The 57,671-nt window shown below is 68.9% G+C and carries 16 protein-coding genes (2 of these 16 only partly in view); 11 read left to right on the top strand and 5 right to left on the bottom strand.

The window, feature by feature from the left end; all coding sequences use genetic code 11:
• The 3 genes in view from OG804_RS08365 to OG804_RS08355 are tightly spaced (at most 46 nt apart) and all read left to right on the top strand, a layout consistent with a single transcriptional unit that may run on beyond the window.
• A protein-coding gene (locus tag OG804_RS08365; RefSeq protein WP_328395585.1) for an ABC transporter permease crosses the window boundary here: on the top strand, nucleotides 1–787 show its 3' portion. Its footprint begins 68 nt before the window's first position; only the last 787 of its 855 coding nucleotides appear in the window; the start codon falls outside the window, past its left edge; its stop codon occupies nucleotides 785–787.
• Between the two features lie 43 nt (nucleotides 788–830).
• Nucleotides 831–1,856 carry an ABC transporter substrate-binding protein gene (locus tag OG804_RS08360; RefSeq protein ID WP_328395583.1) on the top strand — a complete coding sequence of 342 codons (1,026 nt, stop codon included), beginning with the start codon at nucleotides 831–833 and terminating at the stop codon, nucleotides 1,854–1,856.
• A gap of 46 nt (nucleotides 1,857–1,902) precedes the next feature.
• A complete protein-coding gene (locus OG804_RS08355; RefSeq protein ID WP_328395581.1) occupies nucleotides 1,903–2,670 on the top strand; it encodes an ABC transporter ATP-binding protein in 768 nt (255 codons plus the stop codon).
• A gap of 102 nt (nucleotides 2,671–2,772) precedes the next feature.
• Here OG804_RS08355 and OG804_RS08350 read toward each other — a convergent pair whose 3' ends face one another.
• Nucleotides 2,773–3,510 carry an SDR family NAD(P)-dependent oxidoreductase gene (locus tag OG804_RS08350; RefSeq protein ID WP_328395579.1) on the bottom strand — a complete coding sequence of 246 codons (738 nt, stop codon included), beginning with the start codon at nucleotides 3,508–3,510 and terminating at the stop codon, nucleotides 2,773–2,775.
• An 89-nt stretch (nucleotides 3,511–3,599) separates the two neighbouring features.
• Between OG804_RS08350 and OG804_RS08345 the strand changes: the two genes are divergently transcribed.
• Complete coding sequence (locus OG804_RS08345; RefSeq protein WP_328395577.1) at nucleotides 3,600–4,220, top strand: TetR/AcrR family transcriptional regulator; 621 nt, start codon at nucleotides 3,600–3,602, stop codon at nucleotides 4,218–4,220.
• Between the two features lie 18 nt (nucleotides 4,221–4,238).
• Here OG804_RS08345 and OG804_RS08340 read toward each other — a convergent pair whose 3' ends face one another.
• The 3 genes from OG804_RS08340 to OG804_RS08330 all read right to left on the bottom strand — a co-directional run bounded on the left by OG804_RS08340 (nucleotide 4,239) and on the right by OG804_RS08330 (nucleotide 6,577).
• The gene (locus tag OG804_RS08340; RefSeq protein ID WP_328395575.1) at nucleotides 4,239–4,976 is read right to left on the bottom strand and encodes a MerR family transcriptional regulator; all 738 of its coding nucleotides are present in this window, start codon (nucleotides 4,974–4,976) and stop codon (nucleotides 4,239–4,241) included.
• Nucleotides 4,977–5,013: 37 nt separating this feature from the next.
• On the bottom strand, nucleotides 5,014–5,910 hold the full coding sequence (locus OG804_RS08335; protein WP_328395572.1) for an alpha/beta fold hydrolase: 897 nt from the start codon (nucleotides 5,908–5,910) through the stop codon (nucleotides 5,014–5,016).
• 106 nt (nucleotides 5,911–6,016) lie between these two features.
• Entirely contained in the window at nucleotides 6,017–6,577 is a 561-nt protein-coding gene (locus OG804_RS08330) for a hypothetical protein (protein WP_328395570.1), read from the bottom strand.
• Between the two features lie 631 nt (nucleotides 6,578–7,208).
• On the opposite strand from OG804_RS08330, the gene OG804_RS08325 reads away from it, so the two are divergent.
• The 3 genes from OG804_RS08325 (at nucleotide 7,209) to OG804_RS08315 (ending at nucleotide 8,237) form a co-directional block, all read left to right on the top strand.
• Complete coding sequence (locus OG804_RS08325) at nucleotides 7,209–7,490, top strand: hypothetical protein (RefSeq protein ID WP_328395568.1); 282 nt, start codon at nucleotides 7,209–7,211, stop codon at nucleotides 7,488–7,490.
• 186 nt (nucleotides 7,491–7,676) lie between these two features.
• Nucleotides 7,677–7,973 (top strand): hypothetical protein, encoded by a 297-nt coding sequence (locus tag OG804_RS08320; RefSeq protein WP_328395566.1) that lies wholly within the window; start codon nucleotides 7,677–7,679, stop codon nucleotides 7,971–7,973.
• Nucleotides 7,974–7,982: 9 nt separating this feature from the next.
• On the top strand, nucleotides 7,983–8,237 hold the full coding sequence (locus tag OG804_RS08315; RefSeq protein WP_328395564.1) for a hypothetical protein: 255 nt from the start codon (nucleotides 7,983–7,985) through the stop codon (nucleotides 8,235–8,237).
• A gap of 177 nt (nucleotides 8,238–8,414) precedes the next feature.
• On the opposite strand, the gene OG804_RS08310 is transcribed toward OG804_RS08315, so the two are convergent.
• Nucleotides 8,415–9,581 (bottom strand): lipase family protein, encoded by a 1,167-nt coding sequence (locus OG804_RS08310; RefSeq protein WP_442941863.1) that lies wholly within the window; start codon nucleotides 9,579–9,581, stop codon nucleotides 8,415–8,417.
• Between the two features lie 570 nt (nucleotides 9,582–10,151).
• Here OG804_RS08310 and OG804_RS08305 point away from each other — a divergent pair.
• The 4 genes from OG804_RS08305 to OG804_RS08290 all read left to right on the top strand — a co-directional run.
• A complete protein-coding gene (locus tag OG804_RS08305) occupies nucleotides 10,152–10,496 on the top strand; it encodes a hypothetical protein (protein ID WP_328395562.1) in 345 nt (114 codons plus the stop codon).
• A gap of 163 nt (nucleotides 10,497–10,659) precedes the next feature.
• Nucleotides 10,660–12,183 (top strand): hypothetical protein, encoded by a 1,524-nt coding sequence (locus OG804_RS08300; protein ID WP_328395560.1) that lies wholly within the window; start codon nucleotides 10,660–10,662, stop codon nucleotides 12,181–12,183.
• 62 nt (nucleotides 12,184–12,245) lie between these two features.
• Nucleotides 12,246–12,767, top strand: coding sequence for a YbaB/EbfC family nucleoid-associated protein (locus OG804_RS08295; protein ID WP_328395558.1), 522 nt, complete (start codon nucleotides 12,246–12,248; stop codon nucleotides 12,765–12,767).
• A 102-nt stretch (nucleotides 12,768–12,869) separates the two neighbouring features.
• Nucleotides 12,870–57,671 carry the 5' end (the start) of a M3 family metallopeptidase gene (locus tag OG804_RS08290; protein WP_328395556.1) on the top strand. Its footprint extends 77,616 nt past the window's final position, so the window shows 44,802 of its 122,418 coding nt (coding positions 1–44,802); the start codon lies at nucleotides 12,870–12,872; the stop codon falls past the right edge of the window.

Raw genomic sequence — 57,671 nt, 5'->3', positions numbered from 1 at the left:
GACCGGGCGGTTGCGGTCCGCGGTCGCACCGCGCAACCTGGCCGTCGTGGGCGGCCAACTGGCCGTGGTGATCGCCGCGCTGTCGATCCTGCAGTGGCTCGTCGACTCCGGCCGGGTGGGCGCGATCTATCTGGCCTCACCGACCCAGGTCCTGGCGGTGTTTCCGCGGCTGATCACCGAGGAACATCTTTTCGGCAATCTGCTGATCACCCTCTACGAGGCGGCTGTCGGTACGTTGCTCGCCTTCGTGTTCGGCGTGGCGACCGGAATCTATATGGGGCTGTCGCATACCGCCGAACGTTTCCTCAACCCGTTCGTCGGCGCCACCATGGCCGTCCCGAAGGTCACGATCATCCCACTGCTCACGCTCTATCTGGGCGTCGGCGTCAACCACAAGATCGTGATCGTCTTCCTGTTCGGCTATTTCATGTTCGTCTTCAACACCATCGCCGGTATCAAGCAGGTGCAGGAGAGCCATCTGAAGGTCGCCCGCGCGAACGGGGCGTCCCGGTGGCAGACGATCGTGAAGGTGATCCTGCCGTCCGCGTCGCCGAGTATCGTCGCCGCGCTGCGGATAGAGGCCGGCACCGCGCTGGTCGCGGCGTTGTTCGCGGAGATCATCGCCTCCAAGGCCGGGCTCGGCAACATGCTCAACCGTGCCATCGGCGTCTACGACACCGCGACGCTGTTCGCCTTGGTCCTGTCCATCACGGTGTTCTCGGTTCTCATCATCGCGGGGGTGAACCTTCTGGAGAAGAAGGTGCTGCTCCGCTGGAAATACGCCTGACACCCGGCTCCCCTCGATCACCCATCCCGAAGGAACGACTGTCTTGAAGAAGAGATCATTCGCCGTATTGGCCGGCGCGCTGGCCCTGGTACTGGCGGCGACCGGCTGCTCGGGCACCGTCGAGTCCCTCGCGGGCGACGGCGGCTCCTCCGGCGACGGCCGCACTACCCTCACACTGCAGGACAGCACGTCCTATACCCAGCTCCCGATCCGGTTCGGGGTCGAGAAGGGCTTCTTCGACGAAGAAGGTCTCGACGTGAAGTTCACCCAGGTCCAGGACGCGGTCACCGGTGTCGCGACCGGGGAGCTGACATTCGCGTTCGGACCCACCAGCAATTATCTGCGCGCGGCCGAGAAAGGTGCGCCGATCAAGATCATCAGCTCGGCCTTCCGGAGCAAGGGACCGTTCTTCCTGATCGCGCGGCCCGGTATCCGCTCCTTCGCCGATCTGCGCGGCAAGACCGTGGGAATCGCGACAGCCGGCAGCAGTATGGAGACCTACACGCGCAAGATCCTCAGCGCCAACGGGGTGAACCCCGACGATGTCAGCTTCATCGCCAACGGGGTGAACGAGCAGGCCTACGGTTCCCTCACCAGCGGACAGGTGGACGCGACGATCATCCACCAGCCGTTCCCGGCCCTCGGCGAACTGGACGGAAAATCGGTGACCCTGGCCCGCGGCTGGGACTATCTGCCGACCTACCACACCGGTGTGCTCATCGCCGGAAACGACGTGATCGACAACGATCCGGACCTGCTGCGCCGCAGTCTGCGGGCCTACTTCAAGGCCTACACCTACGCCAAGGAGCATTACGACGAGTACCTGCCCTGGCTGAAATCGAAGCTGTCCACCATCGACCCCGCGGCAGTGGAACTGGCGCTGCGGCAGGAAGACGATATCTGGGACAACAACCCGGCGGTCGACCCGGTGGCGATCCAGGACACCCAGGACGTCGAAATCGAGTTCGGTCTGCAGGATTCGCGATACGAGGCCGGCAAATACATCGATACGCAGTTCATCCCGCAGGAGTACGTGAAGGAATTCACCTATCCGCGGCCGGCGCGCTGACCCCGCCGCAGCGCGACAGCAACGACACGATCAGCGAGGTATGTCCGTGGCAACCTTCGAAGTCCGAGGTCTGGGCAAAGAATTCCGCACCGATCCGCCCGTGCGAGCGCTCGACGATATCGACCTGACCATCGAGGAAGGCGAGTTCGTCGTACTGCTGGGTCCCAGCGGATGCGGGAAGAGCACCCTGCTCGACATCCTGTCGGGACTGCAGGACAAGACCGAGGGGGAGGTGCTGTTCGAGGGTGCGCCGGTCGCCGGGACGAACAGCAGTATCGGTGTGGTCTTCCAGGATGCCTCGCTGTACCCATGGCGCACCGTGGCCCGCAATGTGGAGATCGGGCTGGAATTCCGGGGGGTGCCGAAAGCCGAGCGCCGGGCGGCCGCCGCCGAGTATCTCGCCCAGGTCGGTCTGGCCGGTTTCGAACGGAAGTACCCCCATCAGCTGTCCGGCGGCATGCGCCAGCGCGCGGGAATCGCGCGGACGCTGGCCACCGAACCGGCCGTCCTGCTCATGGACGAACCGTTCGGCGCGGTCGACCACCTCACCCGGATCCAGCTGCAGCGGGATCTGCTGGCGCTGTGGGAGAGCCGTCGCCGGACGGTCGTCTTCGTCACCCACGACGTGGGCGAGGCGGTCTACCTGGCCGACCGGGTGATCCTGCTGTCGCCGCGCCCGGGCCGGGTGTTCCGCGAATTCACGATCGATGTGCCCCGGCCCCGGCGCAAGGGAGATCTCGACCTGCTCGCGCTGGAGAGCGAGATCTATGGGGCGCTCGGCCGGATGGAGGACGAGGCGGCGGCGCGGCTGTGACGGTCGGGGTATCGCCGCGTCGCATCAGGGCCTCGTACTCGCGGCGCTGACAGACGTGACGGCCGGAATCCGCGGGTTCGGTGCGGGGCCGGACTGAGTCGCCTATGCGTTCGCGCCTCCGTCGACGGTGATCGCCGAACCCGTGACGAAACTTCCGCCCTCGCCCGCGAGATAGGAGACCGCGGCCGCGATCTCGTCGGCCGCCGCGTACCGGCCCAGCGCCGTGATCGCCCGCTGGCCGTCCGAGCTCGCGCTGTCGGCCGGGTTCATCTCGGTATCGGTCGAGCCCGGGTGCACCACGTTCACCGTGATACCGCGCGGACCCAGGTCGCGGGCCAGGCCCTTGGAGAAGCCGACGAGCGCGGCCTTGGTCATCGAGTACAGGCTCAGGCCCGGCCGGGTGGCGCGTTCGGCCAGGTTGCTGCCGATAGTGATGATCCGGCCGCCGTCGGGCAGGTGCGGACTCGCCGCCTTGGCCCCCGCGAAGGCGGCCCGCAGGTGCAGGGACACGGTCTCGTCGAACTGTTCCAGGGTGAGTTCGTCGATGGTGCCGTACGGGAATATGCCGGCGTTGTTGACCAGGATGTCCAGTCGGCCGAATTCGGCGACGGTCCGTTCCACGGCAGTGGGCACGGCGTCGGCGTCGGCGGCGGGCGCGCGCACGGCCAGTGCGCGCCGGCCGGTGTCGCGGATCTTCGCGGCCACCTGTTCGGCCCGGTCGGCCGAGGCGTTGTAGGTCAGCGCGATATCCGCGCCGTCGGCCGCCAGCCGCTGCGCGATCGCCGCGCCGATTCCGCGCCCCCCGCCCGTAACCAGTGCGACCTTACCTTCAATACCCATCTCATCTCCCATTATTTCTGCAGTGATCGGTGCGGAAATCCTATCCTCGGATACTATGGGGCTGTCAACAGCGCAGCGTGGAGGTGGTTATGCCGGGTCCGGGACGGCCCCGTGGGTTCGATCGGGACGAGGCCCTGCGCACCGCCATGCACCTGTTCTGGGAACACGGCTACGAAGGCGTGTCCATCAGCGAGCTGACCGCGGCCATGGGTATCGGCGCGCGCAGCCTCTACACCGCCTTCGGTTCGAAGGAAGAACTGTTCCGCGAGGCGGTCGCCCTCTATGCCGGTGAGACCCCTGGTTCGCTGGACGAGCCCCGGACCGCGCGGGAGGCGATCGAGCTGATGCTGCGCGAGCGGACCGCCGCGAACCTGGATCCGGCGACACCGCTCGGCTGCATGGTGGTGCTGGCGGCGGCCAACGCGACTCCGGAGAACGAGCACGTGCGCACACTCCTGGCCGAGCGCCGGCAGCACGACCGCGGCGCGGTACTGGCCCGATTGCGCCGCGGCGTGGCCGAGGGCGATGTCCCGGCCGGCGCCGACGTCGAGGCCGCGGCCTCCTTCTACCTGACCGTGATGCACGGATTGGCGATTCGGGCCCGGGACGGTTGTACGCCCGCGGACGCGGCGCGGGTCATCGATGCGGCGATGAGCGCCTGGGAAGGCCTGACGGCCGGGTCGTCGAACCGCTCGGCGACACCCGCGTGAATCGGGGGAAGGCCCGGCTCAGCCGCCGCCCTCGGCGGTCCGGCGCCGCGCGGCGCGGTGAGCGAGCACCTCGAGGATGCGTTGCCAGGCCGGTGCGGCCTCGGAGATCCGGTCGGCGACCAGCTTCAGATGCCCGGATGCGCTGCCGTCTCGTTCATATCGGATCTCCCAGGCGTCCAGGTCGTCGATGAGCTGATCCAAGCGTGGATCCTGGGGATCCCAGTCGAACGATCGATCACAGGCGAGGTACAGGCGCGTCGTCTCGGGATCGTCGAAGGCGGCGTTCTTCTCCCGCACCCGCTGTGGCACGGCGTGCGGGTCGAGCGCCCGCAGCAGGATCCACGAATCGCGTTCGAGCCGCACCCGCCGCTCGCTGACGCCGAGACCACGCATCCGATTCAGGACGGCGACCACCTCGGGAGGCAGCACGAGCCTTTCGCCGCCGGCCAGTTCGGTGATCCGGCGGCGGTACACGGTGAGCTGGTCGATCTTGCGCTGCAGCTCGGCGTCGATATCGGTGATGGCCGAGGCGAATTCGGCCGGCTGCGCGTGCAGCAGCGCGTCGACACGGGCCAGCGGGACACCGGCATCGGCCAGGGTTCTGATCCGGATGAGATCCACCGCCGCCTGCGCACCGTAGCGGCGGTAGCCGGACGCATCGCGCTCCGGCTCGGGCAGGAGACCCACGTGGTGGTAGTGGCGCACGGTGCGCACGGTCACGCCGGCGGTCGCCGCGAGCTGGCTGATCGTGAGCACCGTTCACCTCCGTTCGTCCGGACCGGCCGTGCCGAGTCTAAGGGCGACCCGCCCGGGCGACGACGTCACGGATCGCCCGGACCACGGCGTCGGGTCGGTCGAAGCAGAGGCGGTGGTGCAGGGTGTCGGAGAGGACGCGCTGTTCCCCGTGCGAGAGCCGGCTCACCAGGGCCGCGTCCATTCTCGTCTTGGCGTTGTTCATTTCGTGCGATGTCTGCTGGGTGGGATCGTCACCCACCACGGTGAGCGCCACCAACGGGACGTCGGGAATGTTCGGGCCGGCACGCAGTTCGGCGGCCAGTTCGGTCAGCCCGGTGCGCTCGGCGATCCCCGCGCGCATCCACTCAGTGCTGATCCGGGCATCGATCAACGGAGATCGCACGTCCTCCGGGTAGTCCGCGTACAACTGCGCGTGCATCGCGCGCCGAGCCGGACGCGTGCGTTCGAGCTGCTCCAGGTCCGGCCCCAGCCGCTCGGCCGCGGCCAGACTCAGCGCGGGCGGCATGAAGTCGTCCCAGTCGCGGTGTAAGCCGTCCAGCCAGACCAGTCCCGCGACATCCCGCGGGTACAGCTGTGCGAACCGATGCGCGTAGAAGGCGCCGAGCGAGTGTGCCGCGAGAACGTAAGGACCGGCGATGTGCTGGGCGCGCAGCAGGTCACGCAGTTCCGCGGCCACTGCCGCGGCAGTGCGCGGCAGTGGCAGGCCCTCGCTGTAGCCCGTGCCGCCGCGGTCATAGATCACGGCCGTGGTGAATCGCGAAACGTGCTGCTGAACAACGAAGTAATCCAGTCCGACCGCGCTCGCGCCCGGTAGGAACACCACGGCCGGTCCGCCGCCGCCCGACCGATGCACGAATATGCGCCGGCCGTCGATTTCCTGGAACTTTCCGACCGGCGGCGCGAGCCGAGCGGAAGAGGTGCTGTTGTTCGTCATTGGGCAAGGCTGCAACCTTGACGTAGCGTCAAGGTCAAGCCCAGCTGTCCGGTCGAACCTGCCGCCGACACCTACCTCGTCACGTCCGCGCGGATATCGAAGAAGCTCAGCGGCTGGCGTAGACGACGAGAAGATCGCGCATGGCGCGGATCTCGCGATTGGCCTCGGTCAGTGCTGTACGCAGCCGGTGGTTCTCGTCGAGGAGATCGTCGAGGTCGGATTCCGCCGGGGCGTCCGCGGTGCGCACGTGCACCAACTCGGCGGCGGGCTCGTCGACCGGGGGGAGCGGATGGATCCCGTCACCCACGACCTCGCTGCCGTCGGTGACGGTGTCGGGCGCCGGAGCCGGTTCCACCTGGGCATCGGCTTCGGGCGAGGAGATGTCCGCATCGGCCTCGAGCACGTCGACCGTCGCGGCCGGAGTTTCGGTGACGACGATACGAGGCTTGCGCCGTCGTTTCACCGGCGCGGCGGGGCTGATTTCCGCGGCGCCATCGGAAAGTCCGGCGGCCCGCACCCAGTTGGCCAGTGTATTCGTAGCGGGGACACCGCCTTCACCCTCCGAAACCAGAGTGCACGCCGCGTTAACTGTTTTACCTTGGGCGAGCAATTTTTTCACCCGGTTGACGAGTTTCGTCCGGTCCCTTTTCGAGTAACGCGTTGCCATTCGTTCTATTCCTCCTGCGTGCCGGGCGTACGCCGGAAATTGAACCATTATGCGGTGGTTCCGGTTTCTCCGGGTGTGGGGAGTGCTCAGGCGAAATGAGCCGACGGCCGGGGCGGACCACGCCACTCGGTTCCGATTGCTCTGCACGCCAATGGGTTCGGTGGACCGGGTATCGGCCCAATCGATTCGCCGGCCCGAGCCGCCCACCGCTGGAGCGCGATGAATTCGTTCGCATGGGGACCGTCGGGCGGACAGCGCCTTGTCCGGTCCCGGGAACAGGGAGCGGTGCCGAGCCGGCGCGCGACCGGTGGCCGCGCGCCGGCCGGCGACAGACCTCGAACCGACTCGGGATCGGCCGGGCGAAACGCCCGATATCGCGGCGCGCGGCCCGGGCGCCGGCCGGTCTCGTCTTGGCAACAGTCGCGGGGGCTGTGCGACGCGGCTGTTAGGTTGGGATCGCTTTCCGTCGGGATGCCGTTCCGCGACCGCTCGCACGCAACGAGAGGCGGAGAATGCAGATCTCGGCCAGCGCACCGCGTTGTTCGGTGAGAGTCACCCGCGCGTCCGGCGAACATCACCGGTGGCCGGACCTGCCGGTCTCCGGTGCGAGAACCGCCTGGGCGGAGCGGCGATGATCAGCCGCCGCCGCTACCGGGACAGCCTGCGCAGTATGGCCCCGGAAACCTATTTCCTACTGCTGACCGCCGACCGTGCCGATCTGCTCGACCGGATTTCGGCGCGCGGTGACCATTTCATGCCGGCGTCGCTGCTCGATTCCCAGCTCGCCGCGCTCGAGCCGCTGCAACCGGGGGAGTCGGGTACAGAGCTACCCAGTGGGCGCGGTCCGGACCACACTGTCGAGGTGGCCGCCGCGCGCTTGCTGGGCCACCTCGCCGCGGGAGGCGGTGAGTGAACCGGGCGTGTAGCGGGTGGTCGGTCCAGCAATACCGATCCGCAATACTTCCGATTTCCGGCGACCGGTGACATCGAGGTCGTGCCCACTGATAATGGTGGTGCGGGATCGGTCCGGACTGTCGACCACGCGCCCCGCCCGTGGACCACGAGGATATCGGCGAGAGCATGATTCCAGGGAGGTCTGATGGCTCAGGTTGTGCCCCTGAACTGGGTCGGCTCGTTCTGCAATTTCGGCGGTCCGCTGGCGTCGGGAGAAACCGATTACTGGTGGGCTGCCGGCGGCGATTGGGGCAGGGACAACCGGGCCTATCTGTTCACCGCCTTTTGTGACGGATCCGTTGCCGCCGAGATCGTGGTGCGCAATATCGGGCACTATCGAAGCGGTCACGACGAGACTCGTTTCGAGATCCACAACAGCGGCTCCTCACAGCCGGTCTACTACTACTTCTACATAGCCTGGTCGAGTCCGATCGAAATCTGAGGGGGTCGTATGCGGGTGCAGGTCGAGTACGACGACTGCGGTCGGATCACCGCGATATCGGGTGCGGTCACCGTCGAACACGCGGGCGGCGATATCGGACGTTCCGCCCGCTTCGTGACGCCGGGACACCACATCCTGGACGTGGATACCGACGAAATGGCCGACGAGAAGGATCTCGCGGGATTACGACGGCTGGTCACCGAATACTCGATCATCGGATATCCTGACCGCCCGCGGCTGGCGCAACGAGGGAACGACGGATAACGGCGAACGCCACCCGCCGGTATCCCGAAGGCTGACTCCGCTACCGCCGCACGGGCCGGGCCTGTCCATCGGCTGGATCCGGCGCGCGAAGGCGACGGGAGCGCCGGCATTCCGGCCGGTCGGCCGACTGCGCACAGCCGACCGGCCCGGACGCGGGCGTGACAGCGGAGCCGCCGCTCAGCAGCTCTTGGGCACCGGTTCGCCGCGGAACCGGGCTTCCACGAAGTTCCAGGCGTCGGCGAATCCCGCGGCCGCCGCGGTCATGTGTTCGGCGATGTCATAGGTGGTGAGCTTCACCGGTGCGCCCGCGCGGCAGTACCGATCGGCGAACTCGGCGACCCCGTCATAGGGGGTGAGGGTGTCGAAGCGCCCCTGCCACAGATAGGTCGGCGCCGTCGGCACGCCCTCGAAATAGCGCAGGCTGTTCTCGCGCAGCACCTGGTGTGCTTCGGGGCTGTTCATCAGATTCTTCGACGCAGCCATCTGCTCAGCACTGCGGAAGGCGCCGTGGAACAACAGGAACCGGCGGCACGCGTCATGGGTGAACTCCCGGAACCACAGCCCGTTCTCGTTGAGCTGATCCGAGATCGGCAGCCGTTTCGGATACTCCCGCTCCAGCCCCATGGCCGCGGCGAAGGCGAGGCCGAAACCCGGATGCGGCGCGAAACCGAGACCCAGTGCCATTTGCTCCAGATCGGCCGGGATACCTCCCGCGACCACCCCGGCGATCTTCAGATCCGGTGCGTAGGAGGGGTGGAGCGCCGCGGCCCATCCGGTGGCCAGACCGCCACCGGAATAACCGGCGAGGGCGACCGGTGAGTCGGCTAGGCCCAGCTCGGTGACCCGCTGCACGGCGCGCACGCTGTCGAGAGTGACCATGCCGCTGAGCCGTCCGGCGGCATAGGCGACGTTGGGCCCGAGGTAGTCGGGCACCGAGATGGCCCAGCCGCGCCCGATCGGCAGCATGGCGCCCACCGCGTCCTGCAGTTCGCCGTTGAACAGCGACCGCGACGGGTTGCACCGGGTGCCGAGCGAATTGATCAGCGCCTGGTACGAGACCAGGGGCGGCTTGGCGACGCCGACCGGAAGCAGCACCGTCGTCATGCCCATGATCGGATCGCCCGCGGAATTGGTGGACCGGAAGGCCACCTGCCAGCCCTCGGTGCCCACGTACACACCGGTGTCGATCTTGCGGGTGCGGACCACATCGCCCGGCTCCAGCGCGGACAGATCGGGGGGTGCGGTGTAGAAGGGGTCCGGATCCGGTTGGGGATAGAGCGGTTCGGCGTCGGCGCCGCCGCCGAGGATCCCGACCGAGACGAGGGTCAGCAGCAGGACCAGGATACGGGTGGAAACTCTGGACACGATCTTCTTTCGGACAGCGGGAATCGACCGGCGGTGCGGCCCGGCATTTGTGATGCCGCGACGGCCGTCGCCGTGGAGGTCAGGTGCGCGGCGGGGCAGCGAACGACGTCGGTCGCTGTCACAGGTGACCGCGGCGACGGTCCGCGAACGGCGGTTCGTCGCTCGAACGAACTGTCCGCGTTGGCTTGTGACCGCGCCGGAGTTCAACTCGATGAGCAACAATACGACGGCCGGCGGCAACAGGGACGATCTTGTTCGGGTGGGACGGCGGATTCTGCGCGAGGTCATAACGAACGGCCGGTACGCCTGGAGCGATCACAGAACTCCGGTACTTGATTCGACTCGTGCGCCGTGCGCTACCGAATGTGTGGGCCGCGTGTGCGGGCGGCGAACGAGCGCTGGGGATGTGCGTTCGTCGCATTGTGGACAGCTGATCCGCGGCCACGGAGCGCCAAGTAGTATGCCGCGCTCACTGCCGCGGAGCTTCCCAATGTTGGGGATCAAACGATGAGGTGTCGTGAAAAAATTGCGGCGAGCCAGGACGAACGGATGAGGACCACCATGCCGAAGAAAGTCGAAGTCGACCCCGATGGACTGCGTCGCGCGGCGGAGTTGCTGAGCGACCTACGCGACGACTTCGAGGCCATATCCGCAAAAGCCACCGGGGTGGTGGGCAATATGAGCAAAGCATGTGGCACCGATCATTTCGGGCACAAATTCACCGACGGCAAAGACGGGTTCAAGGCCAAGTGCACGTCGGCCGGCAAGAATCTCGCCGCGCTGTCGGAATCCTTCGATCAGTACACTTCCGGCGTGGGTGACAGCCGCGGCGCGGCCGAGGCGATGGACGGATCCGAAGACATCTCCAGCGAGAACCTGCGGCGCGCGGTCTGACCGGCCGTGGCGATGAAGAATTCCGATACGGCAGTATGAGCTGAGGAGACCGTCCTAGAACCTGCTCGCGTCCCCGCTGGGCTTCCCATTCTTGGGAGAGGTCGGGGCGGGGACCGTGCCAGTATATAGGGGTAGACACGATGACGATCGGCGGAAGCGGACTGTGAGCGACCAGAACAACGGAAACCCGGGCGAAGACAAGAAGAAGGACGAGACGCCCGACTTGGGTTTCAGTCTGTCGGGCGACTCCGACGGAACCGCCGAGCCGGCCGGGTCGGACGAGGCCGCCGAGGAATCGGTAGCCGAGAGCCGGGACCGGGTGCTGGCGCGGCAGATCGCCGACGCGCTCGGCACGGCCGGTCCGTCCGGATGGACGCAGCTGGACGCGGTGTTCGTGCTCACCACCACCGCCGGGGTCGCCGAGGTCGTCTACGTCGACAGTGAGCGTTCGATGCGGACCGAGCCGCCCGCGCCCGTCCTGGAGCAGGTGCGCGAGCATCGGGCGCTGGTCGCAGAGCTGGACGGCGAGCCGTGGTGGCGGCTGCTGGTGCGGTTGAGCGCCGAAGGCGAATTCGAGGTCGATTACGACTTCGGTGACGAACCGTTCCCCGAAGGGCAGTTGTTCGACCCGGAGGCCTACCGGACCGATCTGACGGAATATCCGCGCGAGACGCTGCCGGTCTGGCTGGCGGCGTACATCGGTCACGGCAACCGGCAGACCCGTTCGCCGCAGGAAGCCGCCGCCGCGGCCCGCGCGGACAAGGCCGCCAAGGTGTGGCCGGTGCTGGCGGAGAACGAGTTCCCGGATTTCCCGGAGATGTGGGCACGCTGGGCGTGCATCGGCGCGGCGTTCGTGGCCGCCCGCTCCGACTGGGGGCCGCGGGTACTGCCGTCGATGGGCTGGTTCGAGAGCTCGCGGCGCGGTGGCGCCACCCTGTATTCGCTGCCGAACGGCCGGGCGGTGCTCTCCGGTGGGGTGTGGGAGTCCCCGAACCTGGACGCCACCTACAACGACGGCGCCGCGATGCCCAAGTTCTATGCGGGTGCGCCGGATTGGGTTGCCAACCCGGTGCTGAACCCGCGTGCGGCGACCGGACTGCTGTCGTTCGCCTACTGGTGGGAGGGCGGTCGCTGGTACCGGGGTGAGTCCCCGGCCGCGGAGGCCTGCGCCACCGCCGTGCCCGGTGTGTGGACCGCGAACACCGTGGTCGGCATCATCGCGGGCTTGGCCGCGCAGCCGCCGAGCGCCGAACAGCGTTCGGCCGCAGCGGCTCTGGTGTCGGCCGCCGAGGTCGGTGTGGTCACCCGGGAGACTGTGGCGAACCTGTTCGACGAAGACCGATTCGATGTCGACGGCGCGATGTACCAGCTGGCGCTGGCCGGTGTGGTCGCGTCGCTGCCTGAGCAGATGCCCGAGGACGAGGCCATTTTCCGGGTGCGCGGCTACATCGAGGGGCGCGGTCTGGACACCACCGGATACCCGTTGGATCAGCTCGCCGCCGACCGGTTCAGCTGCGGCTGGATGGTCTATGTGCCGGTGCCGCGTGGCGAGATCGCGATCGGCCGGGCCATCTTCTATATCGCCGACGACGGCGTGCTGGAGCATTCGTCCTCGTCGATCGCCCCGACCACCTTCGTGAAGAGCTTCGAGCAGCGCTTCCAGGAACGGCAAGGGGCGCAGGCGTGACGATATCGCCGGCCTGGGCGGGCCGGCTGTCCGGCGCGAGCAATCGGCGGACGGTCTGACTCATGTCTTCGCAATATTCCGACGCCGCCGCGTCGGCGTTGGAGAGTTTCCAGCAACAGATGAAACTGGTCGCGCAGCTGCAACAGCAGCGCGCCAGGCTGACCGCGACCGCATCGGCGCGGGATAAAAAGGTCACCGTCACGGTGAACGCCAACAGCGCGGTCATCGAGACCGTATTCGCCGACGATATCGACGAATTGAGCTACACCGAGATCGCCGCGGCGGTGACCGAGGCCGCGCAGAAGGCGGCCGAGGAAGTGACCCGCCGGGCCCATGAGTTGGCGCAGCCGCTGATGGCCGCGCGGGCCGATCGACCGAAACTGTCGGATGTGCTCGAGGGCATTCCCGAATTCCAGATGCCCGAAGAGCCGGAAGTACCCACTGCCGCACCGGGTTCGGAAGAACGTGAGGCCTTCGATGCCGCGGAGGACGAACCCGAGCTGAAGTTCACCGACGTCGAGTACGTCGACCATCGCCGTGATTCCTCCGGCCGAGGTCCCGAGGTGTCCGATTCCAGTTGGTGACCTTGCGATGGCTCGCCGTGATCGGTGAACAGTCGTGGAGCCGGGTCATCCCGGGTTCGGCGGCGCCGGTGCGGTTCGGCCCGAAAACGGTTGTGAGCTGATATGGCCATACCGTTTCCTCCCGCTGAATTGGCGTGGGCGCTCGGCTGGGTGGCCGGCTCGGAAATTCCGGTCGGCAACGAGGATTTCGCCGAGGTCATGCGGACCGGATTCCAGGATCTGCAGAAGCAGATCAAGGAACAGGAACTGCCGAAGATCGACGACGCGATCCGCCAGGTCGAACAGGCCTACCCGGCGGGCTCCGGCGGTGAGGCGATCGTCAAGGGCCTGAAAGATCTCCGCTCGCAAGCCGAGTCCGCGAGCAAGAGCTACGGCCAACTCGCCGACGGCATCCACGGGTTCGGCGGCGAAATCGTATCGGCCAAGTGGAACGGGATCATCAGCCTGTCCTGGCTGGCCGGGGAGTTGCTCTGGGCGGTGACGATGGGGCCGGTCGGTCCCAGTATCGAGATCGCGGCGATCTCCTACGCCCAGATGATGTTCCGGCTCATCGGCTCGCGACTCACCTCGGCGATCGAACGACTGCTGGGCCGGGTGATCTCCAATGCCGTCGTCGCCGAGATCACCGCCAAGGTCGTCTACGAGATGATCCAGGAAGGCATCGTCGAAATCTTCCAGGGCACCACCCAGGAATTTGCGGTGCAGACGATCCTGATCGAGCAGGGCTACAAGACCGGCTACGACTGGGACGCGCTCTGGCAGAACGCGTGGATTTCCGGTGTCGCGGGCGCCGTCGGCGGTGCCGCCGGAAATCTGATGCACCATGCGGTGCAGGGCCTGCCGTGGCGGCCGAACGGATGGGGTGGACTGGGACGCGGCGCGATCGTCGGCGCGGGCGCCGGCCTGGCGGGGGCCATCGCGGCCTGGGTGGCGACCGGAATGAGCACGGGCAACTGGGAACTGGACCCGCGCTCACTCACCGGTGGTGTTCTCGGCGGTATCGGGCCCAGCATGTACTACGGCTGGCACGGCGGCGGGGACTACTCCGGTGCGCCGATGAGAGACGAAGACTTCCTGAGTGTCCGGGGCCGGGGGCCGGATGACGGTTCGGACCCGAACGACGGTTCTTCGCCGGCTCCGCGCGGTTCGTCCCCTGCCGGTTCGGGGCCGGTCGACCCGAATTCATCCCCAGTGGGTCCGGAGGGTTCGCCTGCGGCGGGGGACCCGGAAGGTGCGCCTACGGTAGATGGCCCGGAAGGTGCGCCTGCGGCGGGAGATCCGGAAGGTTCGCCCGAGGTGGGAGGTCCGGAGGGTGCGCCTGCGGCGGGGGACCCGGAGGGTACGGCCGAGGGGGACGCTGCCGGCGATCGGGGCGACGCGGACCGGGGCGAGGCGACGGTCTCCGGCGATCAGGACGATGCGGATCCTTCTCGCGGTCGAACTGCTTCGGGTGATGAGGATCCTGCGACAGGCGGCGGATCGAGCGGCACCCGGACCGAGGGCGGGGAAGGAAACGCGGCCGGCCCCGGCACCGGCCCCACGGGCGCTTCGCCCGGTACCGGACCCGACGCTCCGACGACCGGCGAGAGCTCGGCGGGGACCGCAGGCGCGGATTCGGATGCGGCGGAGCCGGGATCGGGCGGCACCGTCGGTGCCGACGGCGGCACGGTCCCGGGATCCACTTCCTCGCCCACTGCCGGTGGGCCGACGGCAGCTCCTGGATCTGCCGCGAGTTCCGGGGCTAGCGCGCCGGGTTCGGGGTCTGCCCCGGGTTCGAGCAGCCCGGCGGCGGCCCGGTCCGGTGCCGGATCGTCCGGCGCGACCGGATCGCAGGGGCGGCCCTCCAGCGCAGCACGCGGTCCGGCTTCCTCACGGAGGTCTGCAACACCGGGACAGCCGACATCACCGCAACCGGGTACACCCGACCCGTCGCGTGCCGGAGCCACTCCGGAGGGAAGCACACCGCGACCGAGCGGCGGGATGCAGACAGGTCCCGCCGACGGTGTACCGCCGTTGGCAGGCGTTCAGGGTGAGACGAACTCGGACTCCGATGCCGAGCCGACGACCACGCCGGAGCCGGAGCCGACGACCACGCCGGAGCCGGAGCCGACGACCACGCCGGAGCCGGAGCCGACGACCACGCCGGAGCCGGAGCCGACGACCACGCCGGAGCCGGAGCCGACGACCACGCCGGAGCCGGAGCCGACGACCACGCCGGAGCCGGAGCCGACGACCACGCCGGAGCCGGAGCCGACGACCACGCCGGAGCCGGAGCCGACGACCACGCCGGAGCCGGAGCCGACGACCACGCCGGAACCGGAGCCGACGACCACGCCGGAACCGGAGCCGACGACCACGCCGGAACCCGAGCCGACGACCACGCCGGAACCCGAGCCGACGACCACGCCGGAACCCGAGCCGACGACCACGCCGGAACCCGAGCCGACGACCACGCCGGAACCCGAGCCCACGACCACGCCGGAACCCGAGCCGACGACCACGCCGGAACCCGAGCCGACGACCACGCCGGAACCCGAGCCCACGACCACGCCGGAACCCGAGCCCACGACCACGCCGGAACCCGAGCCGACGACCACGCCGGAACCCGAGCCCACGACCACGCCGGAACCGGAGCCGACGCCGGAGCCCGAGCCCACGCCGGAGCCCGAGCCCACGCCGGAGCCCGAGCCCGAGCCGGAGCCGCAGGGTGATCCGGACCCGGCGGCCGACCCCGATGCCCCGGACCTGACCAACCAGTGCGCGCCACAGGTCACGGCTGTGGTCATCGGCCGCCATCCGGGTGCGGTCCAACCGATGGGCAATGTGGGGGCCGGCGGGGTCACCTCGACCGACTTCCAGAACCATATGGGCGGCAAACTGGTTCGCTCGGGGAGCGACCGGGGTGTCACGCCGGGGCAGGAAGCGCTGCGGCTGCGGCTCGCGGCCCAAATGGAGCGCGAGCGTTTGGCCGGCATGGGCAACCATGTGGAGAACGAGGCGCGCAAGCGCGCCAAGAAGCGGTCCAAACGGGTGGAGAAGGCCCGTGAACGGCTGCTCAAGCAACAGCGTCGGCTGTTGCAGAACGGGCAGGATACGGATTCGGCGGTCCAGGACCTGCAGTCGCTGCAGCAGGATTCGCAGCAGCAGTCGAGCCTGCAACAGCAACAACAGACGTTGCAGCTGCAACAGCGCCTGCAGGAAGTGCAGCAGCAGCTGCAGCAGCAGCTGGTCGATGTGGAGAGGGACCGAGCGGCACTGGCGCAGCCGCAGCTGGATCCGGAAACGGGGTTGCTGGTCACCCCGGACCCGGAGTCGGCGCGGGCCCTGGATCAACGCGAACAGCAGTTGCGGGAGGACGCGCAGCGGCGTGAGGACCAGCTGCGGGAGGAAGCTCGGCAGCGCGCCGAGCAGCTCCAGGAAGAGGCCGACGCCCGCCACGCGCGATTGCAAGCGTCCATCGATCGGTTGCAGAACCTGCAACGGCGGCTCACTCGCTTGGACGAGGTGCCGCGGCAACGGCTGCGCGCCGAGCGGGAAGCGGCCGCCGACCAGGCGCGGCAGTTGCGCGAGAAGGGCGAGTCCGAGCGGGAACGGTTGCGGAACTTGGCGGCCGCGCGCAGGGGGCAGGCCCGGCGTGACTGGCGCGCGGTGCCCGATAACGCGATGCTCGCCGAGCAGGTCGCGGAGCTCGGCGACGACGGCACGCTCGTGGTGGTCTACGCCTCGACGCGACAGACCGACGACGGGGTCCGCATCGGTCACGCGTTCGCGATGTACGCCGAGAACGGCGTGGTCATGGTCGACGACCCGAGCGAAGGGCCGCCGCGCGCCTTCGATCCGGACAATGTCCCCGAGGACCTGCAAAAGACTTGGGTGATGGGATTCCGCCACGACGGTTCGCTGGTGAATCCGCTGGCCGCCGGGTCGGGTGCGAACGACGATCGCACCGAAGAAGAGCTGCAGGCCGCGGTGACCTTCTTCCAGGAGGAACAGCAGCGACGCATCCAGCAGCTGCTGGATCAGGGCCTGACCGAGCTGCGTGAGCGGCAGCGCGCGACGTTGGACGAATTCGCGGATGCGGCGCGTACCGGCCGGATCACGCCGGAAGATCTCGACGCGCTGCGCGATCCGGACCGGTACGCCGCCGCGTTGGACCAGCTGGCCGGGGTGCCGATCGACGGCAATATGCCGGTAGCGGAGATGGAGGAGATCCTCGCCGCCCGTGACCGGCTGCGAGAGGTGGTGCCGCGTCACCATGAAATCGACCGGGCGTTGGGGACGTTCGCCGAACTGAACGCGCGACCGGTTCCGGGGCAGCAGCTTCGGTTGATGCAGGTGTACTCGCACGCCGCCCTGCTGTCGCGCTGGACCGGCTCGCTGAGCGATGTGGAGCTCTTCGCCGGGAAGATCTCGGAGGCCGACCTGTCCCGGCTGCTGTCCGCGGACTTCGAGGCGGAATTGACGCGGCTGCGTGAGGTGGGCGAGACGCGGCTGAACGAGGCGGAATCCACCCAGCCGCGCCGGGACCGCCTGGCGCGACTGCGTGAGGCGGCCGAGTTCACGGCGCAGTTGGACCGGCTGGAGGCTGTGGTCCGCCGCAACCATGAGCTGGCGGACCAGGTCCGGGCCTCGGAGGAGCAGCTTTCCCGGCAACCCGACCCGCTCAACCAGTCCACGCGGGACCGCGAGACCGCGCAGACCCGGGCCCGGGCCGAGCAGCGTTTGACCGAGACGGTGACCCAGCTGACCACTCAGCTGGACACCGCACGTCAGGAGATGGACGCGGCGGCCACGGCGTTGGGCGTCGACGAGGACACGCGCGCGGCGTTGTCGACGCCGGAGTTCGACACCGAACTCGACGGGTTGCAGGACTCGTCGCCGGAATGGCAGACGCTGTCGGCGAGCGCGCACTTCTATCACGACCTGGTCGGTGTGCTCGACCAGGTCACTGTTCTGCTCGCCCGGGTTCGCGGCGGCGATCAGCACTCGCAAGTGTGGTTGACCGATGCGGTGTGGCATGCCACCTTGGCCACCTCCTATGTCGCGGCGCTGGGTGAGGCGCGGGACGCGACAGCGACCCGGGTGTCGGAGTCGGAGTTGGCGCGGGTGCTCTCCGATCTGTTCGACCGGTCGGACGCCTTGCAGGAGAGTTGGACTCGGCTGGGACGCGAGACCCTGGACCTGAGGTCCATTGCGGGAGTAACCGATCGGGGGCCCGAGCAGGACGCCAACCTGGACGCGATGGCCGCGGAGGTCTTCGTCGTGGACGGACGCCCGCTCCGGATGGCCATCGCTGCCGGCGGGGTGCCGAATTCCATCGACGGCCACCGCGCGGCCGAAGTCGCGACGGCGGCGGCGCGGGACAGTCTGCGCGCGGCCCTGCGGCAGCACCCATCCGGCACCCCGCTCACCGAAGCGGACCGGGCCCGGATGGTGCGCGAGGCCATCGACGCGGCGCAGGCGGCCGTGCTGGAACTGACCGAGCGGGAGTACGCCGACGATCTTCTCCGGGCGCAGCGGGCGATCGACCTCGGCGCTCAACTGGTCATGCCCCCGCCGCAGACTTCCCTCTCGGTGGTGCTCGTCGACCCCGGCGCCGATGGTGAACCGGGTAACTACACCGCGGGCTGGGTCGGTGAGGCCCGGGTCGATGTGCTCGACCCGGCCGACCCGGACGCCTCCCGGACGGTCACCTTCGACCATTCCCCCATCGGTGATTTCATGGCCGCCGCCGCCGAGGCCGCCGGCGAGGCCGGGCAGGTGCTCGCGGGCAGCGAAGCGGACGCCGAGGCCGACCTCGGCCGGGCCGGCCGCAAGCTGGACAACGTGCTCGGTTTCGGCGGGCGGAACGAACAGGGTGAGGGCACACTCGGGGGCCCACCTGCGGAAGAGGGTCGGTATATCACCACCGGCCAGGTCTCCGATACGCAGATCGTGCTGGCGCGGACCGCCGGTCTGGGGGATGCCGACCGTCAAGCGCCTACCCTCGCACAGGCTTTCGCCGATAACCTCGGCAACCTGTCCTTCGCGCTGACCGACCTCGCCGACGACGCCCGCGCCGCCGGGGCGACGGGCAGCATCACCGGTGTCGCGGTGCAGTGCACCACGACCGAACCCGAGCCGCCCGCCGACCCCGAACCGGACAGCGAACCGGACGCCGACCCCGACGCCGAGCCGGAACCGCAACCCGACCAGCGCCCCGATGCGGCGCAGTTGCGGGCGGGCCTGGCCGATCTGGTCGCGTATCACGCTGCGCGCCGGACAATGACGGACGTGCTCGGCCAGTTGCGGGCGGCACGCGACCTGGATGAGACGAACTACCTGGATGGGCTGGCGGAGCGCCCCGAAGACGAGGGGCCGGGTCGGGAGGAGCGGCGGCTGCGGCCGGCGGCCCGGGCAGCGGTCGCTCGCTATCGGGAAGCGGAGCGTCAGGTCGGCGCCTTGGTCGATCTGCTCGGTACGGACAGGCCGCGCGGGCTCTCGCCGCGGCAGCGGCAGCGGCTGCTGAACTTCGGCGATGCGGTGGCCCAGTGGCACACCGTGAACGACGAGATATCGGCGCTGGACCCGGACACCGAGGTGGACGAGGTGACCACGGGGCGCATCGACGAGGCCACCCAGCGGGTGCACGCCGCCGCCCAGCGATTGGCCACCGATGCCGAGCTGCGTCCACTCGCCGAGCTGGACGAGGGGTGGGGGCCGGTGGACCTCTCCGAGGGGACCGCGGTCGTCGACGACTCCACCGAGCCGGTGGCGCATTTCGACACCGAACTCGGGTCGATATTCGGCATCAGTGACCAGGGCGCGAACGCGAATAAACCGAACAACCAGGACTGGATGGATTCGGTGGTGGTGCACACCCCGGACGGGCCGATCCGGATCTCGGTGGTGTGCGACGGCGTCGGATCGACCGTCGGCAGCCATCGCGCCGCGAAGGTCGCCGCCCGCGCTGCCCGCGCCCATCTGGCCCATTTCGCGTTCACGCAGCGGGGGGTCTTCACCACCGAGCAGGCCGACCAGGCGATGCGCGAGGCGATCGACGCCGCGCAAGCCGCCGTGGCGGCGGAGACCGACAGCGACGAGCGGACCACGATCGCGGCAGTCGTGGTGAAACCCGGGCGTGACGGGCAGCCGGGGCAGTACACGGCGGGCTGGGTCGGCGACACCCGGGTCCAGGTGCTGCGATCCGAGGGCGAGTCCGAGGCGGTTTCCCGGGACCATTCGGCGTTGCCGTACTACGTGGACGCCGAGGGGATGTCCCAGCGCGAGGTACTACGCGACCCCGATGCCCATACCATCGCGTACACGCTCGGCCGGGACGACGGCCCGCCGCCGCCCCACGACACCATGCACGCGCAGTACACCGCCTCGGGCACGCTCTCGGATACCGATTTCGTGCTGATCAGCACGGACGGTCTCTGGGGCACCAACCCGGACGCGGACGAGATGGATATCGTCCTCGACGGCGGCCGCAATACCGATCTGCGGGATATGGGCACCCGGCTGCTGAACCGGGCCCTGCTCAACGGCGGCGCCGGCAATGTCACGCTGACGCTGGTGTCCGCCGCCGCCGCCGACTCGACGCCGCGTCGGGTGCCGCCGCCGCCGGAGGGAATTCCGATCGGGCTCCGGCGGCACTACCGCGTCGTGGCCGACGAATACGCGGGCGCCCGTGCGCAGCTGTGGCAGCTGGCCGCACAGGCGGGGGCGAACCCGGAACGCCTGGCGTCGCCGGACCGTTTCGGCGCCGAGATGCGCCGACTGCGCGACGCCGAGGTCGCCGCGGATGTGCGGTTCCGGTTGGGTGTCGCGGTCCGCCATTTCCACGCGCTCTACGGCCAGGTGCGTGAGCTCCAGCAATGGCTCGAAACGAACGGCAGCCGCCCGCCGGTGCAGTGGACCGAGGACGATGCGGATTACCTTGCCGCGCTGGCGACGTGGTCCGGTGCGCTCGGTGAGCTGCGCGCGGCGACGCTGGCCGGTGTCGACGAAGCGTGGAGCCAGGGCCGTTACGAAGAGCTGGGGCTGCTGCTGGAGCTGCCCCGCCCGGTCGGCGACGGCGATCGGATGCCGGGCGATCCGGCGGTGGCGGCGGCGGCGCGCCGCTACACACAAGCATCGGACGACCTCCGGCTGAGCCTGCGGCAACTCGACGAAACCCGATCGACGGACGGCAGCCTGGAGATCCCGCCCGGGTTGCGGCGCGGGTACCGGATGCTCGTCACCGAGCGCGGCGCGGCGCGGCGTCAGCTGGGCGGGTGGATCGATGCACTGCCGGTCACCGTCGAGGACCTGGTCGGCGCGGATCACTACAGCGCGATCGAGGCGCTGCGCCAGCTCGCCGCCGAGGCTTCCAGCGAACAAGACGTGCTGCGGCAGCTGATCATCGAAGCCGCCGACGACCCGGAGGCGCGGCGCCATTTCGCCGACGATCTGGCACGGAGCGAGGAAACGACCCGCCGGATCAACTGGTTGATCCACACCACGCAGCGTTACCACCGGGCCGACAGCCGCATACAAGGCCTGGAGCGACGGATCCGGACCCACGGCGACGGGGCGGACTCGGTGCAGGCCCGGCCGCGGCCGACGCTGTCCCCGGCGCCCGAGCTCAGCGAGACCCAGCGGGACGCGCAGCGCGCGCGGGCGATCCGGCGATTGCGGACGATCCAGCTGTCGGCGCAGTCGCCCGCCGATGTCGAAGTCCTGTGGGGCGTGACCGATCTCAGGACGCGCCGGGCGATGATCGAGACGCTGCCCGATGTGATCGCCCGGATGGAGGGCATCCCGCACGCGGTCCGCGACGAGGCGATGCGGTCGACATTGCACCGCGACCGGGAACTGCTACGACAGCAGTTCGATCCGGATCCGCAGCGGGTGGCGATGGTGGACCTCCAGGTGGATCTGGTGGCCGCGGCCGAGCGGTGGGCGGCGCAGGCGCCCGGGCACCCGGCGGTCCATCTGATCGGTCCGTCCGGGTCGATGATGGTGATCGGCGACCTGGACGCCGCGGAAGAAGTCCGCTTCCACGCCGTGGACCACCACAGTCGGGGTGGAGTGTCGACGGTGATGCAGGCGACCGCCGCCGCGATCGACGGCGTCGCGGCGGCCGGACGGCCCGCGGCGGCGGTCGTCTGGATCGGGCCGGATGGTGCGGCGCTGGCCGGGGACGTGGCCGGGATGCTGAAGAACCGGGAGGGCAAGGGACTTCCGGCGCCGGATGTCGTGCTGGTCGGGCACGACGACACCGCCCCGCCGGCGCAGCAGGTGGACGGAGTCACGCAGGCCGATCCGGACCTGGTGTTGCACGCCTGGGACGATGCGGCGCTGGCGCCGCATCGCGACCGGATCGATATCGACGCGCCGGACCCCGGCGTCGCGCGCTGGGAGCCTTCGCATCGGCTGGAAGGCATTGCCAACAACTGTTTCCCGCAGGCCACCCGGGCCGGGTTGGCGCAGGTACTGGCCACCTTGGAGCAGAACCCGGAGGCCAATCGGGAGATGATCGCCGACCTGAAACAGCGGTTGGCGATGGTGGAGATGTTCGGCGTGCCCGAGAACGGGGTCACCGGCGATTTCGCCGCGCATCTGATCGGCGCGGACTGGCATCCGGACGGGTTCGCGGATTTCGACGCGATGGCCGCGGCGGTGCCCGTGGGCGGGGTGATGATCGCGACGGTGGCGTTCGAGGGTTTCCAGCGTGCGGGTGTGGTCGGTGCGCACGCGGTGGCGGTCTACTGGGACAACGGCGAACTCATGGTGCGCGACGGGGACCGGCGGCCGGTGTCGTTCGAGTCGTGGCGTCGGGGTCTGTCCGGTGTGGCCGGATTGCACGGCATCGTCATCAACGCCGACGGGACCGCGGCGGTACCGCTCGGCGAAGGCGGCCGGACACAGGGGACGGCGGGTATCGCGTTCCCCGTCGCGAATATCGGCGCGCTGCCGGGTGTCGCCGATTTCGGTGCGGCGGGTCGGCTGGGTGTGCCACGGGTGGAGCCGCCGCCGAACAGGGTGGAGACCGAACGTCTATTGGCGGCGGCGCGCGATGACTTGACCGCGCGCCGTGAGGCCGCGCGCGCCGCCATGAACACCGCGATAGCCGCTCTGGACCTGAACACCGAATCGCAGCGGAACCTGCGTGAGCGCAAACGTCCGAACGTCGCCGTCGCCGAACTCGACCGGCTGCGCGAGGACCTGCCTCGGCCGCCTGCCGATCCGCGGGCCGCCCTGGCTGCGGATCGACCGGCCGAACTGCCGCCCGGATGGCGGGAGTTGGCCGCGCACACCCACCACTACCACGAGCTGGCCGAGATGACGGACCAGGTCGCGGCTCTGTCCGCCGAGGTGCGGGAGCGCGAGCACGCACCGGACTGGCTCGCCGCGGCCGGGCGGTTCGCCGCTGTGCTGCCGAACTGGTCCGCCGGGGTCGAGATCGTGCGTGACACGGAACTCGGCGCGACCGACGCGACCGCTGTGCGTGAACTTCTCGGACAGGTGAGTTCCGCGATCGACCCGCTGGAGGCGACCTGGACGCAACTCGCCAGGGAGTCCATGGACCTGGGATCCGTGGTCGGGATCAGCGATCGGGGCCCGGACAAGCACGCCAATCAGGATGCGATGGCGGCCGACGTGATCTGGATCGGCGGCCGGCCGTTCCGGTTCGCGATCGTTTCCGATGGAGTGTCGGTGTCGTTGGACGGTGGCCGGGCCGCGTCCGCGGCGGTCGCGGCGGCTCGCCAGAGCCTGCGCGAGGCGCTGGAGGCACACGATCCCAGCACTCCGGTCACCGATCAGCAGCGCCGGAAGATGGTGGCCGACGCTATCGATGCGGCACAGCAGGCCGTCGAGAGGCTGATCGACCAGGAGTACAGCGAAGTTCGCGACAAAGCCCTCGCGGATATCGCCGCAGGCGCCGCGCAGAGCAGTATCGTGCGGCCGCCGCAGGCCACGATCGCCGTGGTGCTGGTGGACCCCGGGCAGGACGGGAAACCGGGACGGTACACGGCGGGCTGGGTCGGGGACAGCCGGGTCGATCTGCTCGACCCGGCCGACCCCGCCAAGTCACGCACGGTGACCTTCGACCACACGGCCGTAGGGATGGGCCTGCTCTACGATGCGATCGACGCGGCGAAGGCGGCCGATCCCGGCGCCGACGCGGCGCAGCTCAAAGACCAGGTATCCCACGTCGTCGAAGCGACGCCGAGCAGTGGCCCGTTGATGAACGTGCTCGGGTTCGGCATGCAGAACGGGCAGGGCTACGGCGCGCCCGGCGGCCCTCCTGTGCAGGGTGCGCAAAGGCACGACAGGTACCTCAGCGACGGCGATATCTCCGATACCGAGATCCTGCTCGTGCACACCGACGGGATCGGCGGGCAGAACCGCCAGGCATCGGCGTTCGCGCAGGCCTTCGCCAGGCACAACGGCGACCCGGCCGCCGCGCTGGAAGAGCTGATCGACACGGAGCTGACCGACGACGAAACCGACAACATCACCGGCATAGCGGTGCTGGGGACGCCGACCGAGCCCGGCGACCCGCCGCCGGTCGGGCGAGATCAGCTCGAAAAGGGATTGCAGACCCTGCTCGACCATCACCGGGCACGCCTCGAGATGGTGCGAGCGGCGACACCGGTGCGGCGGGCACGCCGGATGGATGCGGCAACCGGACACCCGGCGGACAGCGAGGATCCGGGCCCGTCGGAGCGACCCCTCCTCTTTTCCTTCTCCACGAAGGTCCACAGCTTCGAGGAATCGCTGCGGAAGGTCGGCGAGTTCGCCGACCTTCTGGGCGCTACCCAGCGCAGACCGCTTTCGCCGGAACAGCGGCAGGCGCTGACGCGCTATGCCGCCGCGGTGGCGGAGTGGACGGACGCGCGCATTGTCATGCAGCAGGCCACGGACGCGTTCAAGGGACAGTCCGCGCCGCAACAGCATGCGCGGGTATACGATCCCGGTCCGGCGTGGGAGCGTTTGATCCGGGCCGGTGACCAGGTCGAGGTGGCTGCGCGGCGGCTGGCGGCCGATCCCGCACTGCGGCCCGTCGCGGTTCTCGGCGGGCCGTGGGCGGAGCGCTTCTCCCTGGACAGCCTGCCGGCGCAGCCGCCGCCGGCGGACCTCGACAACGAGGCCGTCGATTCTTTCGAAACCGATCTCGGTTCGATCTTCGGGATCAGCGACCGCGGAACCCATGCGGGGCGGCAGCGCAACGAGGATTGGATGATCTCGGCGGTGATCCACACCCCCGAAGGACCGATCCGGATCTCCGTGGTGACCGATGGCGAATCGGAGAGCGGCGGCGGCCACCACGCGGCCAAGGTCGCGGCGGAAAAGGCGATGGAGCACCTGAAGGCGGCCGCGAGCCAGGGGCGGCGGCTGTCCACCGCCGAAGCCGAAGAGGCGATGCGCGGGGCGATCGCCGCGGCACAGTCCGCGGTCGCGCAGCTGGCCGACGACGAATCCACGCCCAAGACCGCATTCGCGGGCGTGATGGTGCAACCGGGCCTCGACGGGCAACCCGGGGAGCACACGACCGGCTGGGTCGGCAACACCCGGGTTCAGGTACTCCGGGAGGGCCGCCGCCGCTCCGAGACAGTGACGACCGACCACACGGAACTCGCGCATATCATGCGGAGCCGGGGGATGTCCGAACGCGAGGCGCTGCGTACCCGGCGGGGCCGGGCGGTGCAGCACATGCTCGGCCGGGGTGAGGTCCTGCCGGTTGACAACGTGCGTTCCGGCACGGTCACCGCCACCGACATCGTGTTGATCGACACCGACGGGCTGTGGATCACCCAACCCGATGCCGACGAGCTGGCGAAAGTTGTACACAGGGAGAAGGGCCTCCCCGGGCAGGGCAGGCGCTTGCTGGAAACCGCGCTGCGCAAGGGGAATGACAACATCACCCTGACGATGGTGTCGTGCGCGCCGAGCGAGCCGCCGCCCCGCACGCTCCCCGCGCCCCCGTCGGGCCTGCCCGCCGGGCCGCGTCGCGAGTATGCCGCGCTGGCACAGGAGTACGAGCGGTGGTGGACCGAGCTGCGCGGTCTGGCTCGCCGACTGCCGCCTGCGGCGAATCTGGATCATCTGACCTCGCCCGAACGGATCGATGGCAATTTGCTGGCCATCCAAGGCGCGGCCACGCTGCAGCTGCAGGACCGGTACATGTCCCTGCTGGAGATCACCGCCCGGCACTTCCAGGAGTTGGGGGCGCGGGTGGCCCGGTTCCAGACCTGGCTGGACGGGTCGGCGGACCGGCCGGGTCGCCACGATGCTGTGGCGGATTACGTGTCGGCCCTGGGCGATTGGGCGGTCACGCTGCGCGAGCAGCGGGAGGCGTTGTCGGGCCGGGCAGCCGAGGCCGAGATCCTGCTGCGTTCGGCACGGGACGTCGACAGGGTGCAGATCTACAACAAGCTCATGAGCCTCACGATCATGCCGCATCCGATCGGCGACAGTGATCCGCTCCGGAACGAGCGGGACCTCACGTCCGTGGTCCGTCGGCAGGAAGAAGCGCTACAGCGAGTTCGCCGTGTCGAACGGCGACTCTCCGTCGCCATGCCGGAGCCCGCCGCGAGCGGTCGCGATCCGAGCCTGCGGATGAAAGCGGAGCCGGAGGGAGCCGCCAGGGCGATCCCGCTCGGCCTGGCGACCGGGTACCGGATGGTGGCCGATAGCCGCGACAATGCGTTCGCGGTGTTGCGCGAAGCGGTCGGACAGCTGCCCGCCGAGACCGTCGCCGACCTGCGGCTCACGGTCATGGAACTGATCGGCGAGGACAGTGCGCAGGCCCGCGGTCGGCTGCGCGAATTCCTGACAGCCGAGGACGAGCGCGCGGAAAGCCTGGCGGAGCAGAACCGGTCGCTGCCCGCCGCCGCGGTGGCGCGCAACAATCAGCTGGAACGGGTGCTGGTCGCGGCACAGCGATATCACGTCGCGGCGGAACGGGTTCGCACGCTGCAACAGCGAATCGACGCACACCAGGGCGGTCTGAGTTCAGAACGATCCCAGCCGCGTCCGGCGCTGCAGGAGGACCCCGGATACAGCCAGCTGCAATACGACCGAGCCATGGAACGGTGGGACAGTATCCGGTCGTGGGCGCGCACGGCCCATGAGATGGCGATCGCGTGGAATTGGACCGACCCGAAGACGCAGCGGGCGTTGATCCAGGCGCTGCCCGAAACGGTCGCGACCACCGAAGGATTCCCGCCCGCGGCGCGCGACGAGGCGACGCGATTGATGTTGCGCCGCCGCCGGGAAGAGCTGTCGAGGGCGGCCGAACCCACCCCTGAACAACGCCGGCAACTGCGGGTCGTGAACTCCCGGGTCGACCTTCTCGCCGCCGCCGAACGATGGGCCGCGCAGGTGCCCGGCCATCCGAACGTGCAGATGCTCGGCACTACCGGCACACTGCTGGTGATCGGTGACCTGGCGGCCGCTGAGACGGTCAGCATCCATGCCGTGGACCGGAATTCGCCGGCGGCCGAGCAGACGTTGGAGCGGGCCACGGCCGCCGCGGTCGATGAGGTCGCCACGGCGGGTCCGGCTACCGCCGCGGTGGTGTGGGTCGGACCGGACGGTGCGGCGCTGGCGGAGGCGGTGGCCGGGATGCAGACCGCCCGGGTCGCGGCCGGGCAGTCGGAGGCCACGGTGCGCCTGGTCGGTCACCTCGACGTGGGCGTCGCCGCACGCGCCGCGGACCCGAACCTGGTGTACGACGCCCGCGCCCACGAGGCGCTGGCCGGCTACGCGGATCTGATCCACGCCCAGCATGCGGACCAGGGTCTGGGCGTATGGCTGCCCGCGCATCGGATCGAAGGCATCGCCAACGACTGCTTCCCGGTCGCCGCCCGCATCGCGCTGGAGCGAGCCCTGGTAGCCCGGTTGCGGATCCCGGACGTGGACCCGGACACCGATACCGTGGTCGCCGACCTGCGCCGGCGGATCGAGATGCTGGACGCGATGGCCGCTTCGCCCAATGGGGTGTCGGGCGAGATGGGTGCGTTGCTGGTGGGCGCCGACTGGGATCCGCTGGGCTTCGCGAATTTCGACGCGATGAAGAGCGCCGTGCCCGAGGGCGGGGTGATGATCGCCTCGGTGGCGTTCGACGGATTCCAGCGTGCGGGTGTGGTCGGCGCGCACGCGGTGGCGATCTACCGGGAGAGGGGCGAGGTCCGGGTGCGCGACGGAAAGGGCCCGTCGATCGACTTCGAGTCCTGGTGGCGGAGCCTGTCCGGCGTGGCCGGGTTGCACGGCATCGTCATCAAACCCGACGGCACCGCCGTGGTCGAGCTGGGTCCGGGCGGCCGGACCCGAGGTGTTATGGGCAAGGCGTTCGCGGTCGCGAATATGGGCGCCGCGCAGATGCCTCGAGCTCCCGGCGAAGCCGTGCGGGGGGCCCGGGTAGCCGACCTCGGCCCGCAACTGACCCGACTGCAGGACGAGGCGTACACCCGATCTCCGGGCCTGGCCGCCACGGTTCGGCTCGAGCTGCTGGCACGCCGCGGGGACCTCACCGAGCGGGGGGAGTGGTCCGACCCTCGTCAGATTCTGCTGCCGGATACCCCGGAGCGGGCCGGATGGGACACCAGGCTCGTCGCCGCACGCGCCCGGTTGGCGGAACTGCTCGAAGTGTCGCCGACGGTGCTGGCCGACGAGGTGCTGGCCGCCCAGGAATTGGCGGATCTGCGGGATCGGACCCACAAGTCCCCGGAACTCATCGCGGCGGAACGCGACTTCCGGTGGCGGCACGAGCTCACACAGGTGATGCATCGGATCGACCGGATCGAAGCGCGGGCCGGCCGGATCGTGGAATTGCGGCAGCGGCTGCACGCGGCGGTCCGTCAGGTGCAGTCGGGCGGGGACACCGCGGAGTACCGCCGGCTGGTCGCCCAGGCGGACCGGCTGGAAGAACTCGCCGCCGACCGGGAGAACCTGGATCGCGAGACAGCGGCGGTGCGGGAACATCTGAGCCGGCCCGCGCAGCACCTGAGCCGGGACGCGCAGCACCGGATGCGGACGGAGCTGGGCAGCGCCTACGAAAACGCCGGCCTGTTGCTCTACGGCCTGCTGGACACCGACACCCGGCCGGCGCGGTTGCCCCGCGCGCAGCTGGTGGAGTTCACCCAGCTGCCCGCCGAACTCACCCAGCGGGAACCACGCGACGGCGCGGAAGAGCTGCTCGTCGAACGTGCCCGGCGGGCCACGGAATTCCTGGCGCTACGCGACCAGCTGGAATGGGATCGAGAACTCGACGGGCACGCCGTCACCGCCCGGACCCTCGACGAACTGCTCGACAGCGGGCTGGCCGAGGCGGTGCGCGACCCGGCGCGAACTGCGATCACGCGGCGCGGCGATGTGGGACCCGAGCTTGTGCGCGCGCGCCGCGCCGCCGCCGGAAACCGCCTGTGGTATCGGCAGATCCGGATCGCCGAGACCGGGGACCGGGACTTCGCCGCGGTGGGTCCCGAGCAGCTGGCGGCACTGCGGGGCGAACGGGCGCGGGTGGCCGCGCCGGTCGAGGCGCTGCTTCGGGACCTGGGCCTGGGCATGCCGACCGAAGCTCAGCTGCGCGGCGGATACCGGGAACTGTTGCGGCAGGTGCGCGAGGCCGCGGCCGGTCGCCGCACCGGCCCGGACGAGGAGGCCCGGCCGAGCGCTCAGGAGCTGCGACAGCTGCAGGCGCTGCGCGACCACGATCGGGCCGTTCGCGAGCTCGAACAGTTCCTGGCCGCGGGCGAGCGGATCGAACGAATCGAGGCGCTGTCCGCGGCACTGCGCGAGGCGAGGGCCGAGAACGCGAGCGCGGCAGTCCGATTCGCGGACTGGTCCCGGATCGCGGCGGCCGATCCGTCGAGTGAACTCGCCGCGATCCTCGGCCGGACGCGGGACTGGAAAGATGCGCTGTGGCGCACCGAACTGCGTGCACACGGGGAATCCCTGCGTACCGCCCAGCGGGATCCGGAAAAACTGCGGATTTCGGGCATACTCCTCGAGCTCGCCGACGCCGCCGATGCCCGCGCGAACTGGTCGCGACGGGTAGCCGCCCTGGATCGGTTCGCCGAACAACTCGACACCACGGCCGGGGATCTGCGCCGGGCCGAGGACGAACTCGCCGCCCTGCCCGCGCGGCACCCGGGCGACCACGCCACCATCGCCGCTCGCCGCGGTGAACTGTCCGCGCGGATAGCCGGACTCGACGCGTCGCTGACCGACACCCTGACCCGGGCCGGGACCGATATCGAACGACATCGGCAGGCCGAGCCGTCCGGCGGCCCGCGCCCCGGCACCGGTCCGACCGACGGCGTGCGCCCCCGCCCGCCCGTCCGTACCGAACTGCCCGCCGGACTCCCGCTCGCCGACGGCTCGACCCCGCCGCAGCGCCCGACCGCGCCCCAGGTGCTGCACCTGCTCGGCGACACGCCCCAGTTGTGTGCGGGCGTGTCGATGTGGTTCGGCGAGAAGGTCCTGGGCCTGCCGGTACGCGCCCCGTCCTTGCAGGACCGCAAACTCCAGCTCGACGGGATGAGCCCGAAGGCGATCGCGCAGGCAACGGGCGCGAACTGGATGCCGGGCGGATTCGAATCGCTCGACGAGATGTACGTGATCGCCGAAAGCGGCGGCGTGGTGTTCGGGGCGGTCGACTTCGGCGACGTCGGCGCGCACATGTTCGTGGTGTACCGGGGCGACGACGGTGAAGTGCGCGTGCACGAATACACCGCCGGCCAGGTGCGCGACGTGCGGTTCGACGACTGGGACAAGCCCGAGGGCCCGCTGTACGGCATCGTCTTCGACGAGAACGGCCAGCCGCTGCACGAACTGCAGCCGGGCGAGGAGCCGCCGGACCACCCGGGCGTGGACCATCCGGGACGCAACCTGGGCGCGCGCTTCGACCACCCGGACGACGACGCGTCCCGGCCCGCTCGACGACCGGACGCGCCGGATCTCCCGCCGGCGTTGGGTGCAGACCTGATCCATCTGCGCAACACTGCCCGCGCTGCGCATCGGCGGGACCTCGCCGCGTTGTTCCCGGATCCGGAATCGGTGGACGTTGCCGCGCTGTTGCAGGAGGGGGAGCCGTCCCTCGAGCTGGATCGCTGGATCGCCGCGCGCGAGGAAGCGCGCCGGATGCTGAATGCGTCGATCGACGAGGCGTCGTCGACCGATGAGCAGCGCCGGGAGCGCCGGGTGCCCGAAGACCTGCACGACGACGCCGCGGTCTTGCAGGCGCTGGCGAATGTGGCCGAATGGCGTGGGAAACCACTCGAGGTGGAGCGTGCCGAGAAGAACTTCCGCACGCTGTACGCCGCCGTGGCGAGTGTCGAAGACGCCCGCACCTTCGCAGGTTGGGAGCGTCGTATCGATGCGCTCGACAACGCGTTGCAGGCGGCGCACGCCCGCCGGGGACACGGCGAGGTCGCCGAGCGGGACTACACCGCGCTGATGGCGCATGCGGTGCGCCTGAACGATCTGGCCCGGGCCCTGACGCAGACGCAACGGGCGGCCGAACTGCCGACAGTGGTCTTCGGCGGGTTTCTCGACCTAGAGTTCCACGACCTGACTCTCGAGCAGACGCAGACGACGGTAGGAAAGCGGACCCGCAGCGAGCTCGAGAAGCAACGTGACGGGGCCGAGCGGGAGTTGCTCGCCTACCTCGAGTCGGATTCGGTGCCGGCGCTCACCGAGCTCGAGCAGATGATCTCCGGCATGGTGGATCGATCGCACCCGGTGCGAGAGACGGCCAGGGCCTATGCCGAGCTGGTGACGTTGATCGACGCGCTGGACGAGACCGAGCGACGGATCGGCGCGGCCCGAGGCATCGCGGCGGCCTTCGACTCGGCGCTGGTTTCGACTCCGTCGCGGGAATCGGATACCGCGGTCGCCCCGAACGAGACGCTCGATCGGTTCGCCGCCGAAATCGTCGTGCTCGAGGAACGCCTCGAACTATCGGCCGCGGAGGTGGCCCGGGATCTCGCCGAGGAGTCGCACGGTCAGCTGGGGCTGAGCGTGAACGACGACGGCAGAGCCCTGGCCGTGGCCCTGGGCCAGGCGAAGATACGGATCGCCGCGGCGGAGGGGGTCCAGATCGCCGCGGTGTCCGACGATCTGGTGCGCAGCATCGTGGAGAATGCCGAACCGGGTCCCACGCGCGTCCATGCCCGGGTCCACCAGCTGCTGGCGTCCCTGATCTCGATCCAGGAACAGTCGAACCGGCTGTCGACCTGGTCGCGCGGGTTGGACGCGCTGGTCACCGCCGGTCGGCATCTGTACGCCCAGCAGCAGGCTGCCGCCGACCGGTACACGATGGCGCGCGGCATCTACGACCTGTACTTCTCCGACGCTCCCGGTGCCGAGCGGATCCCGGTGAACCCCGACCTGTTCCGCGATTCGCAGATCCTGCAGGGTATGCAGCAGGAACTGTATGTCCGGCGCGCCGAACTGGACCGCGCGATGGGCCAGGACGCGAAGAGCGATGCCGAATTGGCGTACCACGGGCGGATTCTCGACCAGCTCCGGACGGCCGCCGAGGAACACCGGGACCTCTCGAACCGGTTGGCGCGGTTGGATACGCAGCTGCTGCAGGTCGGTGATCTCGTCGCGAGGCGCGCGGTCGCGCAGGCGGAGTCCAGGAGTCGCGCGGGTCGGCTGGTCGAACAGGCAAGGGCGCAGGGTATCTCAGCGGCCGAGTTGGGCGCCTCGTCGCAATGGTCACGCCGGCTGGCCCGACTGCACGACCAGGCTGTCGCCGAATTGGTGGACCTGTGGACGCAACAGAGTTCGGAATCCGACGGGGACGCCGCGCTCGCTCGGGTGGGCGGTCTGGACGGTCTGGTGCGGCTCGCCGCGGAGTTCGACCGGCTGACACGGGAAGTCGTCGAACTCGAGGGCGAGTTGGACGGTGCGCTCTTCTTCGGAACCGTTCCCTCGGCTCTGGCCGCGGCCGCCGAGGGCGCGGGGCCCGCGCTGGTGCCCTATCAGCACCCGGACACGCGCCTCATTGTCGATCCGGTGGGCTCGTTGTCGGCACACGAGCTCAACCAGTGTGCGCGCGCTGTACTCACCGATTTCGCGCGGCAGTACGGGATCGATGCGCGCCGACTGTTGTCGGTGTTGGGTGCGGAGAACCTGTCCGGGACATTCGTCAGCCGTATCGAAGCTGCTCTGGGGCAGCTGACGCCGGACGCGGCGCCCTTGCTGTCGCAGGAAGTGGCCGATCTCGCCACGGTGGAAGAGATGTTGGGTGAGTGGGCGGACCGGCGCGAGGGGGTGCGCGCGGGCGACGGCGACGGGGTTGGGGTGCTGGTATTCGTCCCCACCGCGCCGGGCAAGGACGGCAAGGGAGCCGTCGGCCATACCTACTGGCTGCGGCGGACGGTCGACGAGGCCGGCAACCCGCATATCGAGCGCCGCGACGTCGGCAGGGGTGTGTACGAGCGGGATCTCACCGTGTCCCCGGACGAAGTGGGCCACAAAGTATTCGCCCTGTTCGTGGACAACAAGGCCGAACCGCGCCATGTGCACGCGCCGGGCAAGGTGTTGCGGCTGCGCGAAACCGGCGAGGACTTCAAGGTCGGCGCCACTCCGGATATGCCGCCGTACGTGGAGCCCCGGGAGGTGCTGCCGGTAGCGGCGCCGGATATCGGGCCGCTCGGCGCCGACCTCTCGAACTCGGAACTGGACCGGGCCAATCGGGCGGCGCTGGCTGGGGCGCGGCAGCGGCTGCGGGATCTGCCGGCCGCCGAGCAGACCGAGGAGACGGCGTCGCAACTGGCCGAACTGGACCTCTGGGTGGACCGGCTGACCGTCGCCGAACGGTGGGCCACGCAGATGCCCGGACATCCGCCGATCCACCTGCTGTCGATCGGGTTGCCCGGTAGTCCGGCGCCCACCGTGCTCACGGTCGGCAGTGTGCGCGAGATGAACAAACTGGTCGTGCACGTGACGGCGGCGTCGGAACGGCAGTCGGCAGCGGACATTGACAGTGGCGACGTCGATACCGACCTCGTCCGGCTGATGAACGAGCTGTCCCGGGAGCCCGGAGGTTTCTCGCAAGTCGCGATGCTGTGGGTCGAACCCGACGGCGCCCCGCAAACCGGAGATCCTGCCGTAATGGGCGCCCGCCTGGCGGAAGACGTTCACCACAAACTCCTGGACAACCGCGAAAACCCCGCGGACCCGCTCATGCTCAGTTTCGTGAGTGACGGCGCCGGCAGCGCGCTCGCCAGGGCAGCGGACAGTGCGCAATTGCTGGCGGAGCACTATCCGGTTTCGGTACGGGTCGATGATTTCCGCACCGAGGCCACCCGGATCCCGGTCGCCGCCGGACGTGCGGAGGCCGTGGTGCGTGCGGCTCTGCAGTGGGCCGGGCTCGCCGATATCCGTGACATGCTGCCGCCCCCGGATGCCGACGACGACGCGATCCGCGAGCAGGCGGCGGCCAACGCCCGGAACTGGCGGCAATGGCCGCCGTACGCGCGTCGGGCATTGCTGTTGCGGTACCCGCACGTGCTGGCCGTGGTGCCCGGGCTGCCGCAGTCGGTGCGCTATGCCGTCGCCGCCGCGGTGCTACAGCGAGTGGCCACCGGGGACGACCAGGGAACCGTGTGGCGCGACGACGAGGCCGGGACCGATTCGGCTACGCCGGCGTATCTGCTGCAGAGGCGCGGCGCGATCGCCGATGAAGTCTTCACCGGGTTCGGCCTGGTGGATAACGCCTGGTTCCGGGCCGAGGTCGCCGGGGTGCAGAGCACGGACACCGGACTGTCGATCACGGTGACAGTCGCCCTCGAAGCGGGCCCGCCGGCCCGGGTCACGGTGGAACTGGACCAGGTCGACGGCCGGCTGGTCGCCCGCTATCGGTCGGTCGACCTGGGTCCCGACGCCGGTCGGCTCGCGCCCGCGCTGCGGCAATTGCACGACCGGGTCGGCGCCTGGCTGGCTCGTTCGGACAGCGAGTGGGCGGCCGACAGCGCGACCGCGCCCACGCGGGACATCCCGGACAGTGCGGTTCCGCAAGAACTCGTCTCGCCCCAGCGGTTCGCGACGGTGGTCAGCGATGTGGACTCGTTCGACGGCGACGCATTGGACCCGCTGCGCGAGAAGCTGTCCGAATTCATGCACGGGTGGTCGGTGTGGTCGCCCACGTGGACGCTGGCCGACATCACCCGCGCGTTGGACAGCATGGACGAAACCGGTGGCGGTGATATCCGGATCGACATACAGGCTGTCGAGGGTCGCCTGCGGGTGACGCTGTCCGACGACAGCGATCAGCTCATCCCCGCTCCGCTGGCCGATTCGGTCGGCCGCGAGAAGTGGTACCGCTCCGGAGTGGAGCGCGCGGGCGCCGCGGGCAGACGTGTCTGGTTCGAGATCGTCCCCGGATCGGCACAACTCGTGCCGCTGGTACGTGATGCCCTGCGCGGCGCCGACAAACGCGACGTAGCACAATTGATGATGCCGCTGGTGCACGTGGCGGCCGGAGTGACCGCAGCGGGCAACACCGGCCGGTTGGTCGCGCAGCTGTGGGAGGCCGCCGGTCCCGAGTTGCAGCCCGAACTACTGCGCTGGTACCCACATCTGAGCGCCGCGTTCGGTGTACTCGCGGTTTACGCCATGGATCCGCCGGTCGAGGACGCGCTGCGCGAGGCGGCTGACCAGGTGCGGGAGTGGCCAGGTCGCAACAGTCTCGAGCGGCGGCGCCAGCTGACATGGCAACGAACCCTGGCCGACAACACGATCGTGCCGGGTGTTGTCGAGGGTCTGGGACGGGAATTGCCCGGTCTGCCGGTGCGGTCGCTGCCGGGTGCCCATCTGCAGGACCGAGGCGAGAACGGAGCAGTGACGACCGGTGGTCGTTACCAGGCCCGGGCGGTCGTCGGTGATCCCGAACGCGCCGAAACCGTGATCTGGTATCAGGCCGGTGCGGTATCCGATGCGGCGGATCTCGCGCAAGCCGTCGCCGAAGCGGCTGGTTACCTGCGGGATGTCCAGGGTACGGGCGACGGCGACGGGCGGCCGCAACCGGTGGCGATGATCCTGACGGTCGACTACGATTTCGCCACCGCCGAAGGACCGTCCGATCTGTGGTCCCGCATGCTGGACGAGCGCGAAGCCCACGCCGTCCAACACCTGGCCCAACACGTCGCAACCATGAACGCCGCGTTCGACACTCGTCGCGACGGCAGTCGGCCGACCGTTCTGCTGGTCGGCCGTCGCGGCAGCAGCGCAGTCGTCGAAAACGCCGCCGGGATACCGGATATGGATCGGGAATACGACGGGATCGACACCCGGGATCCGTGGAACCCGCTGTTGGATCCGGCGGAGATCGCACTCGATGCCGAGCGGCGGGCCGCCGCTGAGCAGCTGGCGTCTCGGTTGCTGGAGCTTGCACCGGACCACACCGCGTGGCAGGTCATGTCGCTGTGGCAGAGACCGGGCTTCGGTCCCGAGAGCATGGAAGACGTCGCCCGCGTATTCCCGGAACTGGTCGTGAACCTGCGTGGCGTGCCGTTGTCCGCGCGCCACCTAGCCGTCATGCAACTGCATGCCGCTCGGCTACAGGAGGCGCGGGCTTCCGGCGACACCGCGCACACGCGGGAACTCGAGGAAACCCATCGGACGTTGCGGCGGCTGGTGCGGTCGATGGACCGGCTACCGCCGACGCCGGAGGCCGCGATATTGGCCGCCGACGGTTCGGTCGTCGCCATCGGGAACACCGGATCGCCGACCAGCCTGGCCGTGTATCTCTCGGTCGGACTCGAGAACAATATCTCTCCCGACCACGGGATACAGGAGATGATCGCCTCGCACCACGCCGAGTGGGTGGGAGCCGCCAGCGGGTCGCAGCAGGAGCAAGCGGGACGGCTGTCGCTGTCGTGCGTCGGCAACGACCTGCAACAGGTGATCGACTCCCTGACTCGGTTTTTCGATGTGCAGCTGTTGACGCCCGGCCAGGCCGATTCCTCGATTCCCGAGCTGTTCCCCCGGATAGTCGTATTGGACAACCCTGACCCTGACGCGCCGGCGCCCGCGTTGCACGACGGCCTGATTCACCAGGCGGTCACGGCCGCCCATCATCGGTCTTTCGCCGCAGCCGCCCTGCGGCAGTTCGCCGATTTCGTTCGCCAGGGCACCGACGGAGAAATCGACCTGGACTGGGCCGGGTTGTTGCGCCCGGGCCCGGAAGGGGCCTCGCTGCGCGCGGACCTGGCCGAGCGGCACGGCCGTGCGCGGGACACGATGGCCGCGTTGATCGCCCGGGACCGGCTCGGCGCGGACGCGGATCCGGCAGCTCTGGCGGTCGAGACACGGCGGCTGTCGGCGGCCTTGACCGACCGTTTGCTCGCCGGTCCGCTGGTGGAGGGTCCGGTGTCGGATCGAGACCGTCTGGTGCTGGACTCGGAGTGGGCAGCGGCCAAGGAGGCCCTGGTCGCGTACGACGGGATGGTCGCCCAGCTGGCGGAGTTCGACCGGCACGACACTACGATGCAACGCCTGGTCGAAGTGGATCGTGGGATCCGGGCGGTCCTGGCGCAGTTCGAGGAGGGTCTGGAGGCACGCGACGAATTGCCCCGGGTCGCCGAACAGTTGGGAAAGTTGGCCGAGGATCTCGCCGCCGCCGAATCCGCCGCCGAAGACCATCGGAACACCCTGAACGAGGCCGATCTGCGCCTCGTCCGCGAGCTCGGACTGAACCCGAAATGGCCGCCCGCGCTCGTGGCGGCCCAGCCCAGGTTGGCAGAGCAGCTCGAAACAGCGCGGACCGAGCAGATCGTTTTCGGCGGTCCCGAATACGACACGCGGGTCAGTGAACTCGAACATGCGCTCGCTATGGTCACGACACAAGCCGAGTATGTGACCGGGCTGCATCTGCTGCGCAATCTGTTCGACAGCCGGCTGGCCGATCTCGCCGGGCAAACTCGGCGTCGCCCCGCACTCGATGTCACGCTCGGCCAGAATCTGGCCGTCCTGCGCGCCGAAGCCGACGAACTGCAGACCCGCCAGTGGCGGCAGCCGCAGTGGGAATTCCGGACGGAGCCGTTCGTCCTGGGTGCGGAAGGTCTGCCGCCGTGGCGGAGCCGGCGGGCGCAGGTCGCCGCGCGGATCGCCGAGTGGTTGCAGATCGACGCGGATTCGCTGACCTCCGAGCAGGTGGCGGCGGCGAGCGCCTCGTTGATGGAGGAGCTCGACCAGCGCGGGCACAGCGCGCGAGACCTTCGCGAGGTCACGCTGCTGCTCACGATCGACCAGTTCATCGCCCACATCGAGACGATGCGGGCCGCGGAGAACCGGGCAGAGTGGCTGCGTGAGCTGGAGAGTCGGCTGATCGACGCGCGCGAAGAGGTATTGGCCGCCGAGCGGTACTTCCACAGACTGCGGGCTCAGCTGATCGCCCGTTCCCCTGCCGACGCCGAATACCTGAGTTTCCGACCTGACACGGTCGACCTGCAGGCCCGGCTCGACACGGACGTCGAGACCGTCGACGGCCAGTGGCGTCACGATCTGCTGCGGCAGCTGATCGCGACCGTCGAAGACCACGCCCGGATGCGCGAGCAGTTCGACGGTCTGACCGCCGGCGCCGGACGGCTGGAAGCACTGGCCGCGGAACGCAACGACGCCGTCATCCTGCGCGACACCGACACCGCCGCCGCACTCGATCGTCGGATCGACAGCGAATTGGAGCGGGTCGCCCTCGGTCGCCTCGATGAACCGATCGACCGCCGGATAGAACCGGCGCCGGGACCCACCGACGGAATCCGCGAGACCCCACCTGCGCAGGCGCTACCGGAGGTCGACCCGTTCGCGGCGATCATCGAGGGCAACACGGACTGGCCCGGGCTCAGCGAGTTGAGCGGTACCCAAGAGGTGAACCTGTCCGGTGTCCCGAAGATCTGTGCCGTCGACGCGCTGTGGTTCGTCGCCCTGGTCCTCGGCGTCGAGATCGCGGATCTGCCGTCGATGTTCGACAGCGCGATCTGGGCCAACGGCATGATGCCCGCCGATATCGCGAAAGTCCTGGGCGCGAAATGGGAAACCGACGGTTTCAACGACCTCGACGAGATGCGCGAGGTCGCGGCGAGCGGCAAGATCGTCATGGGCACGGTGACCCACGGCGACGCCGGCGCGCACATGTTCGTAATGTATCGCGGCGAGGACGGCGCGGTGTGGGTGCACGAGCGCAAGGGTCACGAGGTCGTCGACAAACGGTTCAGCGAGTGGGACAAGCCGAGCGGGCAGCTGCACGGCATCGTTTTGGGCGGCCGCGGCGAACGGCTGAACTCGCTGGCCGAGGGGGAGTCGCCGGGTCGGCCCGGAGCCGATATGCCGGGCGGCGCGGTGGCCGGGGACCCGGATCCCGGTGAGCAAGGGCGAAACGAACTGTCGCGGGAGCGACGCGAAGCCGTCTTGGCTGCGGTGCGCGCCGCGGGCCTGTCGAACGTGGTCGACCTGGCCGCGGACGGCAACCGCGTCGATGTAGCCGCTACGCGCGCCAAGGCGCGGGCCGCAGTCGAATTCTGGGACCACTCCACCGCCGAGCACCAGTATGAAAGTATCCGGACTGTTCTCCAGGCCGAGTACCCGGACGTCTTCGCCGCCGCCGAGGTAGTGCCGAGCCGGTTGCAGAGCCAGGCCCTTCGGCGCGCGATGTGGGCCGACTTGCAGGAGCTGCGGGAGCGCGCGCGGCACCGCGTTCTCGACGACGTCGGTCTGGCCCGGCTGCAGGAGCTGGGCGACCTCGACTCGGCGTTTCGGGAAGCCGACACCCGTGGTCGGGAGCTGGGCCTGCCCGTCCATCTGGTGTCCTACGGGGACGGCGCGCTGGTGATCGAGTTCGGCGATCGCAAAGCCGCTGCGCAACATCAGATCTGGTTCGTGCCGCCGAATGCGGCCGAGTCCGCCGACCTGACCGCGCTGGTACGAGATGCCGCGGAAATCGCGCGGGTGGAGAACCAGCCCGAGCGGGTCACGGCCACGGTGGCGGTGCTGCGCTACGGCGCCGTGGGCGCTGAGGCGGGAACGGTCACCGCAGTCGGCGAGGAGATGGCGTACCGGATCGTCTCCAGCCGGGCGATGCACGAAACCCGGACCCCCTGGCAGCCGGCGCCGACGGTCGAGGTCATCGCCCGCGGTGACGGGGTCGCAGTGTGGGATTCCGTCGCGGAACGCCTGCCGGAAGCCGGAATCGGCCTCGAACCCGTCCTGGCCCGAGCGGGGCAGTGGACGCGGGCTCTACCCGGCGCTCCGGAACTCACCGTGCGTTCGACGCGGCCCACGACATTCGTGACAGTCGGCGATCCGCGCACTGCCGATCAGGTGGTGGTGCTGGTGAACGGGCGCCCGGGCGCCCTGTCGCTGCGCGCCGGTCTGCGTGACGCGACCGGCGTGTACGCCGAAGAACGCCGCGCACACCCGGAACGGACGGTCGCGGTCGTCGTACTGCAAGCCGACGACCCGGCGTTGCTGGCGGCGGATCTCGCGGACCTCGCCGCGCAGCGCATCGCGCCGGAGCCGATCCGCCTGCACACGGACCGGGCCGATCGCGCGCTGCTCCGGCGCGCGCGCGCCGACGAGCGGGTGGCCCGGAACGCGTTCACTCGGCCGACGTCCCTCGCCGCACAGCGGCGCCCCCGGCGAATCGCCGGCTGGGTCGCGCCGGAGCGCGACAGGGTCCGCACCGGCCGGGAATCGCCAACCGTTGTCGTCACACCCCAATTGGACGTGTACCTGGACGAGATGCGGCGCGCAGTGCGCGACGCACTGCCTGCCCGGGCGGCCAAGCTCGACCTGGTCGAGTCCGCGATCTTCCGTGCCGACGCACAGCGCGGGCTGGGACTGCTGACCACAGCCCAGTACGAGTCGTTGCTGGCGGAGCTTTCCGTCCTGCGTGGGCAGGCCGCGACAATCCATGACCACCGCAAATCGATGCGGGAGACCGGTGACAGTGAGCTCGATGCCTTGAGCCGGCTCACCGCCGAATTCGACGCTCGGTTGGATCGGCTGCCGCGAATGGCTCGCGAGCTGGGAGTTCTCGACGCGGGCACCGCTGCGCCGGCCGAGGCAGGTGCGGAAACGCGGCTGTTGGCGCAGCTGCTCGAGAGCCAGCACGAAGACCTGCGCGCCTGGCTCGCAAACCAGGCCGTGACCGACGCCGACATGCGCGTACGGGCAAGGCGATTGGATGGCGACCGTGAGCATCGCCGTCGGCTAGCCGAGAAGTTGTCGGCGGTCACGGGCATTCCGGTGTCGCAACTCACCCGGGCGCGGGTTGCGCAGCTGGCCGCGCAATTCACCACCCAGCACGACGCGTGGGAACGCACCGAAGCGGTGAATATTTGCCTGTATACGGATGACGGGCTCGAGGACAGGGAACAGATCCGCGCAATCGCCGCCACTACGGCCGGCCTGCGCAACCTGCATGCCGCCCTGCGCCAGGAGCAGGCGCGGGTCGAGGTCACCGACGAGTATCTCGGTCGTCTCCGGGACGACTACCAGCAGCGATACTCCGGCAACCGGTTCCAGGTCTCCTCGGGCAGGTTGGAAGTGGCCGACCTGACCGCGGTGTACCGGGAGGCCAAGCGGTACCGGCCCATCAGCGGTGAAGGCGAAACCATCGGCCGGATCCGACAGGAGCTGGGCCAGCTGATCCGCCACGCCGAGCAGCGGGACAAGGCGGCGGCACAGCTGCGCCGGCTGGGTGCGCTGACCGAGCGGCTCACGGTGCTCGCCGGCGAGCGGGTACGGGTGCAGGACCAGCTCGACCTGCTGAACGCCGCGCTGGGCGACTCACCGGTCAGTGTGGAAATGGGCTGGCAGCGGGCGCAGTTCGGGCGGACCGAACAGCTGCGCACGGCACACCGGCAGGCCGGGGCCGCGCTGGCCGACGCGATCGGCGCGTCGGCGCTGGCCGAACTCGGCATCTCGCCCGAGACGCTCACGACGGCACAACTCGACGCTTTGCCCGACACCCGCCGCGGCCCCGGGGAACAGGCGGCACTCGACGCGCACCTCGCCAGTTTCCGGCATCTGGACGAGGCGCTCGCCGCGTCGGTAGCCGCCGATACCGCCACCGAGCAGCTGGTCCGTATCGATGCGGCCCTGGACGAGGGTTTCGGCGCACAACTGGCCCGCCTGCTCGCCGACGAGCAACCACGAGACGCCTTCGGTTACGAACCGCCGGACACTGCCGCCCAGGAGCATCTCCGCGACGCGGACCGGTACACCTGTCTGCCCGACGCCACCGACGCCGCCAACCGTCTGGTCGGCAAACCGCCCTTGACCGCGCAGCAACGGGAACGACTGTTGTCCGGCCTGCCCGGGACAGATGCCCGGGTGGCGCCGGAGATCGTCGGCTCCGACTGGGAGGAGAACGGTTTCGATTCGTACCGGGCGCTGCACGACCGGGTGGCAAGCACCGGGGACGTGGTGGTCGCGGTGCTCGGCCGCCGCGGGTTCGACAGCCCGGACGAGGTCGGCTCGCACGCGGTGACCGTGTACCGGGACGGCAAGACCGTGCGGGTCATCGACAACGGTGAGGATCTCGAGTTCTGGCAGTGGCAGTCCCGCCAGAGCGGTGTGGACAGTCTGTCGGGCATGGCGTTGAAGGGCGAGGGCTCGGCCGCCCGGCCGCTCGTGAACGGCAAGTCACGGGCGATTGCGGGCCTGGACTTCAAGAATGTGCGGATCGGCGCGAGCGCGCACGAGCTGCCCGGGTATGTGCCACCGCGACCGGGCTTGCCGGTGATCGATTCCCGCTACACCGACTTCCACTTGTACGCGGCCGGGGGGGCTTGGCGGGATCTGCTGCGCCGGGTGAACGTCGCGGTCGCCGCCGCCGAGGCCGACGGCCGGTTCGACGCGATCGATCCCGCCGAACGGGCGGCCGCGCGCCGCAGGCTGCGCCTGCGGCAGATCGAACAGCGGTGGAACACGAACGGTTTCGCGGCCGACCGGGACGCGATCCTGCACACCATGGCCGACGAGCTCGCGGGCCAGGACCTACCGGATCAGGTGCGCGACGCGGTGAACCGGATGCGGCTGGCGCGCGAACGCGAGCTGTTGCGCGCCGCCGAACCCACCGAGCGCAACGCGGCCCGGCTCTCGGAGCTGGACGCCTGGGCCGACCGGTTGACCGTCGCCGAGCGCTGGGCCGCGCATCTGCCCGGACATCCGCCGGTGCGATTGCTCGCGTTCCCGCGGCCCGGCGAGCCCGGGGGCCCGATGCTCGCCGTCGGCGACGTGAGCAGCGCTCGGGAGCTGTTGGTGCAGGTCGCCGACGCCGCGGTTCCGGTTCCGGTGACCGACGAGGACGGTTTTCCGATCGCGGATCCGGATCTGGCTCTGGTGATGAACGATCTGACACCGACCTTTTCGAGTGAATCGGCCGCGGCGGTATTGACCTACCCCGGTGCGGACACCGTCCTCGTCGAGCAGCTCGCCGATCTCGTCGCGACCCGGGACGAATCCGCCGGGCCGCCGGCCGCTGTCCGCCTCTCGGCAGTCGGCACGCGGGCCAGGAATATCGCGCGCGGCGCCTCCCAGATGTCCGGCCCCGGCGGGCCGGTGCCGGTCCTGGTCTCGGTGGTCGACGCCACGCCCGGGGTCCGGGCCGAAGTTCCGCCGCCGCACCCGCACATCTCGCTGCTGGAGCCGGACGGCACACGGTGGCGGAAGGTACCGGCGAACCCCGACTCCGTGGTGTCCATAGCCCTGGAATGGGCCGGGATACGCGATATCCGGGACCTGCTCGCGCCACCGGACGCCGATCTGGACGAGGTACGCCGCCTGGCCGCGGCCAACAACCGCGCCTGGCGCACGTGGCCGCCGTATGTGCACCGGATTCTGGTGGAGCTGTATGCGGAGGTGCTCGCTGAGGCTCCCGGCCTGCCCACCGCGGTGCGCGACAAGGCCCGGCGGTCCGCCCCCGGCAGTGACTGGACTCCCCGGGGCACCGAGGAGGAGAAGCAGTGGGCTAGCCGCAGCCTGGAGACCTTCATGGCGCTCTGGGCCGCGGACACTCACCTGGAGAACTGGGGCGGGGTCCCCGTACAGGCGCTGTCGAAGTTCGTGGGCGATGACACCTGGGGAATGACCGTGGCGTTCGGTGACCCGGACACTGCGCAACGGGTGTATTGGGGGGTGTTCGATGTCGAGAGCCTGAGCGCCGGCGTGATCGCGGCCGCCGAAGAGTTCCAGAAACTGTGGGACGGCGGCATCGCGTTCGTCGCGTTGGTCCGTCGCCATGCACCCGACGCCGTCACTTCCGATGAGGAGAGGGCCGCCGCGGCCGCGGCGTGGGCGGAACGGTCGATCGCGGAACGCAACGTCGTCCGCCGGGGGCTGGACCCCTACGGCCGTAGGCCGGAGAATTATCTCCGCGGCTACACGACACCGCCCGAGGGCACGTTGGCCGATGCGCTCGCTCAGGTGCGACCGGACATGATGTTCGACGACATCGATCGGGTGCTCACCCGGGACTCCGCCGACTCCTGGTACGGAAACCCGGAGTTGCAGCTGCGGCACGAGCTCGGGACGGCCGCCTTCTTGGGCGAGCCCAACCTATCCGTCGGCATCTGGCGTGAGGCCTTCACCGGAGCCGTCGCCAGACTGCTGGGTGAAGGCGGGTATCCGGTATCGAGCGCCGACGTGGCCCCCGATCGGGTGATGGCCACCGTCCGTGCGGCGCTGCAACAGAACAGCGAATTGAACGCCGCGTACCTTGTGCGCCTGGCCGCGGAAGCGGTTGTCGCGGACGCCACCGAGCGCCGGTACCGGCAGTATCTCGACGAGGCGCCCGGCCCCCGCCACTGGGCGGCCACCGCTACGGACGCGACCATGGAATTGGTCGCCGCGCAGGCCCGTAGGCTGCGTCACCGGCAGCTGACCGTCGAACTGATCGAGACGTTGGTCGACGAGATACTCCAGAACGAGCCGAGTCCGGCCACCCGTGCCGAACTGCGCCGGATACTGGACCTGCCGTTGACCTTGAACCATATGGACACCGAACGGACCACGCCCTCGGCGGAACAAGGACTGGGTCCGACCTCGATTCTGATCGCGCTGGCGGCGATAGCCACTGAGCAGTCCCACCAGGCGCGGGCCGATGCGCTGCTGACCATGATTCCGGAGTTGGAGATCGCCGACGCCGAAGTGCGGCACTTCACGCGCCGGGCACAGGCTCCCGGCATCGATACGCTGCTCGAGCAGCTGAGCGCGCTGCCGGTGGAATCGGCGTTGCGGCGAATAGATCTCGCCGAACACGGTCTGCGCGCGGAGCAGGTCGATTCGCGCACGCTGCGCGGCGCGCGACGCCGGCGCGCGGAGTTGCACCGGGATTTGGCCATGGCCCTGGGCGCGCCGCAGTCGCAGTTGACGGTGAGCTACCTGGAGCAGGAGCAACTGCGTGCCGCCGCCGATCCGGCGGGCGCCGCGACCGCGGACCTGATCCGCCGGTACCTGCAGCAACGCAACCTGACCGCCGTGATCGATCGGCACCTGCAGGCCGAGCGCCGGCGCGAACTGCTGTCCGCGCAGGCCGACCGGCTGCACAGCTTGGCCCAGCAGCGCGCCGACGCGTCCGACGCGGCGGCGCGAGCGCAGATCGAAGACCGGATCCACACCGTGCTGGCCGAGGTCACCGAACGTTTCGAGCCGGTCGCCCCCGATACGTACGCGCCGCCACGTCCATTGCACGACGGGCCGCCCAATTGCCTGCCGACCGCGGCGAACCGGTTGGTGGCCTTCCGGCAGCGCCGGGGGAAGCTGCCGGAGGACTGGCCGACGATGGCCCCCGCCGACCCGGGCCTGGCCGGGGTGCGCGAAGATGTCGGCGCCGAGGCCGTCGACGCCGACTGGCAGGAATTCGGCTCGCTGGACGAGATCGTCGAGCACGTCAGAGCCAACCATGGCGCGGTGCTCGGCGCCATGGTGTTCCGCGACGGCGGTCGCGCGGGCGGGCATGCCTTCGAGATCGAATACGAGGGCAACCATCTGGTCGTCCACGAGTGGGTCGACGGCGAAGAGAAGACAATTCGCGGCGATCTCGACGTCCGGCGGTGGCTGCGGGAACGCAACGCGCTGGGCATCCTGCGCGTACACGGCATCGTCGTCGACGAAGCAGGCGACGCCGCGGTGCCGTTCGTCAAGAACGACCGGCTGGCTCTCGCCGACGACCGGCCCGACGCCCTGCTGGCCGGGTTGCCGCAGGACGGCGACCCCTCGAATTCCCATGTGCGCGACCAGACGAACCGGGAGGCGCTGCGGGCGCAGCGCAACCAGCTCGGCACCCAGGGAAGTTCACCGCGCGCCCGCGAACTCGCGGCGGTGTCCCACCGGCTGTTGCAGGTCGACGACGCTGCCGAGCGTAAGGGGCTCGGTGAGGTCCGGTTGCTGGAATACAACCGCGATGGAGGTGAGGGCGACCGGGGCCGGACCGTGTTCCTGTACGGCAATCCGGCCACCGCGGCCACGGTGCTCGTCGTCGTCGCCGATACCGCCGTCGATCTCGACGAGGTGGGCAAGCACCCGGGCGTGGTCGCCGACCTGATCGCGAAAGCTTCCGCGGGCGGATCGGTCGCGGCGTACGTGGTGTACCGCCACGACGACGACAGGGATGCTCACGGACGGGCTCCCTATGACACCGACCTGGACACCGCCGACGCGACCGTGCTGGTGCGGGAGGTGGAAACAGCACACGCGGCGCGCCGGTCGGACCGCAAGCCGCGGATCGAAGTCGTCGGGCTGGGGGACGGTCGCGCCGTGGCGAAGATCGCGCGGGAGCAGTTGGCGGCCGGGGGAATCGACGCGACCGACGAGTCACTCGATCCCGAAACGCTGACCCGCCCGTCGGAAACGGAACGGTCCCGGTCGGAGTTGGACCGCGCGCAAGGACTGGCCCTGGAACTGGAGCTGGTCGATCCCGACGACCCGGACGCGGTTGCGGAGTGGCTGTATACGCTGGATTTCGACGACCAGACGCTGTTCATCGAGACGAACCCTCAGTTGGTTTTCGACCGCGACGGTGTCGGAGTGTACGAACTCGCCACCGCGCTGCAAGCGCTGCTGACAGCACGGCGCGCCGATACACGTGACGCGGCGGAAGCGATTCGGTTGAACGCCTTCCAGGCGGTCCTGACCCGAGCCTCGCGGGCGACCAAGTACTTCTCGCCGCCCGGGCAAGGCCACGACCCCATCTCCGTCTGGCCCGTGGCACTACCGCTGGATCAGACGGCGGACAGCCGGTCGCTGGTACTGCTCGGCGGTAGCGAGAGCAGCGGATCGGTCACCGTCTTCGTCACCCACGGACCGTCGACTCCGGACACATTGCGTGCCGGGCTGCATCAGGCGCACGAGAACCTCGCCCACGATTTCGAGACGCGACCCGGTGACGGGATCACTTTCCGGCTGCCGCACACAGCGGCAGTGTGGCAGGGCACCGACGCCGCCCGTCTGGCCCGGGACCTGGCCCGCCTGGCCGAGGACTACGTCGACGCGCGCATCGATTTCGTCGTCGACGGACCGGAGAGCGAGGCGCTGGTCCGCGCGGCATTGGGCCACGAGCGAGTGTCCGATCACCTACAACAGATCGGATCCGACGCCACCGGCGCCGCCGCGGTGCGCCGCGTCAGCTCGCCGTTGTCCGCGGCCGACGAGGCGTACCTGGCCGCCCTCGCAGCGCAGTTCGAGGAGCCCTTGGGCGACCGGGACGAGACCGGAGAGCAGGCCGCGCTGCGGGCACAGGTCCAGCTGGTGCTGCAGGTCGAGCCGCGGCCGGTGTTGCCGCGGCTGCCTGTGGATCCGGATGCGGTGCGAGCCCGCGCCGAACAGTTGTGGGACCTGTTGTTCGACGGCGAGACGGTCGAACGCGAAGCCTTCCAGGAAACGTGGGACCGTCTCGACCCGAAGAACCGGCGCCTGCTGGTGGAAGGCGCGCCGGCGAAGCTGGCCGAACAGCCCGGCGCCCCCGGCCGGTGGCGCGACCGGGCCAACCGGATGCTGCTGGCCCGGGAACTGAACAGGCTGGAGACCATGCCGGCCGCCGCCCGCACCGCGGCGGAGACCGAACAGCTGGAACTGCTGCGAGCCAGGCACTCGGAGCTGGTGGAAGCCGAAGTGATCGCCACGACCCTGCCCGGGCATCCGCCGGTGCTCGCCCTGTCGCTGGGCCTGCTCGGCGAACCCGGCACCCGGCGGATGGCGCTGTCGTTCGGCGATATCGACACCACCCGCCGGGTTCACGTGCGGGTGACGGGCCGGATGAGCGGCGGCTCGTCACCGGAGTCGATGAGTTCGGCGGCCGCCAGTTTCGTTCCGCAGGGTAACCAGGCCGTCCTGGTCTATACCGGCGCCGACAACCTCGACGTGGTGGCGGGCGAGCTGCTGACCGCCGACCTCGACGACATCATCGGCGTGCAACGCCGTTACCGGCAGCAGCACGGTCTTGCCCTGGCGACCTTCGAAGTGGTCGCCCAGCCGGGCGCCGACACCGGCGATATCGTCGGCACCGCGCTGGATTTCTGGATGGTGTCGGAGCGACCCGGCGTGACCGCCACGTGGGAGCCCACCGTCGCGTCCGACCCCGACGGTCTGGCCCAACCGGTGCAGCTGGACATCAGCACGCACGAGCTGCCGCTGCTGCACCACCGCCTCGAAGGCGGTCCGGCGAACTGCACCACCCATGTCGTCAACTCGCAGCGCGCGACCTGGCCGGAGCTGAACCTCGCCGAGCCGCAGGACGCGGGCATGGACGGCCGGACAGCCGAAGAACTCGCGGGACTGCTGGGCGCGGGCTGGCACCCGGAACCCTTCGTCAACGAAGTGATCTCCGGGCTCACCGCACACGACCGGATCGCGGCCCAGCTGCGCGATATGTGGAAAGCCATGCGGGACAGCGGCTCCGAGATGACACCCGGCCGGGGCCCCACTGCCGTGGTGGTCGACGAATACGCCCACTTCGACCCCGCCAACCCGAACAAGGTCGGATCGCACGCCTACGAGATGTACGTCGACGACGACGGCACTGTGCGAGTCCGCGACTGGATCCAGCACGACTCGCCCGACGCTGCCGCCGACGGCCGGTACGCCGCCACTGAGATCGACCTCCCCCACGTTCAGGGCCGCGTCAAAGACGAGGTTCAGAACACCTTCGTCATCTTCCGCAACGGCGACGGCACCGCGGTCCAGGACCCGGCCACCGCCGTGCCGGGAGCCCGGCCGCGCACGCGGATCGGCGGGCGGCCCGGCGATGCGGCCGGTCGAGGCCGGCGTGACGGCAGCCCGCGCCGGGGTGGGCAGGAGGTTCCGTGGTCGGGGGATGGGGCGATTTACCCGGAGTCGGGGCAGAGCCCGTCCGGGGAGCCCGACTCGAATCCGGTGGTTCCGGCGTATTTGCGGGCCACCTATGAGGGACTGGTCGGCGCGCTCGCCGGACAGGCGGCGGAGTTGGCGCAGTTGGCTGCTGCGGCGTCTGCCGATCTCGAGGTGTTGAGGTCGGATCGGTTCGAGCAGGAGTTGGCGGCTCGGGAGGGGCGGTCGCAGGGGCAGGACGTGCTCGGAGCGGACCGTGTCGACGAGGACCTGCGTGCGGCGACGGTCCAGTACCACCGATTCACCCGTATGATCGTCCGGCTCGAGGAACTGGGCGCGGCGTCGAAGGACGTGACTCCGCAGCGGTACGAGCTGTTGGCGCGGCACGCCGACCTCGCGATGCGGTACGAGTCGGTCTTGCGCTGGCTGGGGCTCAAGGCCGCGGACGCGGGCGCCGACCTCGGAGCGTTGCTGTCGCCGTCGAGGTCCGATGCGGAACTGGCCGTGCTGATGGAAAAAGTTCCCGAGAGTATCTATAACGTCCTTTACTATGCAGTGAAAAATCATTTCTCGGCAGTGAACTCGATCATTAGTATCGAGAGTGAAATCGCTGCTCATGACTCTCTTGTCGAGAGCCGCCGCACTTCCAAGGAAAACCTCGGAGTATCCGGCGCTCTGGGGGTTTTCGAGGGGCTATCGGCAGATCGACCGGAAATTACCGTGAAATTCGGTTGGGGCGACGAGCGGACGGTGGAAGCGGTCGCTTCGGAACTGGGTGACCGGCTACGCGAGTCGGGTTGGCGTGACCCGCGCCAGATCGAGGCGGCGATGCAGATTGTGCGTAGCGCTGCGCTCGAAACTCTCCGATTCATCACGGATTTCCCCGCTCCGGTTCAGTCGCTCGATTGGGCCTCGCAGAATTTCCAGGCCCATCGGCCTGGAAATTCTAGGGAGATAGCGACCGTCCAGCAGATGTTGGAAAGTCCCGAGGTCAAGCTGACGGTGCAATTGTCATCCGATGCTGATATCCGATCGTTGAACCTGTCCGTCGAATGCGATCAACTTCGCCCTATGCAGCTGGCAGTCAAACAGTTGGGTGAGTGGTTGGAAGGGGTTGTTCCGCAGCACAGTGCCGATGCGGTGGGGGTGGAAGTCCGCCAGCTGTTGAAGGCTGCCGCCGAATCGGGGGTGGAGGTGGCCGGGGAGGTCTGGGCGCGTTTCGAGCAGGTGCGTGATGGGAATGAGCCTGTTCGAGATGATTTCGACGACGCGTCGGTGGATGAGTCGACTCGAGAATTCGAAGCCAAGCGGCGGGTTGTCGAGAAACTGTATCGCGATCACCATGTCCGTTTCATCGGCTGGGAAGGGCGAGATGTCCACCTGGACTTGATCGAGTCCGCCGATCGTACGATGCGTGAACTGATCGCGGAATACGGTAGTAGGCTCAACCTTCGTGACATTCATTTCCTAGACCAGAGTGAATTGGCCGGTTACGGTGACCCGAATTTGGGCGGCGTGACGTACCTCAGTGGGACTCGATTCGAACAGGGTAACCGGAATCACTACCAGTCGATTGCGATTGATAGGCGCGCCGTTTCGGACCGAAAATGGTCCGCGGAGACATTGGCAAATAATCATTCGCAAAAATGGTGGGGCAAGTCGCCGGGAGACATGATTTCCCATACCCTGCGCCACGAATTCGTCCATGTGGTCGACTGCTATTACAATATTAACGCGCGTGTTGACGCCATGCAGCAAGAAATGAGAGCAGCCCACCAAGTTTATTACGACCATGGCTATCTGAACATCGATTTCCCCTCATGGTCGGAGGGTTTTCCGCGATATGTCTACGTTGATGGCGACCCGTCAGGGGAGTGGAAGAACATGGAGGTGCTGGCGGAGGGGAGTGTGGCCGGTGCGCTGGATCCGTCGCTGCCGTTGACCGATCCGTCGCGGGTGGCGTACGCGATGTCCCATGGACTGAGTGGGAAAGAATACGCCGAGACGATGGCCGGCTGGGAGCGGGCGCACCGGGCCGACCGGTCTCGGCCGCGGGGTTTGTTGTCTCGATTGTTCGCCGTGGTGCGTGGTCCGGTGCCGGCTGTGGAGGGCGAGGCGGGTTATCGCCGGCCGGATGTTGCGTGGCCGCACGAGGATAATCAGTGCGGGCCGTTGACGATGCGGGACGTCGGTGAGGTGACGGGCCGGTCGGATCTCGCCGGATTCAAGGCCGGGATCAGGGGGATGCTGGTCGGCGTTATCGAAGAGGCGATGGGCGGGCCCAAGCAGGAGTTCACCGACATCGGTGAAGCTGCCGCCCGGCTGTTGGAGGAGGGTGCTCGGCGCGACAGGGAGAACCCGGGCAGTGGCCGGAATATGGGTCTGCTGGTGTTCGAGCCGACGCACACTGGGAGGGGTGGGCGGCTCGGTCATGCGTATTGGTTGGTGCGTCGGGTCGATGAGTCGGGTCGGGTGCGGGTCGAGTTGCGGGACTCGGGTAAGGGTGTGTTCCGGCCCAATTTCGTGCCGTCGCCGGATTCGGCTGGGGAGCCGGTTTTCGGTATGTTCCTCGACCCGGACGGCAACCGTGTGGAGGTTGCCGATGCTGATGGTGTGGTGCGGACGAGTCGCCGCAGGGTCCGGGTCGGCACCTCCGACCCGAGCCGGTCCGGTGATGTTCACGGTCGGGGGCGGGATGGCAGGCCGCGCCGGGGTGGGCAGGAGGTTCCGTGGTCGGGGGATGGGGCGATTTACCCGGAATCGGGGCAGAGCCCTTCCGGGGAGCCCGATTCGAATCCGGTGGTTCCGGCGGAATGGCGGTCAGCCTATGACGGGACGGTTGCCGCGCTGGCCGAGCAGGCGACGGTGTTGGCGCAGTTGGCTGCTGCGGCGTCTGCCGATCTCGAGGTCTTGAGGTCGGATCGGTTCGAGCAGGAGTTGGCGGCCTGGGAGAGGCGGACGCAGGAGGCGCTCGGACCGGACCGTGTCGACGAGGACCTGCGGGCGGCGACGGTCCGATACCACCGACTCGCCCGGATGATCGTCCGGCTCGAGGAACTGGGTGCGGCGTCGAGGGACGTGACCCCGCGGCGGTACGCCCTGTTGGAGTACCACGCGGACGAGGTGAACTCGGATGTGCGCTTGTTGCGGAAGCTGCGGCGGGCTGCCGCAGCCGCAGGCGTCGACGGTAGGGCGCTGTGGTCCAGGTCGAGATCGACGGCCTTGACGCAACTGGCCGTACTGCGGGAATTGGTTTCCGAGGACGTCTATGACGATCTGAAAGACGCATATGATCGGTATGAAAGGTCGGAATCCTCAATCCTTTTCGATGAGAAGCGAATAGCTTTACACGAGGAGGTAGTCGAGAGCCGAATTTCTATCGCAGACCCCAGCGAATCTCGTGCTCTGCGGCAAGCTCGTCGGAAGATTCGGAAGCTGTCGGCGGACCGGCCGGAAATTACCGTGAAGTTCGGTTGGGGCGACGAGCTGACGGTGGAAACGGTCGTTTCGGAACTGGGTGACAAGCTGCGTGAGCTGGGTTGGCGTGACCCGCACCAGCTCGAGGCCGCGATGAAGATCGCGCGGAGTGCGACGCTCGATACTCTCCGATTCATCGCGGATTTCCCCGCGCCGGAGGAGATCGCCGATCTGCGCGAGGTATATCGCGCTCTGCGGCCCGGAAAGCTCGAGAGTCCCAAAACCTTCGCGGAGTTGATAGAACGTCCAAGGGTGCAACTGATGGTGCGATTGTCATCGGACGCCGGCATCCGATCGCTGGACGTGTCCGTCGAATCTGATCAATTCCGACTCTCGGAGAGAGAGTCTACTGCGGCCTCGTACGATCCGTTCGAAGAGGATTGTCCGCAGCACAGCGCGGGCGCGGTGGATGCGGAAGTCCATAGCCTGTTGAAGGCCGCTACTCGCTCGGGAGTGGAGGCGCACGGGGAAGTCTGGGCGCGCTTCGAGGAGTCGCACGCTGTGCACGACCGGGTTCGAGATGCTCTCGACGACGATTCGGCGGATGCATCGGCGCGAAAGTATGCGGCGAAGCGGCGGGTTGTCGAGAAACTGTATCGCGATCACCATGTCCGTTTCATCGGCTGGGAAGGGCGAGATGTCCGCCTGGACGCGATCGAGTCCGCCGCTCGCACGACGCGTGAGGTGATCGCGGAATACGGCAGGGGCAATCTTCGCGAAGTTATCTTCGTCGGCCGAGCAGAATTGGAAAAGGCCGGTTTCGGAGGTATTTCCGGGCAGAAGAACGCCGCCGGTACTCGGTATGGAATGGAGAACCAGAACTATTACCAGTCGATCTTGATCGATCGAAGTATTGTGGTTCACAAGAATCGGTCCGCGATTGACTTGGAAAGGATGCGTTCACGAAACTGGTGGGGCTGGTCGCCGGGAGATATGGTCTCCCATGTCCTTCGCCACGAATTGATGCATGTGGTCCACACCCATTACAATATCAACACGTCTGCCAACGCTATGCAGACGGAAATGAAAGCAGCCCACAAAGTTTATCGCCGCGCGGGGTTGGTGTCATCCAAATTCCGTAAATGGTCCACAGTTTTTCCGCGTTATGTCTACGTGGACGGCGACCCGTCAGGGGAGTGGAAGAACAAGGAGGTGCTGGCGGAGGGGAGTGTGGCCGGTGCGCTGGATCCGTCGCTGCCGTTGACCGATCCGTCGCGGGTGGCGTACGCGATGTCCCATGGACTGGGTGGGAAAGAGTTCGCCGAGACGATGGCGATCTGGGGGTTGAAGCACGAAATCAACCGGTTGCAGGTCGAGGATGCAGATCGGAACCGGGGCCCACTGTCTCGGTTGTTCGACAGGCTGCGCGGTCCTGTACCGGTCGCCGAGGGTGAAGCGGGCTATCGACGGCCGAAGGATCCGTGGCCGCACGAGGGCAACCAGTGCGGGCCGTTGACGATGGGGGACGTCGGTGATGTGACGGGCCGGGCGGATCTCGACGGATTCACGGCTGGTAGCAGGGGGATGCTGGTCGGCGTTATCGAAAAGGCGATGGGCGGGCGCAAGCAGGAGTTCACCGACCTCGGCGAGGGGGTCGCGCTCCTGTTGGAGGAGGGTGCCCGGCGTGACGCGGAGGTCCCGGGTAGTGGCCGGAATATGGGTCTGCTGGTGTTCGAGCCGACGCATTCCGGAAGGGGTGGGCGGCTCGGTCATGCGTATTGGTTGGTGCGTCGGGTTGATGAGTCGGGTCGGGTGCGGGTCGAGTTGCGGGATCCGGGTAAGGGTGTGTTCCGGCCCAATTTCGTGCCGTCGCCGGATTCGGACGGTGAACAGGTTTTCGGTATGTTCCTCGACCCGGACGGCAACCGTGTGGAGGTTGCCGATGCTGATGGTGTGGTGCGGACGAGTCGCCGCAGGGTCCGTGTCGGAACCTCCGGCCCGAACCGGTCGTCGGGCCCGGGGGGCAGCAGCGAGTCCTCGGCGGGAACAAGCGTGCAGCCCTTGCTGGCCGCCGCGCGTTCCGGAGATCCCGAAGCGTCGAGGCGCGCTTCTGTTCAGCTGCAACAGATATTCGGCCGGCAGATCTTCCCGGCCGTGCGGGCCATGATCGGGGATCCGCAGGCTGTGACGTTGGCACGTGGTGCGGTCGACGACGTGCTCGCCACCGCGGACCGCCGCCAGTGGAACCCACCCGAGGGGCGCGACATTCGTGACTGGCTGCTCGATATCGCGCCCAGGGCGATCGAGCGCCGGGTTGCCGAGCGCGTTCGCGCGGCGGTCCTGGAGTTGGTACGCGCCGATGCGGCCGGGGAGGATGCCGATGCGGCCGCCGCGTCCGGGTTGCGTTCGCACGCTGTGGCTGTGGCGCCGCCGGCGACGATCGAACGCGCCGTGAACTCGGGTCTGCGCGGACCTCACCGCGAGTGGCTGCGGCAGCGGTACGGGCTCGGCGCCGGTGAAGACTCGGCGCTGTCCAGGGCCAGGAGGCTGGGTTCGGTGTCGGCGCCGGAAATCTTGGATGCGGCCGCCGCTCGGGCCTTGGCCGATACCGTGATCGCGGGCTACCAGATCTCGCTGAACGAGTTGCCCGAACCCGGCACACCGGCGCACGAATTGTTGAGCGAGCTGGTGGCCGAGCGTCTTCCTGACGAGGTCGTCGCCGCTGTGGGCGGTGATCTCGGGAAACTTCAACGCGCGGCGGGGAATCTGACCGGCGGTTTCCGCGAGTACTTCAACCTCAGGTTCCTGCGAGGCCTTTCCCCGGAACAGGCCGGCGGGATCATGGGCATCGCCGAAGTTGCCGAACGCGAAGCCACCGTGGTCGACCAGCTGATGATCTCGTTGCTCGCGGTACCGGAGCCGCCGGTCGCCGATATCGACGGATGGTTCAGCGGGCTTCCGGAATCCGGGCCGGCGCGCGACCGTTCGGCGGCCGAGTTGATGGCGAAGCTGTCGCCGGAGCTCGCGCAGGCGGTGGCCGGGGATCTCGAAGTCCTGGCGAACGCCGTCGCGGCCCTCCCTGAGCGGGACAAAACCCTCTTCTATCTGACAGTGATGCGGGGAGAGCCGCTGCTCGCGGCAGGCCGGGCCATGATGCTCACTCGCAGCGCCGCGGCTTCCCTGCGATCCCGGGCGGAGACGAAGCTGGTCGAGTTGATCGCACCGGCCCAGCCCGAATCGGTGGTACCGGGACAGGATCGGCCCCAGGGTTCGGGCCGAACCGAGCCGGTGACGCCGCCGGAGGATGGCGCGGCGCGGGACGAGACCGTTACTCGAACACCGGATGCCCCGTCTGCCGGAATCTTCGAATCGGGTACACCTCCCACCGCGACAGACGTCGCCCGCGTTGCGGGCGTCCCGCTCACTGCGGCAATTCTTGTGTTGAACAGGAAAGCGGTCAGCCTCGGCGTCCACGGCCAGGTGGTCGCCGCGGCAGCCCGCATCGGCTTCGAACTCGCCGAGGATGTCGCGCGAACACCGCGGCTCCCGCAGCCCGTTTCGGCCATTGCGGTGGCCCGCCGCGCCCGCGTGCCGCACAACGCGGTGTGGCGGATGGCTCGCGGGGACTCGGTTCCCGACACCGTCCGGGATCGTGTATCGGCCGTGATGCGGGAACTCGAATTCGAGTTCCGTGACGGTGCTGTGGTGTCGATCCACGAATTCGCGCCCAAGTTCGAATGGGCGGTTCTGGCTCGGGAAGCCGGAGTGAATCGGGGTACGCTGCGGGCGTTCCTCACCGGTGGCCGGACGACAACGGAGTCCCGGGAGAAGATCGCCGCCGGGGCCGCCCGGATGGGTTTCCACATCCCGGAGGAGTTGCTGGCGGCGCCACCGTTGCCGCCGCCTTCCAAAGAGCGGTTGGCGCGCGAGGCCGGGGTGGGAATCGACGCGGTCAATCGTCTCCTCAACGGTGAGCGTGTCACCCACTCGACCTGGCGCCGAGTCGTCGGCGCCGCTGCTCGAATCGGATTCGAGCTTCCGGTGGCCGCGCTGCGGCCGCCCATTCGGTGGAATGTCTCGGATATCGCACGGGCGTCGGGGACGTCCAAGGTTGTCGTGCGGCGGGTACGTGACGGCAAATGGGTGAATCCGGATCGGCGCGCCGAGGTGGTCGATGCGTTGCGCGGACTCGCACCTGAACTCGTCGAACAGCTCCCGCCGGCGCCGCCGCCGGCGCGCCGCTACACGATGGCCGATGTGGCTCGGGAGTCCGGGGTCGGATACACCCAGGTCCGCGACGTATTCGCCGGCAAGAGCCGGGACGCTCGGGTAGTGCAGGCGGTGTTGGCGACCGCTGACCGACTCGGCGTACCGTACGCCGCTGAGATCAGGGTCCTGACTCCGCCTCCGCGGACGGTCACCTCGGCAGAAGTGGCGCGGCACGCGAATGTGAACCCTGGTGGCGCTCATCGAGTCTTCAACGGCGGGCAGATGAGCGCGCGGGTTGTGCACGTGGTGCTGTCCGCTGCCACGTTGCTCGGATTCCCGCTGACACCAGAGGTACTGGCCAAAATCTCGTTGCCACAACAATTCGCGGCGGATCTCGCCGAGGCAGCGGGCGTCTCCGAAGACAGTGTGCGTCGGGTGTTCGCCGGTCGGGAAACGAATGTGGCGGTGTGGCAGCAGGTACGTGATACCGCGACGCGGCTGGGTCTGCTGCCGAGGCGGCCGTCCGTAGCGGACGTGGCCCTGTTGGCCGGTGTGCACCGGGCTACCGTGGTGTTGGCGGCGGCGGGCGGGCGCAGGCCTTCGTATACAGAGTCCGAGCAACGAATCCTGGTCGCGGCGCAAGCGCTCGGCTATCCGATCTCGCACCGGCAGCGGAACGCGATCGATCCGATGTTCGTGGAGCAGAGGTTCACCCCGGCGCACTTCGACGACGACGGCCGATTCGTACCGGGTGGCTTCACGGATCAGCCCGATCAGAGGCAAGTCGCGAACGCTGCCCGAGTGACGCAGAAGATGGTCAGCCTGGTGCTCCGCGAGGAGATCGCCGGCGACACGGCGGCCAAGCGCAGAGTGCTCGCGGCAATCGCTGAGCTGGGCTACTGGTATTCACCGCTGCAAGGCCGTGATCTGGAACAAGTTCACGTGTTGCGCCGAGAACTGGCCGAAATCTTGGACGTGGAACCCTCG

This window comes from Nocardia sp. NBC_00416 (assembly GCF_036032445.1).
Taxonomy (GTDB): Bacteria; Actinomycetota; Actinomycetes; order Mycobacteriales; family Mycobacteriaceae; genus Nocardia.
This window is presented reverse-complemented; position numbering and strand designations above follow the sequence as displayed.

Coding starts and splice junctions, on each gene's coding strand:
- OG804_RS08350 (WP_328395579.1), bottom strand. CDS start 3,510: ATGGGTATTGAAGGTAAGGTCGCACTGGTTACGGGCGGGGGGCGCGGA.
- OG804_RS08345 (WP_328395577.1), top strand. CDS start 3,600: ATGCCGGGTCCGGGACGGCCCCGTGGGTTCGATCGGGACGAGGCCCTG.
- OG804_RS08335 (WP_328395572.1), bottom strand. CDS start 5,910: ATGACGAACAACAGCACCTCTTCCGCTCGGCTCGCGCCGCCGGTCGGA.
- OG804_RS08330 (WP_328395570.1), bottom strand. CDS start 6,577: ATGGCAACGCGTTACTCGAAAAGGGACCGGACGAAACTCGTCAACCGG.
- OG804_RS08325 (WP_328395568.1), top strand. CDS start 7,209: ATGATCAGCCGCCGCCGCTACCGGGACAGCCTGCGCAGTATGGCCCCG.
- OG804_RS08320 (WP_328395566.1), top strand. CDS start 7,677: ATGGCTCAGGTTGTGCCCCTGAACTGGGTCGGCTCGTTCTGCAATTTC.
- OG804_RS08315 (WP_328395564.1), top strand. CDS start 7,983: ATGCGGGTGCAGGTCGAGTACGACGACTGCGGTCGGATCACCGCGATA.
- OG804_RS08305 (WP_328395562.1), top strand. CDS start 10,152: ATGAGGACCACCATGCCGAAGAAAGTCGAAGTCGACCCCGATGGACTG.
- OG804_RS08295 (WP_328395558.1), top strand. CDS start 12,246: ATGTCTTCGCAATATTCCGACGCCGCCGCGTCGGCGTTGGAGAGTTTC.